A 56,239-nucleotide genomic window follows, 5' to 3' on the forward strand; every position below is an offset into this window, starting at 1 on the left:
TGCCGTGGACGTATCGCCGGTTGGCTCGGGTCAGCGGGTACGGGGCAGGGATCGACTCGCCCGGATGGTACGGGCATCTCTTCGGCGCGCCGGACCGGCCGGTCGAGCGGTGGATGACCAAGGTCGCCGGGCTGCTGCGGGACGAGGACCGGATCGTGTCGTCGGCGCATGTCATCGAGGCGGTGCGGCTGGCGGAGACGCTCGCGGTGATGCGGGGGCGGCCGTTGCCGGGGCTGAGTGAGACGACCGACGCGGTGCGGGCGGTGATGTGCGAGGGCTCGGACGTGCCGTTGGCGCTGGTGCAGGACCGGCTCGTGGTGGGGGACGTGCTGGGGGAGGTGCCGCGGTCGGCGCCGGCGGTGCCGTTGCAGCGGGACCTCGACCGGATGCAGCGTCGGCTGCGGCTCAAGCCGGAGGCGTTGGAACGGGAGTTGGAGCTCGACCTGCGCAGGGAGAACGACGCCGAGCGCAGCAGGCTGCTGCACCGACTGCGGCTGCTCGGCGTGGCGTGGGGGGAGCCGGCCGCGTCGCGGGGCAGTACGGGGACGTTCCGGGAGACGTGGCGGCTGCGGTGGGAGCCCGAGCTGTCCGTGCGGGTCGCGGAGGCGGGGGTGTGGGGGACCACCGTGTTCGCCGCGGCGACCGCCAAGGCGGAGGCGGACGCCGTCGCCGCGCAGGGCCTGGCGGACGTCACCGCCCTCGCCGAGCGCTGCCTGCTGGCCGAACTGCCGGACGCGCTGCCCGCGGTGATGCGGATCCTCGCGGACCGTGCCGCCCTCGACGCGGACGTCGGCCATCTCGCCCAGGCCCTGCCCGCGCTGGTTCGCTCCCTGCGGTACGGCGATGTGCGCGGCACGGACACCGGAGCGCTCACGGAGGTCGCCGCGGGGCTCGCCGAGCGCGTCTTCGTCGGCCTGCCCCCGGCCTGCGCCGCCCTGGACGCGGACGCGGCCGAGGAGATGCGGCGCCATGTGGACGCCGTGCACGGGGCGGTGGGGTTGCTGGGCGACGCGGTGGCGTCGGGGCCGGTCGCGGGAAGCGGGGCATCCGCGTCGGGTGGGGGCGCGCTGGGTGAGGTGTCCGCATCGGATCGGGGTGCCCAGGGAAAGGCCGCCGTTGCGGTCCACGGCGACCTGCGCGAGCGGTGGCACAGGGTGCTTCGGGTGCTGTCCGTGCGGGACACCGTGCCCGGTGTCGTCCGGGGGCGTGCCGTACGACTGCTGCTGGATGACGGGGAGTTGGCGCAGGACGAGGCGGCGCGGCTGATGGGGCTCGCGTTGTCGCGGGGGACGCCGCCGGGGGACGCGGCCGCGTGGATCGAGGGGTTCGTCGGGGGCGGTTCCGGTGGCGGGATGCTGCTCGTCCATGACGAACGGCTGCTCGGGTTGGTCGATGCGTGGCTGACGGGAGTGCCGGCGGAGGCGTTCACGGACGTGCTGCCGCTGCTGAGGCGCACCTTCTCGGCGTATGAGCCGGGAGTACGGCGGACCTTGGGCGAGCTGGTTCGGCGCGGGCCGGGGCAGCGGGGGAGTGCGGGGGCCCGTGGCTCCGGGATACCCGGCTTCGCCGCCGAGCTCGACCTGGAGCGGGCGGACGCCGTGGTGCCGGTGGTGCGGTTGCTGCTGGGGCTGGACCGCGTGGGGGAGAGCGTCGAGAACGAGCTCGGTGAGAGCGACACCGGGGAGAGCGATATTGAGGAGGGCGACGTCGGGGAGGGCGACGTCGGTGAGAACGACCGTGGTGAGAACGACCTGGGCGGGAACGATTCCGGCAAAGACGACCTTGTGGGGGCGACGGGATGACGACTGACTGTGTGACGGAGCCGAGGGAGCGGGGCGGAGTGGTGGGGGCCGGCAGGCAGGCGCATCCATCTCCGGTCCAAGGCGGGCCGTCGACGACGACTGCGCCGGTGATTCCGGTGATCCCGTTGTGGGAGCGGCCTCGCATCGGAGCGTGCCGATGACGAGCGAGGCGATGGATCCGGCCCGGGAGCGGCTGCGGCGGTGGCGGATGGTGCTGGGCGGGGACGACGCCGACGGCACCGGGTGTGCGCTCTCCGGGCGGGACGCCGCGATGGACGGGGCGCTGTCCGCCCTGTACGGCAAGGGGGACAAGGCGCAGTCGGGGAGAGACCGTTCGGCGGGGCTCGGGGCGTCGGCGCCGTCCGTGGCGCGATGGCTCGGGGACATCCGGACGTACTTCCCGTCGTCCGTAGTCCAGGTCATGCAGCGGGACGCCATCGACCGGCTGGGGCTGAACACCCTGCTGCTGGAGCCGGAGATGCTGGAGGCCGTGGAGGCGGACGTGCATCTCGTCGGCACGTTGCTGTCGCTCAACAAGGCGATGCCGGAGACCACGAAGGAGACGGCAAGGGCCGTCGTGCGCAAGGTGGTCCAGGACCTGGAGAAGCGGCTCGCCACCCGTACCCGGGCCACGCTCACCGGCGCGCTCGACCGCAGCGCCCGTATCAATCGGCCACGTCACCACGACATCGACTGGAACCGGACGATCGCGGCCAACCTCAAGCACTACCTGCCGGAGTACCGGACGGTCGTGCCGGAGCGGCTCATCGGGTACGGGCGGGCGTCGCAGTCCGTGAAGAAGGAGGTCGTCCTCTGCATCGACCAGTCGGGGTCGATGGCGGCGTCCGTCGTGTACGCCTCGGTCTTCGGGGCCGTGCTGGCCTCCATGCGGTCCATCAGCACGCGGCTCGTCGTCTTCGACACATCCGTCGTCGACCTCACCGATCAGCTCGACGATCCGGTCGACGTCCTGTTCGGCACCCAGCTCGGCGGCGGCACGGACATCAACCGGGCGCTCGCGTACTGCCAGTCGCAGATCACCCGGCCCGCGGAGACGGTGGTGGTGCTGATCAGCGACCTGTACGAGGGAGGGATACGGAACGAGATGCTCAAGCGGGTCGCCGCGATGAAGGCGTCGGGGGTGCAGTTCGTGGCGCTGTTGGCGCTGTCGGACGAGGGAGCGCCCGCCTACGACCGGGAGCACGCTGCCGCGCTCGCGGCGCTGGGCGCACCGGCTTTCGCCTGTACGCCCGACCTGTTCCCGGACGTGATGGCGGCGGCCATCGAGAAGCGGCCGATTCCAGTGCCGGACATGGTGTGAGGAGGCGGTGTGATGCGGGGGCGTGATGCGGCGGCGTGAGGGGGCGCAAGGGCGCGGAACGGCTGGTGATTTGTCGACCTGGTGACGTCCGACTTGGGCCAGCAAAAGGGACATGAGGCGCATCGGGCACGGGGGGCTTGCGCAACCGCGGGAGAGCCATGCGAGTATCGGACACCTGTTCAGCGGTGCGCCGCGCTCCGCTCGTCCGTACCGCGTCGCATCGACTCGCTGATCATCACGCGTACTTCGCTGCACCCCACGCGTACTTCGCTCCGTCGCACGGGAGGACCGTCGCCCCTTGACCTGGCCAGCCGCTCTGCCGGGTGCCGCTCTGCGCGTCGTGCGCATGGCGGCCGGGCGGCGTGCGCTGCAGGCGGTGCTGTTGGTGGGCGGTCTGTTCGTGCTTGGGTTCCTCTGCGGAGAGCGGGCGTATGCGGCTGACGGGGTGTCGGTGAGCACTGGGTCCGTCTCATCCGCGTCACCTGCGTCGTCCGGGTCGTCAACCTCGTCTGCGGCGTCAACCTCGTCGGCCTCGTCCGCCTCGTCAACCTTGTCCGCATCCTCCGCCGATCTCCGGTCGGCGACGGAGAGTGCCGTCGAGGGCCTGGTGGCCGTACCGGCCAAGTCCGGCGTTCGCGATGAGCCGACCGCTCCGGCCAAGCCGGCAGCTCCCCGGCATCCGGCGCCTCAGGACCAGGCACCCCTGGGCCGGCCGGCCGGCGACGTCGTGCGGACAGTGACCGAAGGCCTGACCGAGCGGCTGGCCGGCGTGCAGGCGAAGGTGCCGCCGCTGGGGTCGCTGCCCGACCTCCCCGACCTCCCCGACCTGCCCGCGCTGCCCGCCCTGCCGACCGCGCCCGAATCGCCCGCGTGGCCGAGCAGTCCGGGGCTGGAATTCCCCGGCCTGCCAGGGCTTCCCGGCACGGAACTTCCCGGCACCCACCTCCCCGGCACCAACCTTCCCGCTCTGCCCGCGGCGCCCGGACAGACGTTGCCCGCGCCCGTCACCGGGACGCCGCAGTCGGGGTCCCCGGCGCCCGGGTCGGGTGAAGGGCGCGACGGTGAGGGGCGGCGTACCGGCAAGGAAGCGGCGAGCGTCGTCTTCGGCCCCCGGTTCGTTGCTGAGGTCACCGCGTCCCATGCCCCGGTCGCCGACGGCGCGCACCGCGACGCGACCTCCGGCTACGCCCCCGCCCGACCGGCGCCGGTCGATCACCCGGGCGGTGTGCTGGGCAACCGTTCGGCGGGCGACAGCGGTACGTCGCGGCACGGTGACGCGCACGCCGTCTCGCTGAGCCAGCGGGCTCCGCTGCGGCTGGTGCCCGGCGCCGCCGCCCGCGTCGACGCGGACGAGATCCAGGACAGGCACCGGGACATTCCGGTTTCCCCCGCATAGGCCAGTAGGCCGGCCCTCCCCGCCGTAGACCTGCCGCGCGGGGGCGGAAACAGGTCTGCCCGCCCGTCCGGACACCCCCCAACTTCCGGATGTCCCCCCGACATCCCCCGGACGGAATCCGCTGGAGCCGTACCCGGTCCCGCTGGTCCTCAACTCCCCGGACCGCGACCGCAACCGGCACCGCAATGTCCCCAACCGTCCGAAGCCCCGGAGCGCTTCACCACTCCGTTCCTCCGGGACCTTCGGAGCCCCAAGATCTAGGGATCCGACGCACGCATGAACAAGAACATCCGCCGTTCGATCGTCATAGCCGCCGGTGTCACCGGCGCCTGGGCGCTCGGTTCGGCCGCCGCCAGCGCGGACGAACTGCCCGCCTCCACCCTCTCCGTACCGGACACCACCACCGACGCGACCGCCGCGGCCGACACCGCCGACGACCCCGGCCTGCTCGGCGCCGTCACCGGCACCGTCAACGGCGTCGTCTCCGACGTGACCGACACCGTCTCCGGCGTCACCGACGGCGCCACCCGCACGGTCACCGACACAGTCACCGACACGGTCGACGACACCGCCGGTACGGCCCGGACGGCGCCCGCGAGCGCCGCCGAGCAGGCCCGCCGTTACGTCGACGCCAAGGTCACCGTCCCGTCCGCAAGCCAGGCCACCAAGGCGAAGGGGGCCGCCCAGGTCATCCAGGGCGCCAAGGCCGCCCGCGCGGACAAGGCGGCCGCGCACGCCGAGGCCCACCTCTCCGCGGGCGCCGCCGATGCCGTCACCGACATCCGGAACGCCGCCCAGGACGCGCCGGGCGCCCCGGACGTCCCCAGCTCCATCGACTACCTCTTCGGCCCCCTCGCCGCCTTCGCCCCCGAACTGGAGAAGGCGCTCGCCGCAGCCCAGACGAAGCTGCAGGGCACGCAGGCGGCGGCCCGTTCGCAGGCGCAGGGCGTCGAGGGTGTCGTACGGACGAAGGCGGAGTACGCCGTCGCGGGCGCGGGCCGCACCGCAGCGGGTGCGCAGGGCGCCGGACAGGCCGCCGTCGCCTACGCCGACAGCAGGACCGCGGGCGCGGCAACGACCGCCAAGTCCACCGCCACCGGCACGGCCACCGCCGTCAGGACGGCCGCCGAGGCCTCCGTCTCCGCCGTCCCCAGCCACGTCACCGGCACGGTCGGCGGCGTCGAGCAGCGGGTCGTCGGCACGGTCAGCACCGTCCCCGGCACGGTCACCCCGGTCGTCGAGCAGACCGCCGACGCGGTCGTCCCGCCGCTCGCCACCGAGGCCGTCAACGGCGTGTTCCCGGTTGCCGGTCACGCCGCCGAGGGCGTCGCCCCGGCCGCCCAGCACGCCGTCGCCGGTGTCGCCCCCACCGCAACCCACGCCGTGGCCGGGGTGACCCCCGTCGCCGGGAACGCGGTGGCCGGCGTCCAGCCGGTGGCCGCCGGTGCGGTGGCCGGGGTCACCCCGGTCGTCGGCCAAGCGGTGGACGGCGTCGTGCCGGTTGCCCAGGGCGCAGTCGCCGGGGTCGCCCGGACCGCCGGGCACACGGTCGACGCCGCGACGGCGCTGGCGTACGGCGTCGTCGCCGACGTGCAGCCCGTGGCCGGCCAGGCCGTCGCCGGCGTCCAGCCGGTGGCCGCCGGTGCCGTTCAGGGGGTTCAGCCGGTCGCCGGCGGGGTCGTCCAGGGCGTGCAGCCGGTGGCCCACGGCGCGGTGGGCGACGTACAGCACTTCGCGTACGGCACCGTCGCCGACGTACAGCCCATCGCCTACGACGCCGTCTCCGACGTGCAGCCGGTCGTACGGGGCGTCACCGCGGACGTGCCCCCGTACGCCACCGGTCTGGCCGGCCAGGTCACCGCCGACGGCACCGGTGCCGTCCTGCCGCCGGTCGCCGGCACCGCCGTGCACGGTGTCGCGCCGGTCGCCGAGCAGGCCGTCCGGGACGCGGGCGCGCTGGCGTACGGCGTGGCCGGCGACGTCCGGCCGTTCGCGGGCGGTGTCGTCGGCGAGGTCGACCCCTTCGCGCACGGGGTGGCCGAGCAGGCCGGGCCCTTCGCCGAGGGCGTCACCGAGCACGTGCAGCCGTTCGCGTACGGCGTCACCGGCGCCGTCCAGCCCGTCGTCGACACGGTCATGGACACCGTCCAGCCGGTCGCGCAGGGCGTCGGTGGCAGCGCCACGACGTTCGCGTACGGCGTGGCGGGCGACGTGCAGCCGTTCGCGGGCGGTGTCGTCGGCGAGGCCGACCCCTTCGCCCACGGCGTCGCCGGCCAGTTCGGGCCCTTCGCCGGGGACCTGACCGGCACGGTCCAGGGCTCGGCCGGCCCGCTGGCGGGCAACGCCGTCGCCGGCGTGCAGGGCGTGGCCCACGCGGTCACCCCGGGCTACGCGCAGGACACCCGGGCCGCCCACGCGGCACAGGACCTGCACTACGGCAGCCCGTACGGCATCTGATCCCCGTGGCACCCGGGTCACCCAGGTGACCCGAGCCGACCGACTCCTCGGGGCGGACGGACCCGGACGGCCGAACACCGTCGGCCGATCCGACCGGAACCCCGTGGAAGGGCCGAGTGATCCTCATTGGGGTGGGGATCACTCGGCCCGGAGCCCACAGGGGCGGCCCATTCGTGCCCCTTCGGGCTGCTCAAGGGACCTCACCGGGTCAACCCCAGCCCGGTGGGGTCCTTTCTCTTTGCGCTTCTCTTTGCGCTGGCGTGCGCTACCGGTGTGCTACCGGAACCTCACACTCGGCACGCCGTGCCAGAGATCTTTGCTGATCGCGGCATCATGTGACAGGTATCACCGCTCAGGTGTGACCCGCGATTTAGAGGCCCCCCGCAACCAGCGATAACCTGCGAGACGGACATGCCGCGCGCTCGGACACCGTGTGCGCCTCCCTTGTGACACATGCGGACCGTCACGTTGCCCTTCGCGGCACGCCCACGCATCCAACGAACCGCGAGATCACTGATAGGGACGGAAGCGCGTGGACCTGTTCGAGTACCAGGCGAGGGACCTCTTCGCCAAGCACGATGTACCGGTGCTGGCCGGTGAAGTCATCGACACGCCTGAGGCGGCCCGCGCAGCCACTGAGCGCCTCGGTGGCAAGTCCGTCGTCAAGGCACAGGTGAAGGTCGGCGGCCGTGGCAAGGCCGGTGGCGTCAAGCTCGCCGCGAACGCGGACGAGGCCGTCGCCCGCGCGACGGACATCCTCGGCATGGACATCAAGGGCCACACGGTCCACAAGGTGATGATCGCCGAGACGGCCCCGGAGATCCTGGAGGAGTACTACGTCTCCTTCCTCCTCGACCGTGCCAACCGCACCTTCCTCTCCATCGCCTCCGTCGAGGGCGGCATGGAGATCGAGGAAGTGGCGGCCACCCGTCCGGAGGCCGTCGCCAAGATCGCGATCGACGCCATCGACGGCGTGGACGAGGCCAAGGCCCGCGAGATCGTCGAGGCCGCCAAGTTCCCGGCCGAGGTCGCGGACAAGGTCGCCAACGTCCTGATCAAGCTGTGGGACACCTTCATCAAGTCGGACGCCCTCCTCGTCGAGGTCAACCCGCTCGCGAAGGTCGCCTCCGGTGACGTCATCGCCCTCGACGGCAAGGTGTCGCTCGACGAGAACGCCGAGTTCCGCCACCCCGAGTACGAGGAGCTCCACGACAAGGACGCGGCCAACCCGCTCGAGGCCGCCGCCAAGGCGAAGGGCCTCAACTACGTCAAGCTCGAGGGCGAGGTCGGCATCATCGGCAACGGCGCGGGTCTCGTCATGAGCACCCTGGACGTCGTCGCGTACGCCGGTGAGAAGCACGGCAACGTCAAGCCGGCCAACTTCCTGGACATCGGCGGTGGCGCCTCCGCCCAGGTCATGGCCAACGGTCTGGAGATCATCCTCGGCGACCCGGACGTCAAGTCCGTCTTCGTCAACGTCTTCGGCGGCATCACCGCCTGTGACGAGGTCGCCAACGGCATCGTCCAGGCCCTGAAGCTCCTCGAGGACCGCGGCGAGAACGTCAGCAAGCCCCTCGTCGTCCGTCTCGACGGCAACAACGCCGAGCTCGGTCGGCAGATCCTCACCGACGCCAACCACCCGCTGGTCCAGCGCGTCGACACCATGGACGGCGCGGCCGACAAGGCCGCCGAGCTGGCCCACGCCGCCAAGTAAGCACTCAGGACGAGGACACAACACACCATGGCTATCTGGCTCAACAAGGACAGCAAGGTCATCGTCCAGGGCATGACCGGCTCCACCGGCATGAAGCACACCAAGCTCATGCTCGGTGACGGCACCGAGGTCGTGGGCGGCGTGAACCCGCGCAAGGCGGGCACCTCCGTGGACTTCGACGGCACCGAGGTACCGGTCTTCGGCACCGTCAAGGAGGCCATCGAGAAGACCGGCGCCAACGTCTCCGTCATCTTCGTGCCGGAGAAGTTCACCAAGGACGCGGTCGTCGAGGCCATCGACGCCGAGATCCCGCTGGCCGTCGTGATCACCGAGGGCATCGCCGTGCACGACACGGCCGCGTTCTGGGCGTACGCCGGCAAGAAGGGCAACAAGACCCGCATCATCGGCCCGAACTGCCCCGGCATCATCACGCCGGGTCAGTCGAACGTCGGCATCATCCCGGGCGACATCACCAAGCCGGGCCGCATCGGCCTGGTGTCGAAGTCCGGCACGCTGACGTACCAGATGATGTACGAGCTGCGTGACATCGGCTTCTCGACCGCCGTCGGTATCGGTGGTGACCCGATCATCGGCACCACGCACATCGACGCGCTCGCCGCGTTCCAGGCCGACCCCGAGACCGACCTGATCGTCATGATCGGTGAGATCGGCGGCGACGCCGAGGAGCGGGCCGCGGCCTTCATCAAGGACAACGTGACCAAGCCGGTCGTCGGCTACGTCGCGGGCTTCACCGCGCCCGAGGGCAAGACCATGGGCCACGCGGGTGCCATCGTCTCCGGTTCGTCCGGTACGGCGCAGGCGAAGAAGGAGGCCCTGGAGGCCGCGGGCGTCAAGGTCGGCAAGACGCCGACCGAGACGGCGAAGCTTGCTCGCGAGATCCTGGGCGGCTGACCCTTCAAGGGCGCTTAGCTGACGTTGGTGGGCCCGTTCCCTGCGTGGGGGCGGGCCCACCGGCGTTTCGCTCGCCCGCGCTGGAGGGGTGCCGCCTTCTTTTGAGGCTGTGCACGCCGTGACTGCAGCGCCCCAGGGGCGCGGGGAACTGCGCGACCAGCCACGATGGACCCGCAGGCGGGGGACGGCCGTAGCCCGCAACGGCAGGTTGCCGCAGCGCTCACCCCGTCTGCGGCGCCAACCGTTCCGGTCCGTTCTGCTCCTCCGACCTCAACTTGGCCCGCAGCTCGATCTCCCTCTCCGACAACGGCCCCGGCGCCACCTTCGGCGGCACACCCAGCACCGTCTGCCCCGGCGGCACCGGCGGCTCGTACTGTGTCGGAGCCGTCCGCAGTGTGAGCGCCGTCGTGCCGATGAGCGCCACGGTGAACGCGATCGCCGCCCGCGTCCAGAAGCGGGCCCGGCGTTCGCTGCCCTCGCGTACCGTCATCGGCTTGGCCGCGCGCAGGCGCTCCGCGGAGGCCAGTTCGGCCAGGCGCCGGTTGAGTTCGACGGGGTCGGACAGGCCCGGCAGACGGGCGGCGACCGCGGCGCGGGCGTGGAGGAGGCGGTTCGCGGTCGCCGGGGTGCTCGCCTCCGTCTCCGCCGCCGTTTCGGGCAGGTCGAGGCCCACGCCGTCGTAGAGGAGAAGCGTGCGGCGCTGGGGTGCCGGGAGTTCGAGGAGCACGTCCAGCAGGGCACGGTCGGACGCGTCCGGCGGCGGGGGTTCGGGGTGCCGGTATCGGGGGCGGAACCGGTGCCAGGGGGAGAGGGCGCAGTCGTACGCCGTCGCCCGCACCCAGCCCGCCGGGTCCGGGTCGCGGGCCACCTCCGGCCAGCGCTGCCAGGCCAGTTGGAAGGCCCATTCGACCGATTCGCGGGCGAGTTCGCGGCGCCCGGTGAGCAGGTATGTCTGCCGTACGAGGGCGGGGGCGCAGAAGGCGTAGAGCGCGTCGAAGGCCTGGGCGGGGGTCAGAGGACACTCCGTCACCTCGGCTGCCGCCGGGGGCTCCTGATCCCCCGTCTCCTGACCCTCCGTCTCCTCCGCCAGGGAGCTGAGCAGTTCCGCGTACGCCTCCCTCCTCCCGCCCCGCGGCGTCCGGCGGCCGATCTCCCACGCGCGTACCGTCTCGCAGCTGACGCCCACCCGTGCCGCGACCTGATCCTGCGTCAATGAACTGGCCTCGCGCAGGCGTCGGCGTTCCTCGGGCGGGGGGAGCCGGAATGCGGGGCTCTGCGTCACAGCACGCCCTTTCGTGGGAAAAGGTAGATAAACATATATTGAGCGACACATCGGAGCTTCGCCTGTTACGACGGAAAAGCGCGTGTCGTTGGGAGCATGGCGGGCGTGATCGACATGACCGCTCGCAGAACGCCCCCCTCGCCCCCGTCGTCCCTGCTCACGCGGCTGCGCGGCCGAACGCCCGGGCTGGGCGCCAGCCTTATGTCCGGCGCGGTGGCGGCGGGGCTGGGGCTGGGTGTGTTCGCCGTACTGGTGATGGTGCTCTGGGTCAGTTCGCCGTATCCGGACAGCGGGCCGGGGGGCGCGCTGCGGATCGCCGCCGTGCTGTGGTTGCTGGCGCACGGCGCCGAACTGGTCCGCACCGACACCCTCTCCGGCGTGCCCGCGCCCGTGGGGGTCACACCGTTGCTGTTGTTCGTCCTGCCGGTGCTGCTGGTGCACCGGGCGGCGCGGGACACGGCGGCGGACGGGGGCGAGGGGGTGCCGCTGGTGGCGGGGCGCACGGCGTGGGCGGGTGTCGTGCTCGGGTACCTCGGGATCGGGGCGGCGGCCGCGGTGTACGCGGCCGGGGGTGAGCTGCGGCCGGCGTGGTGGTGGACCGGGCTGTGGGTGCCGGCGGTCGTGATGGTGGCGGCGGGGGCGGGGGTGTGGACGGCGTGCGGGCGGCCTCCCGAGGTGGTGGAGCGGGTGCTGGCCGGGTTGCCGAGATGGGTACGGCGGCTGGTGCCCGGGGTGCGGGCCCGTGCCCGTTTCGGTGCCGCGGCGCGCGCGGCCACGGCCGGGGCGGCTGCCCTTGTCGGGGGCGGGGCCTTGCTGGTGGGCGGGTCGCTGGTGTGGCACGGCAGGGCGACGCAGGCGTCCTTTCTGCAGCTGACGGAGGGGTGGTCCGGGCGGTTCGCGGTGCTGCTGCTGTGCCTGGCGCTCGTGCCGAACGCGGCGGTGTGGGCGGCGGCGTACGCGCTGGGACCGGGTTTCGTGCTCGGGGCGGGGCATGTGGTGGCGCCGGCGTCCTCCGCTCCCGCGCCCTTGCTGCCACCGCTTCCGTTGCTGGAGGCGGTGCCGGATGGCGGGGGTGCGGGGCCGGTGCAGTGGGCGGTCGGGGCGTTGCCTGTGGTGGCGGGGGTGGTGGTCGGGTGGTTTGTGGCGGGGGCGGCGGTGCGAGGCGGGGGAGTTGGATCCGCGGGGGTGGGGACGCTGGGCGGTCGGGCCGCCGAGGGGGCCCGGACCCAGGGTGGGCGGGCATCCGCCACGGCCCCGTCTCCGGCCGGGCACGTGGCTGCCGAGGTTTGGTCGGGTGGTCGGACTGCCGCGGTCGCGGTGCTGGCTGCCGTGCTCTGCGCGGTGGTGGTCGCCGTGCTGGCCGGTCAGTCGGGCGGGCCGCTGGGGGTCGGGATGCTCGCGGACTTCGGGCCGGTGTGGTGGCAGGCGGGGGCGGCGACGCTGGCGTGGGTCGCGGTGGTGGCGGTTCCCGTGGCGGTGCTGGCGCGGGCGTGGCGGTGCCGGGCCGGGGCGATGCGCCGGGCGGAGCGGGTGAGCGAGACGCAGGGGGCGCGGATCGGCAAGCCGCGGGTGGAGGCGTCGGGGGAGCGTGGCTCGCAGGACAGCGGCTCGAAGGAGACCGGCTCGGATGCGGGCGGACGCCGGTTCCGGGAGCGGCTGCCGCTGGTCGGCGGGTGGTTGTCACGGGCGGCGGAGCCGGGGGAGCGCGAGGGGGCGCCGACGGACTCGAAGACGGGCGCGACGACTGGCTCGCACGCGGGCTCGAAGACGGGCTCGAAGGCAGATTCAAACGCGGACTCGAAGACGCGGCACAAGGCTTACGGCCAGGACGCCCCGCTCACGGCACCGGCACCGGGACCGGCGCCGGACCAGCCCCTCCCGCATCAGGGCAAGGACCACAACGCCCGGTCCGCGCAGTACGACGAGGACGCCCCGTACGAGGGCTCCGACCAGGAGATCCCGCACGTGGAGTACGACCACGACACGACTTTCGAGCCGTACGACTACCCGCCCGCCGAGCCGTCCCCGGAGCCGCCGGCGAAGCAGTCACCGGAACGGTCACCGGAGGCATCGGATCCACCGCAGCCCGCCTCCTGAGCGCACTCCTGAGCCCACTCCGGAGCGGGACCCGATCCCGAACCCGAGCCCGCTCCCGAACCCGCTCCCGAATCCCTCAGTCCGTCGTCCCCAGAACTCCCCGCAGCTCCTTCGGCAGAAGCTCATTGCACGCCTGCTTCGCCTCGTTCGTCAGCGCGTCATTGGTGCAGGTGTAGTAGTCGCTGTAGACCACCTGCGCCGTGAACCCGGCGGCGACCACCGCCATGGCGAGGGACGCTGTGACCAGGCCGCTCACCGCCGCCGTCGTCTGGGGGCGGCCGCCCGGCCGGGGGGCCGGGGTGTCCGGGTCGGGGGTGCGGGGCTTGGTGCGGAGGCTGGTGATGCCCCAGTAGAGGGCCAGCGCGCCGAGCATCAGGGCGACATACGGCCAGCTGAAGAGGGCGAAGAAGAAGGCCCACATACCGCTGAGCAGGGCGTAGCGAGCGCGGCGCTGGGCGGGGTCGGTGGGGTCCCAGCGCATGCCCGAGCCCGGGCCGCCGTTTCCGGGGCCCTCGGGGCCGCCGCGGGGACGCTCTCCGAAGCCGTCGGGGGAGCGGCCGGGCTGGCGGTCGCTCCACTGGCTGCCCCACGGCGAGTGCCCGCCGCCCTCGCCCGACCCCTGCGCGCCGTCCTCGCCCGAAGGGCGCCGCGGCTGCCACGGGCGGTCCGGCGTGCCCTCCGGCGGCGGGGCGAAGGGGTTGTCGGCCTGGGTGCCGCCGCTCTGTTCGTCGCCGGGCGTCTTGCCCGAGGGCGCGTCGGGAGGCGAGGCGGGCCGCTCTCGCAGCAGGACGGCGCCACGCTTCCCTCCCTGCGCGGACTGCGGAGGGAGGGTGAGGAGTCGCAGGCTGCGGTCCGACATCAAGTGAGCGTCTTCCCCTTGGTGAACGACTGATCTTGTGAACGACTGATCTTGGTGAACGACTGATCCGACATGAGCTGTCACTTCGTGAACGCACCGCACCACCACCGCGTTCCCGGGCCAGCTCCCCCAGACGCTACCTTCCGGCCACGCCCCCGTCCCGTGGGGGCTGCCCGTAGTGCCGGTATCGTTGCTGACGGTCGGCCGCTTCGTAGACTTCCCCGTATCCCGGGGCGTGATGCATTCGTACGAATATACAAATCACATATACAAAGCACCGGCCGCACGAAGAACGCACCCCCGAGAAAGGGCCCCCACTGTGGCCGCCAAGCCCGTGGCCGAGCGTGCCAAGCGCCTCGTCGTGCTGGTCTCCGGATCCGGCACCAATCTGCAGGCGCTCCTCGACGAGATCGCCGCCGTCGGTCCCGAGGCGTACGGCGCCGAGATCGTGGCCGTCGGTGCCGACCGCGAGAACATCGAGGGGCTCGCGCGGGCCGAGCGCGCCGGGCTGCCGACCTTCGTGTGCAAGGTCAAGGACCACGGCAGCCGGGAGGAGTGGGACGCGGCTCTCGCCGAGGCCGTCGCCGCCTACGAGCCCGACCTCGTCGTCTCCGCCGGGTTCATGAAGATCGTGGGCAAGGAGTTCCTCGCGCGCTTCGGCGGGCGGTTCGTGAACACCCACCCGGCCCTTCTCCCCAGTTTTCCCGGCGCCCACGGCGTCCGCGACGCCCTCGCGTACGGCGCCAGGGTCACCGGCTGCACCGTCCACTTCGTCGACGACGGCGTCGACACCGGGCCGATCATCGCGCAGGGCGTGGTGGAGGTCCGGGACGAGGACGACGAGAGCGCTCTGCACGAGCGCATCAAGGAAGTCGAGCGAAGGCTGCTCGTCGAGGTCGTGGGGCGGCTCGCCCGCAACGGCTATCGCATTGAGGGACGAAAGGTAGTTATCCAGTGACCGCCACCGCCGAGAGCAACAAGCGGCCCCTTCGCCGGGCGCTCGTCAGCGTCTATGACAAGACCGGGCTGGAAGACCTCGCGCGCGGGCTGCACGAGGCCGGTGTCGAGCTCGTCTCCACCGGTTCCACGGCCGCGAAGATCGCCGCGGCGGGCGTCCCCGTCACCAAGGTCGAGGAGCTCACCGGCTTCCCCGAGTGCCTGGACGGCCGCGTCAAGACGCTGCACCCGCGCGTGCACGCGGGCATCCTCGCCGACCTGCGCCTGGAGGACCACCGGCGGCAGCTGGCCGAGCTGGGTGTCGAGCCGTTCGACCTCGTCGTCGTCAACCTCTACCCGTTCCGCGAGACCGTCGCGTCCGGGGCCTCTCCCGACGAGTGCGTGGAGCAGATCGACATCGGCGGTCCGTCGATGGTGCGCGCCGCCGCCAAGAACCACCCGTCCGTGGCGGTCGTCACCAGCCCGGCGCGCTACGCCGACGTCCTGGCGGCGGTCCACGACGGCGGCTTCGACCTCGCCACCCGCAAGCGGCTCGCCGCGGAGGCCTTCCGGCACACGGCCGAGTACGACATCGCGGTCTCCTCCTGGTTCGCCTCCGCCTACGCCCCGGCCGACGACTCCCAGTTCCCGAGCTTCCTCGCCACCAGCCTGGAGCGCGCCCACACCCTGCGCTACGGCGAGAACCCGCACCAGCCCGCCGCCCTCTACACCGCGGGCACCGGCGGCCTCGCGCAGGCCGAGCAGCTGCACGGCAAGGAGATGTCCTTCAACAACTACACGGACACGGACGCCGCCCGCCGTGCCGCGTACGACCACGACGAGCCGGCCGTCGCGATCATCAAGCACGCCAACCCGTGCGGCATCGCGATCGGCGCCGATGTCGCCGAGGCCCACCGCAAGGCGCACGCCTGCGACCCGCTGTCGGCGTTCGGCGGCGTGATCGCGGTCAACCGTCCGGTGTCCAAGGAGATGGCCGAGCAGGTCGCCGAGATCTTCACCGAGGTCATCGTCGCGCCGGACTACGAGGAGGGGGCCGTGGAGGCCCTCGCCAAGAAGAAGAACATCCGCGTGCTGCGCGCCCCCGGTCGCCCCGAGTACCCCGTCGAGGTCAAGCCCATCGACGGCGGCGCCCTCCTCCAGGTCACCGACCGCCTCCAGGCCGACGGCGACGACCCCGCCAACTGGACCCTCGCGACGGGCGAGGCGCTCAGCGCCGAGGAGCTCTCGCAGCTCGCCTTCGCCTGGAAGGCCTGCCGGGCCGTCAAGTCCAACGCCATCCTGCTCGCCAAGGACGGCGCGTCGGTCGGCGTCGGCATGGGTCAGGTCAACCGCGTCGACTCCGCGAAGCTGGCCGTCGAGCGGGCCGGCGCCGAGCGCGCGCAGGGTTCGTACGCCGCCTCCGACGCCTTCTTCCCCTTCCCCGACGGCCTGGAGATCCTGACCGAGGCCGGGGTCAAGGCCGTTGTCCAGCCCGGCGGTTCGGTCCGTGACGAGCTGGTGGTCGAGGCCGCGAAGAAGGCGGGCGTGACGATGTACTTCACGGGGACGCGGCACTTCTTCCACTGACGGAACATCGACCTGGGCGGCGCTACGTCGAACTGCGCAGCGCTGCCCAGGTGTTGGGCCCCACCTGGCCGTCCACCTCAAGTCCCTTGGCGCTCTGGAACTGCTTGACCGCGGACTCGGTGTCCCTGCCGAACTCGCCGTCCACGCCCGCGCTGCCGACGTTGTAGCCGCGCTTGCTGAGCATGCACTGCACCTGGACGACGCGTTGGCCCTTGTCGCCGTAGTCGGTGAGCTCGGTGCCGGAGTAGTACGTGCACTGGGAGTTCCAGGGCGGAGTGGCGGGTGTGGTGGCGGTCTTGGTGGGGGCGGCGGTCGGGGCGGTGCCGCCACCGCTGCCGCCGCTGTCGTCGCCGTCCGATGTGGGGGAGGCTTCGGCGGCGGGAATGGACTGCGTCGCGCCTGCGCCGCCTTCGGGTGCGTTCGGGCTCTGTGACGTCCCGGCCTGCGCCTGGCTGGTCTGCTTCCCCTTTCCCTTCCCGTTCTCTTTCCCCTCCTCCTTCTCTTTGTCGCCGGAGGGAGAGGCGGAGGAGCTGGGGAGGCGGGAGGTCCGCGTGCCGTCGGGGGCGGTGCTGCCGGCTGCCGCCGGTGCGGCGGAGGCCGTTTCGTCGAGGGACGGGCGGGTGAGGAAGAAGGCGCCCGCGGCGACGGCGCACACGGCGAGGCCCGCGGCGACGGCGAGGTACGCCTTCCGCTTCCTCCGGCCGCCGCCGTCCTCGGGGTGCGGGACCGGCGTGGTGGTGGCGTACGGCTCGGGCGGTGTGGGCGGCCCGAAGGTGGGGTCGGGGGCCGGGAACGCCGCGTGGTCCGGCGCGCGCAAGTGGACGGTCTCCTGGACGGCGACGCTTTCCAGCGCGTCGCAGGCCTGCCCTCGGGCGATCAGCCGGGCGTTCAGCGGCTCGTGCCAGACGGCTGCGCGGCCGTGACCGGAAGCTGTGGCGGCCTCGGTGAGTTGCCGTGGGGTGGGGCGTCCGGCCGGGTCCTTGGCGAGGCAGGAGGACAGCAGGCCGGCCAACGCGGCGTCCACGGCGGCGAGTTCCGCCATGATCTCCTGCTTGGGCTCCTCGAAGGCCACCCGGTGCATCACGTCGACGCCGGTGCCGTCCCCGAACGGGGCGTGCCCGGTGGCGGCGTAGATCAGGCTGCCCGCGAGCGAGAAGACGTCGGAGGCGGTGTCGCACCGCCCCTCGCGCAGGTATTCGGGTGCCATGAAGGCGGGAGTGCCGACCCTGCTCCCGGTCGAGGTGATCGCGCTGCTGTCGGCGGCCTGCGCGATGCCGAAGTCGATGACGTGCGCGCCCTGCGGGGACAGGATCACGTTGGACGGCTTGAGATCCCGGTGTACGACATCGGCGGCGGCCATCGCCGACAGGGCCTGCCCGAGGTCCGCCACCAGCCGCCACACGCCGGCCGGCGTCAGCGTGCCGCAGTCGCGCACGGCGTCGGCGAGGTTGAGGCCGGGTACGTACTGCGTGGCCATCCACAGCAGCGTGTCGTCGAACCCGGTGCCGAGCAACTGCGGCGCACGCGGGGTGTGCACGCGGGCGTGCAGGGAGGCCTCCCGCTCGAAGCGCCGCCGGAACCTCGGGTCCTCGGCGTACTCCGGGCGGATCACCTTTACGGCGGCCAGGCCGGGGGAGTTGTCGGCGGGGCGGGCGAGGTAGACGCGGCCCATGCCGCCGCTGCCGAGGAGGCCGAGGGGGGCGTAGGGGCCGATGCGGCCGGGGTCGGTGGGGCGCAACGGGGTCGCGCCTGCTTGCGATAGTGGCTGGTCTGTCATGAGTCCCCCGACGGTCCTGCCTTGCTCAACGTGCCTTTGCGTCACGTCTGTTGACCGTCGAGAGACTACCGTTTGACATGTGGGCGTCGTGCGCGTCGGCAGGTGTCAGCAGCTGGCGGACGTGTAGGACGCGGGCTTGCCCGCGTAGCGCAGCTTCGTTCGGTAGGTGGAGCTGTCGTAGTCGGTGGATACGTACTCGATGTTTCCGTCGACCGCGCCGAAGGTCTCGTTGCCGACGATGCCGTCGATGTCGGCGTAGCGGAAGGCGTCGCCGTTGCTCTTCTCGACGCCCTCCGCCCACGGAATCCACTGCCACAGGGCGGTGGCGTTCGAGTGCGCGTGGGAGCTGGTGGACAGGGTTCCCTCGTCGCCGAAGTCGTCCTGGAACTGGTATGCGCCCGAGACTTATCCGTCGGACACGTTGGCGGAGGTCGGCGTGGCGCTGATGGCGAGAGCGCCGGTTACGGCCGTGGCCAGGAGGCCTGCGCGGACGCGGGACGTGCGGGTGGACTTCATTACGGGAGGGTGGCGCAGTGGCCATTGCTGCTGCGCCACTTCAGCTTGTCGCGGGTATTCGGGCCGTACACGCCGTCGTCTTTCAGGCGCAGATCGGTCTGAACCTTCATCAGCTCCGCCTCGGTGATCGGCCCGAAGTGGCCGTCGACCTCCACTTTGGTCCGCTTGTGGCAGTGCCGCAGTGCGTTCTGGATCGCCGTCACGTGGGAGCCGGAAGCCCCCTCGCCGGTGATGCAGTCGAAGGTGGTGTTGTAGGCGGGGATCTGGGCCAGCTCGTGGCCGTTTCCGCCGCCGATGAAATTGCCCATCGTCTTGTTGCACCAGTAGGTGGCGGCGTTGGCCGGAGCGGCGGTGACACCGGCCAGTCCGAGTCCGGCCAGCAGTGTCGCGCCGGCTGCGAGGGCGGCCTTTGTGCGCAGCATGAGGAGCTCCTTCATGGTTGGATCCGGGCGCAGCGAGTCGTGGTGTTGTGGGTGAACTCCCACTTCAGGTGGGTGCGGCTGTCCTTGCCGTAGATGCCGTCGCCCGTGATGTGCTCATCGCGCTGAGCGGCTGCGAGGGCGTTCTTGGTGTTGGTACCGAAGACACCGTCGACCTTCAGGCTGAAGTCCAGGTCGTCGCCGTAACACACGTTCAGAGAGCGCTGGAGCATGGCGACGGATTTGCTCTGCGCTCCGCTGTCCATCGTGCAGTTCATGTCGGCCTTGTAGCCGGGCAGGTACGCCGTGTAGGTGTTGTCGCCGACGAGCTTCCTGTACACCGACGCGTAGCCGTCGTTGCAGTAGCCCGCGTACGCGGCGGCCGGCGCCGCCGTGGCTACGCCGAGGCCGAGACCGGACAGCAGCGTGAGACCGGCGACGGCAGCCGCCGTCGTGCGGGATCCGCGGAAGAGCTTCATGTCTTCCCCCGTTTCCTTTCCTTGCCGTGGTGGCGTGGCCATGGTGAGCGGGGCCGGCGGCCGGGGGGAACCTGGAAAGTTGTAGGTACGGCAGGAGACGGGCGTCCTCCAGACTGCGGCTGGGGCTTGCAGTTGCCAATGCCCCGCTCGTTCACAGAAAACGGGGAGGACCCATGAGACTGACCAATGTCAAGTACGGGGCGGCCACGGCTGTCGCGGCGATGAGCATGGCGATGTTCGCGGCCGCACCGGCAACGGCTGATGACAGCGAGGTTTGGGTGAGGGACTGCGCCCGCGACACCACGTACACCGCCAAGGTCAGCGATCACGAGGCCAGCACCAAGAAGTCCGGCGGGAACTGTGCGGGCCACGCCTGGGTGCGGATCAAGGTGGAGGGGGGAAGCTGGGGCCCCTGGGGCAGCAGCAGCTCGACGGCGACGAAGCGCAGCCCGGTCTACAAGATCGTGGCCTCGCAGCACAAGGACTGCAACTGCGCCACCGCCAACGTCTACACCCTCTATCCGTAAGGTCATTCGGTCCGGTGCTGAACGGGCGCCTCCCTGGCGGGGAGCGCCCGTTCGTCATGGGCTGCTTGCGGAGTCCGCGTGCAGTTCACACCACACGGTCTTGCCGGCGGGTGTCAGCCATACCCCCCAGCGCCGTGCGATCGCGTCGAGCAGCAGGAGGCCGCGGCCGGTCTCGTCGTCCGCGTCCGGGTCGCGTGCGATGAGCCAGGCGTGCGGGTCGGGGTCGGTGACCTCTACCCGGGTACGGCCGTCCTGGCCGTGGACCAGACGCACGGTCACCGGGGTGCCCTCACCGACGTGGACGATCACGTTCGTCAGTAACTCGCTCACACAGAGCTGGAGTTCGGGCCAAGGGCGGTCCAGGTGTTCGCGTACGGCACGGCGAGCCTCGGGGACGGCCTTGGGGAGCGCGAGCAGTTCGAGCGTGAGGGGCTTCACCGCTCGGTCGCCTTGCGCAGGGCGGAGATCAGGGCGCGGGCGGTGGCCTGGTTGCAGTTGCCGAGCGCGATGAGCGGGCGTGTGGGGAGGGTGCTCGCGAAGGTCGGCAGGTCGACACCGAGGGAGGGGAGGGTGATGCCGTTCGCCTCCAGGGCGGTGCGGAGGTCTTCGACGCAGGCGTCGGTTTCGTGGTGGGGGTTCATGGGGGTACGCCTCCGTGTGCGTTCTGTGCTGGATCGCTCACAGAGTGGCGTCAAGGTGCGTACCGTAAAAGGGGTTTCGGCTGTGCACGAGCAAGTGAGAAACGGCGGTGGTGGGTTGTGCCCGCGAAGAAGGACCCTGACGCGTCGACGAGCGTTCCCTGCTTCTACGGCGCCGAGTTGCGCTTCAAGAGGGAGCAAGCGGGGCTGACCCTGGAGCAGTTGGTGGAGGGGAGTTTCCGGGGGATCTCGTTCCTCAGCCAGATCGAGCGGGGCGAGCGAGGGATGCCGATGGACTTCGCCCGGCATGCGGATCTGCGGCTGGGCACGGACGGGTTCTTCGAGCGGCGGTGTGAAGACGCGGCCAAGGCGCGGCGGGTGGGACACGCGTGGTACTACGCGGACGTCCCCGACATGGAGAAGCAGGCACAGACGCTGGAGGAGTGGGCGCCCAATGTCGTTCCGGGGCTTCTGCAGACTGGAGCGTACATGCGGGGTCTCATTCGGTACGAGGCGCCGGAGATGCCACCGGAGGTGGTCGAGGAGCGTGTCCGTGCACGGATGGCGCGGGCGGAGTTGTGGAAACGCGGGGAACGGCCCACCTACTGGGGGATCCTGCGCGAGTCGGTCATCCGCGAAACGCCGCTTCCCCCGGCGGCGATGGCCGAGCAGGTGGAGCACATCCTCGACGTGATCCGGTCCACGCAGGGCATTCTTCAGATCGTTCCGGAAACGACTCCCTGGCACCCGCTCAGGAACGGCATGGCCAAGATCATGACCTTCGTCGACGCCCCGCCGCTGGTGTACACCGAGGGCGACTTCACCGGACAGATCGTTGACTATCCGGCCCATGTGAAGGAGTACCGTCGTAAGTACGATCTGCTGAGGGCCGTCGCGCTGTCACCCGAGGCGTCCCTGGCCTTGATGGAAGACGCAGTGAGGACCTACAGAGATGAAGCGCAGCAAGGGGATTGACCCGGACTCTGTCGCTTGGCGCAAGAGCAGTTACAGCAACACCGATGGCGGCGACTGCGTTGAAGTAGCCGACAACCTCCCCGGCATCACCCCCGTCCGCGACTCCAAGAACCCCCAGGGCCCGGCCCTGGTGTTCCCCACCCGAGCCTGGGCCCTCTTCATCGAATCCCTCTGAGCGGGCGGGTCAGCCGGAGGCCGCCGCCATGCAACCTCCGTAGAGGAGGAAGAACGCGGCCCAGATGGGCAGCCAGACGATGTCGCTGTGGCCCCACATGCGGGACTCGCGGATCACGTCCAGACTCTCCGCGTGGACGGGATCCGCGGGGTCGTAGACGATGGTGAACTCGTCGCCGACCTGGGGGATGCGGTCATGCGTCCGGACGACGACCCAGATCTCGCCCTTCTGCTCCGGGTGCGTCCGGATGCCACAGCGGACCCGCATCGGCCCGCCTTCCTCCTTGGGGTTGAGGTGTCCCCGGCAGATCCCCCTCGCGGTGCGGCCGTGCCTGCTCAGCCGGCGCTCGCGCTGTGCCCGGGGGAACGCCACCAGCATCGAGACGGCAGCGGCGATCGCGCAGAACAGCGCCCAGTAGCGCATGGCATCCCCCCGTATCCCCCCGTTCGGCACGCGCTCTCTCATCCACCCTTAGCAGGCACCCGGCGGCTTCGGAAGCCCGTCACCGCCGTTGCCGCCCGGCCGCCTAACAGTTCTTGCTGACGACGTCCTTCCACGTCTGGCCCGTGCCCGTGTACTCCGTGCCGTTGAAGTGCACGGGCTCGCGGTCGGCCTCCGTGGGGATGCCGGTGAGCTTGTAGCGCTGCTCGTAGTGCAGGTGCGCCCAGTTGCCGCTGTTGCTGCCGGTCGCGCCGATGCTGCCGATCCTGGTCTTCGCGGTGACCACGTCGCCCACCTGGACGTACGTGTCGTGCTTCTCCTTGAGGTGGTAGTACGCCGTGTACCAGCCGGCGCCGTGGTTGATGACGATGACGTTGCCGGCGCCCCGGTCCCAGAAGGTGCGTGCCACCGTGCCCAGGTAGCCGGGGTACACCGCCTTGCCCGACGAGCCCGTGTTGTCCTTCACCACGATGTCCACCGCCGGGCTGTGGCCGCTGTCGTAGGTGTCGATCCGCCAGTGCGTGTCGCAGGCGAACGGCATCTGGAACCTGGGCTTGGTCACGTCCGCGATCGCGTCGGTCACCTGGTCCGTGACCGGAGCCGCCGTGGCCGTGGCCGTGGCGGTGAGCTGGAAGCCGAGTGCGAGCGCGAGGGCGCCGGCCGCGAGGGCCACGGGCCTCTGGCGGCGTCGGGTCAGGGCGGTTGTCTTCATGTGTGTCTCCCCGTTCTTCTTCTTGGTTGTCGTTCTTCGTGGTTGTAGGGCGGACCGGCACGACGACCGTCGGTTCAGCAGGAGCGAACCCATTCATGAGAGCGGATCACCAGGCCGCCGGGGTCTGGGAAGTTGACCTTCTGGAGCTCCTGGATGCAGCCGAACGGCTCTTTCCACTTGGCCTCGCGGAAGAGCTTGACGTCGTGGTGCGGATCCCCGACGTAGCCGTTGTTGAAGGCCGACCTCGGCCGGGTGGTCTTCGCCCAGTCACAGATCACGACACCGCCGATCCAGTCGTGGTCGCGCTCGTACCAGGCGCACATCTCGCCCTGTCCGTCCGGCTTCGTGAAGAAGCAGACGTCTCCCTGGTCGCAGCGTGCGTACCCCTGCGGCGCCGGTTCGCGCAGGGCGAGGAGGCCGGCGGTGGCCAGCGACACCACCGCGATCGCCGCGAGCGAGATGAGGATGGCCGGATGCGGGCCGCGCCTCGGCTTCAGCCGGGGCAGCCGCGGGGAGCGTGCCGCCCCGGCCGCGGACTCGACCCGGCGCAGCAGGGCCTGCGCGGTGTGCGGGGCCCGGTCGGCGTGGGTGGGGGCGAGGCAGTCGGTGACGATCTGTCGCCACACGTCCGGGAGTTCGGGCGAGAGGCGGAGCTCGTCGCGGCCCTTGGCATAGCGCTGGACCGCTTCCCGGCGGGCCGTCGGATTCGTCCCGGGGAACGGCAGGCTTCCGGTCAGCACCAGGTGGGCGATGATGCCGAAGGCCCAGATGTCGGCGGTGGGGCGGGTCTGGTGGCCGCGTTCGCCGACCTCGGCCCACAGCAGTTCGGGCGGGGTGTAGTCGGAGGTCGTGAACGCGGGGGAGTAGGCGTGGGTGCCGTCCAGTTCGGCGGCCATGTTGAAGTCGGCGAGGCGTGCCGAACCGTCCGCCATCAGCAGCACGTTGGCGGGCTTGAGGTCGCCGTGCACCCAGCCCGCGTGGTGGAGGTGGGCCACTCCCTCGCAGATCTGGGCGACCAGGGAGGGTCCGCCCGGGACGGCGACGGCATGGCCGGCGGACGCGCCCCGGCGGCCCCGCAGCCGCGCCGACAACTGGTCGAGCAGCTGGTCGAGGGAGCCCTCGGCGCGTTCCAGTACGAGGACCGTGGCGCCGTCGAGGCCGGGGCGGGCGGGGTCGTCCACGGTCAGGGCCTCGTACATCCGGATCAGGCGCGGACGCTGCAATCGGCGCAGCAACTCGGTCTCCCGCTCGGCGAGTTCCCGCAAGTGGTGCAGTTGGCGTGGCGTTTGGGTGCCTGTGGGCAGGAACTTCAGTGCGACCTCGGTCGGCAGGCCCTCGGCGGGCTCGGCGCGCTGGGCGGCATACACACTGCCGAAGCCCCCGGACGCGATGGGCTCGCGCACCTCCCAGGCGCCGATGCGGTAGCCGCGCGGGACGTCCACGGCGTGTGCTGACGACTCGCCGCTCATCGGACGAGGCTCCGGTCCCCGTTCAGCAGGGCCAGGTCGTCCTCGCGTACGAGGTCGAAGCGCAGGGCCAGGGAGACCAGGCGCTCCTTCTTGCCGTTGAGGCGGGGGCCGCCGCCCGGCGTCGAGTCGGGAGCGGGTTTGAGGCGTAGCTTGACCGCCAGGTAGTCGATGTTCCACGCCACCGACGCGCGGGAGACCGACGGCCAGAGCGGACGCAGCCGCTCGACCAGTTCCTCGGCGGTGGGCAGCGGGGCGTGCGGTTCGCCGCGCAGACGACCGGCGCACAGGGCGACCAGGACGTGGAAGTACCGTTTGCCGCGGTCGAGCGGGAAGGCGCATGTGGTGGGCACCCCGTCCCTCGGGCCGGCGCGGTCCAGGAAGTCGTGGCGCGGTGCCCAGACGTCGAAGCTCAGCAGCTCGCTTCCGGCGGGCAGGACGACACGGGCGAACTCGAAGGGCACCGGGGCGTCGAGCCGGCCCGGCGGGACCTTGATGTGCTCGCCGGCGCCTTCCGGGTTCTCCACCACGTAGGTCTGCGCGCCGCTCAGATTGCTGAGCCTCCAGTAGGCGCCCGCCGCCGTGATCTGCCCGGCCTCGCGGGAGACGCCCTCGTGCGCGATGGTCAGGTGCGGGCCGTACGGTCGTGCCGTACGGCCGAAGGTCAGCGATTCGCCGGGATCCAGGTGGATGTGCTGGTCCGGGCACGTGCTGTGCATGGGTACGACGATGATGCTGTGCACGCTGTCTCCTCCCCCGAGTGGAACTCGGGCCAGAGTAGGAGGAGAAGGCGTACATCTCTCAAGAGCTCGCAAAATCGGCGTGTCGTGCGCGAAAGGTAAAGGATTCCAGGGGTATTGGGCTGTCGAAGTCGTCGATGGCTCAGTGCGCCCGCTGCCCCGACGAGGCAGCCAGACTGTCGAACTGGAACTTGAACTTGGTGCCGTCGATGACGTCGGTGGCGATGACCTTCCACTCCCCCGCGGTAGTGGTCTTGTAGCTGCTCTGGCAGTAGTCGAGCCCGCCACCGCTGGCGTAGAAGCAGACCTTCACCTTGCGGCTCGTGCCGGTCTTGATGTTGATGTCGGCGCAGTTCTCGGTCGCGAAGTAGGTCGTGCTCTGCGGCTGGAAGTACGTCCCCGACGGCTTGCTGTAGCTCCACGCGTTGCCGTAGCAGGACCGGGCCGACGCCGCGCCCGCCGTGGTGCCCGTGCTGCCGACGAGACCGACGGCGGCGAGCGTACTGGTCAGGGCGAGCGTGATGAGTCGGTTGCGCGTGTTCATGGACCCCCCCGTTGTCTGTCATGCCTGGGCCCTCAGGATCGCGGGGCCGACGAGTCCGGGGAACCTGAAACATTGCAGGATGCCTCGCCATGGATGCCGTGGTTGCGTTAGGCGTTCACTGCCGCAACACTCTTGGAGGGGCCACTCATGAACATCGGCAAGCAGTTGGCAGCCGCCGTGGTCGGTGTCGTCGCCGCCGGAAGCCTCGTCGCCGGCACAGCAGGTCCGGCCGGTGCGGCGGAGCGAGGTGCTCGGAGCTGCTACGGAAACGCCAATGACTACAACAAGGCATCAGGCACGCACTGGTACCCGAACTACCCCACGTTCAACTACCTGAGGGCAACCTCGAACTGTGCGGACATCAACATCAAGACCAACACGAACCGCTACGTGAAGGTCTGTTTCCATCTCTCCGGCGGCAGCCGGGACTGCCAGGCCGACTACAAACTCGCCGAGGCCGGCACCTGGACGGTGATCGCCACCGACGTGAAGGACAACACCCACTACCAGTTCTACTTCCGCAGCGACGCCAAGTCGACCGGGCAGTACGCGTCCTGACACCTGGCCGCCTCGGACGATGATGAGCCCGAACCCTTCCCGAAGGCGACGGCCGCCCGTTACCGGGGCGGGCGGCCGTCGGCGGTGCGGTCAGTGCGTCAGCAGGACGGCAGGGGGTTGGTCTCGGAGGAGATGTCGTTGTCGCTCATCCAGCCCCACTGGCCGTTGTCCGCCTGGGTGCGCACCCAGCGCGTGGGGTGCGGGCCGCCGTGGTTCTGCCCGCCGTCGAACTTGCAGGTGAACCAGGAGGGGTTGGAGTACATGCGGCCGACGACGGTGCCGGTGTTGGTGCTCTTGTAGACGTTCGCGCCGGTGGCGTTGTTGCAGTACCAGATGGAGCCGTCCTTCCAGCACGGCGCCGCCGCCTGCGCGCTGCCCGCGGTGCTGAGGGTGAGGGCGGCGCCGGCCATGACGGTCGCGGCACCGACGGCGAGAGCCTTGCGGATGGTCCTCATGAGTGGGTTCCCCCTGCCGTTGGTCGGGTGGTGCGTGGGGGATGTGGCCGGCGGCGGGCGGCGGGCTCTCCGGCTCTCCCCCGAGTGAGCCGGAGGCCCTTGTCGTGCCGTCCCCCGCGGATGACTCCACCGTGCCGTCCGCGCGACGGCGGGGGTACCTCAGACTTCTCAGGGTCACCTCTCGCCGGGCGGCGTGTACTCCTTGAGGTAGTGGGCGACGCGGGTGGCGTAGTCGCGGTACTGCGGGGGAACACCGCCCGCGTTGTTCACGACCTTGGTGGAGGTCCGGTACGCGGCGGCCAGCAGCACCTGGCGGTCGCCGGACAAGCCGCTCTGGTTCAGGCGCGGTTCCATGAAGCAGAGGTAGCGGCCGACGGCCGGGATCGACTCGGCGGGGGAGAGGGGAGGCTTGGGGGTCTCCTTCGCGGGGACGCCGTCGGCGCGGATGTACCAGCGCAGGATGCTCGGCGTCCAGCGCGCGATGCCGTACTCGCCCTCCTCGCCCACGGACGGGTCGGAGAGGTTCGGGTCGAAGTCGCTCTCCGCCTTCAGCAGGGCGGCGATCAGCGCGGGCGTGACCTCCGGCTGGACGCAGTCGTGGGCGGCGTCGACGATGAGGCGGCGGTAGGCCACCGGGACGCCTTTGTCCGTACGGAGTTCGGAGGCGCCGTAGGTGGCGGCCGTGACCTTCGTGGTCTCGCCGCCCGACGCGCCGGCCCCCTCGGTCCCGGCGCCGGCCCAGGTGCTGATGCCGTAGCCGAGGGCGGACACCGCCACCACGGCGGTCACGGCGGCCGGCATCGTCGTACGGCGGGAGCGGCGACGGGGGAGGAGGGAGCGCGGCAGGCGCGGTGAGCGGCCGGTGCCTGCCGCGGCCTCCACCCGCCGCAGCAGGTCCTGGGTGCCGACGCGGTCGGCGTGCGTACGGGTCAGGCAGTCCCGGACGATCTCCCGCCAGGTGTCCGGGAGTTCGGGCGACAGGCGCAGCTCGTCGGTGCCGCGGGCGTAGGCGGCGGCCGCGTCACGGCGGGTCGTAGGGGTGGCGCCGGGGAGCGGGAAGGAGCCGGTGAGGACCAGATGGGTCAGGACACCGAACGCCCAGACGTCGGCCGACGGACGGATACGGCGGCCGCGCTCGCCGATCTCCGACCAGAGGAGTTCCGGCGGGGTGTAGTCGGGGGTCGAGAACGCGGGCGTATACGCGTGCGTGCCCTCCAGCTCCGCCGCCATGTTGAAGTCGGCGAGCCGGGCCGAACCGCCCTTCATCAGCAGCACATTGGCCGGTTTGAGGTCCCCGTGCACCCAGCCGGCGTGGTGCAGTTGCGACAGTCCCTCGCAGATCTGCGCGAGCAGCGCCGGTCCGCCCTGCGGCCTCGGCGTGTGCGCCAGCAACGCGGCCAGCGACCCTTCCGCCTTCTCCAGTACGAGGACCGTGGCGCCGTCGAGGGCCGGGTGGTCCGCGTCGTCGACGACGAGGGTCTCGTACATCCGGATCAGCCGCGGCTGCTTCAGCCGGCGGTGCAACTCGACCTCGCGGTCGATGAGTTCGCGCAGGTGGGTGAGTTGGCGCGGGGTTCCGGTGCCGGTGGGCAGGAACTTCAGGGCCACCTCGGCCGGCAGGCCCGGGCCGGCTCCGACGCGCCTGCCCGCGTACACGCTCCCGAACGCCCCCGTGGCGATCGGCTCCCGCACCTCCCACCCGCCCACCCGGTACCCCTTCGGCACCGGCACGGCGTACGGCTCGGTCACCGGCCCGTCCGGCCGGGCGCCGGGGCGGTCGAGGACGCGGGCTCTCGCAGCACGATCAGGTCGTCCTCCCGGACGAGATCGAAGCGCAGCGCCAGCGATACCAGGGACTCCTTCTTGCCGTTGAGGCGCGGGCCGGTGTCCGCCGTCTCCGGGCCGGGCTTGAGCCGCAGCTTCACGGCGAGGTAGTCGATGTTCCATTGAACCGACGTACGGGACGCCGCCGGCCAGTGGGGGCGCAGCCGGTCCACGACCTGGTCGACCGTGGGCGGCGGGGCGTGCGGTTCGCCGCGCAGCCGGGGTTCGCACAGGGCGGCCAGGACCGCGAAGTACCGCTTGGTGCGGTCGACCGAGAAGGCCGGGGCGGTCGTCGCGCCGTCCAGGCCGCCGTCGGAGCTGAGGTAGTCGTGGCGCGGCGCCCACACCTCGACCGCCAGCAGATCGCCGGCCGCCGGCAGCACGATCCGCGAGAACTCGAAGGGGACCGGCGCGTCAAGGCGCCCCGGCCCGACCTTGATGTGCTCGCCCGCGCCCTCCGGGTTCTCCACGACGTACGTCTGTTCCCTGCTGAGGTTGCTCAGTATCCAGAAGGCGCCCTGCGCGCGGATCTCACCGGCTCTGCGGGACACCCCGTCGTGCGCGATGGTGAGGTCGTTGTCGGAGGCGGAACGCCCGAAGCTGAGCCGCTCGCCGGGAGCCAGCCGGAGCTGGGCGGCCCGGGTGCGGTCGGTCTCGTCCTCCGTGGTCGGCGGAGGTACCACGATGATGCTGTACAAGGTGCGTCTCCCGTGCCTGACGGCTACCCACGTCAGAGTAGGGCGACGCAGCGGGGCCGTGTCCCCCTCATACGGGTGAGACACGGCCCTCGGCTGTTATTGGCGAGAAGACATCGCTCGCCGTCTCGTGCTCAGACGCTCAGGCGTCCACCGCTCACTGGTTGCGGATCACGATGGACCCGCACACCTTGTCGGCGAACGTCTGCCGCTTGGCGTCCCACGCCGGCCACAGCCAGCCGAGGTAGCACGCGATGCTGTCCAGGAAGTGGGCGAGCCGGCGCACGAACGCCATGCCGACGCCCAGGGGCTGGCCGGTCTCCTCCTTCACCAGGCGGATGCCGAGCGCCTTCTTGCCGAGGGTCTGGCCGGTGCGGCCCTCCATGATCAGCTGCCAGATCGCGAGGCCGAAGATGATGACGTAGCCGATGCCCACCACGGCGATGATGTCGTTGGCCGCACCGACGCCGATGAGGATGTAGGGCACCACGAACACGAGCATGTCGACCAGGGTGCCGAGGAAGCGCTGGCCCCAGTTCGCGTACGACGGCGGCATGCCGTAGCCCGGCTGCTGCGGGTAGCCGTAGCCCGGCGCCTGCGGGTAACCCGGCGCCTGCGGGTAGCCGGGCTGCTGCTGCGGGTAGCCGTAAGCCTGCTGCTGCGGCGGGACTCCCTGCGGGGCCTGCGGGTAGCCGTAGCCGGGCTGGGCCGGGGGCTGCTGGGGCGGGTAGCCCGGCTGCTGACCCTGCGGGGCCCCGTACGGGTTGTTCGGGTCGCCGAAGCTCATGGCGGTGTTTCCTCCGTTGTCGCGTTAGTGCGGGGACGACGCGGTGTGGTTCGGAGGAATGTTCAACGTGGATGCGGTCCGTCCCCCCGGCACTGCCCGCGGCACTGCGCCGTTCATCGTTCTTTAGGGCTGGCTTATTTGTCCAGCGGCATTCGCTATGTGTTGTGCAAGTGCAACATCACCGATCATGAGCGGATACGCGGCGGCTGGTGCTCCGGGGGCCCAGTGGCACCCGGATTGGAACCCCGAGGGCGTCATCCGCGAGGATGGGACCCATGACCGCCCAGATTCTCGATGGCAAGGCCACCGCAGCCGCGATCAAGTCCGATCTGACCGCCCGCGTGGCGGCGCTGAAGGAGAAGGGCATCACGCCCGGCCTCGGCACGATCCTGGTCGGGGACGACCCCGGCAGCCAGAAGTACGTCGCCGGCAAGCACCGCGACTGCGCCCAGGTGGGCATCGCCTCCATCCAGCGCGAGTTGCCGGCCACCGCGACGCAGGAGGAGATCGAGGCGGCCGTCCGCGAGCTGAACGAGGACCCGGCCTGCACCGGCTACATCGTCCAGCTGCCGCTGCCCAAGGGCATCGACGAGAACCGCATCCTGGAGCTGATGGACCCGGCCAAGGACGCCGACGGACTGCACCCGATGAACCTCGGCCGTCTGGTGCTCAACGAGCCCGCCCCGCTGCCCTGCACCCCGAACGGCGTCCTCACCCTCCTCCGCCAGTACGGCGTCGAGATCAAGGGCGCCGAAGTCGTGGTCGTCGGCCGCGGTGTGACCATCGGCCGGCCGATGCCGCTGCTGCTGACCCGGCGCAGCGAGAACGCGACCGTGACCCAGTGCCACACCGGCACACGGGACCTGGCCGCGCACCTGCGCCGCGCGGACATCATCGTCGCGGCCGCGGGCTCCGCCCACCTGGTCCGCCCCGAGGACGTGAAGCCGGGCGCCGCCGTCCTCGACGTCGGTGTCTCCCGCAACGCCGAGGGCAAGATCGTGGGCGACGTCCACCCCGGTGTCGCCGAGGTGGCCGGCTGGATCTCCCCGAACCCCGGTGGCGTGGGCCCGATGACCCGGGCACAGCTGCTGGTCAACGTGGTCGAGGCGGCGGAGCGCAGTGTCGTCGGCTGAGGGCGGCGCCGACAAGGCGGAGGAGATCGAGGTCCGGGACCCGGTGAGCGCGCCGGACGCCGACGGTGTGCCCCGGCGGACCACCCGACGCTTCCCGCTGTTCACCAGGGACACGGCACGCCCCGAGGGCGGCGGCCGCGCCGCGGCCGGTGACGCCCCGGCGCCCGCCCGGCAGTGGCCGGTCCTCCTGGTCATCGGCCTGGTCGGGGTGGGCCTGCTGATCACCGCGCTGGATGTGTTCCGGGCCGGCACGCTGGTGATCGGCGGTGCGCTGCTGACCGGCGCTGTGCTGCGCTGGCTCCTGCCGAGCGTCGGCATGCTCGCCGTGCGCTCGCGCTTCACGGACATAGTGACGTACGGCGTGCTGGGCCTCGTGATCGTGCTGCTGGCGTTGATGGCGCAGCCGGATCCGCTGCTGCAGGTCCCGTTCCTGAAGGACGCGCTGCACTTCACGGTGGAGAACTGAAGCGCGTGGAGAACTGAAGCACTTCGTACGACGGCGGCCCGTCCTCTCCCCCGGGGAAGGAGGGGCCGCCGTCGCTGTTCCGGGTCCGTCGGGAACCATGACGCCCCTCCGTGTCGTCACCCGATCGGATCTGGTTCGGAGGTGAGCGATGGGTGCCTGGCAGCCGCTGCCCGACGATCTGCCGCCGGAGGTGCGGCACTTCGTGGAGCAGTTGCGGCAGCTCAAGGACCGTACGGGCCTGAGCCTGGTCGCGCTGGGTGCGCGCACGGCGTACAGCAAGTCCTCCTGGCAGCGTTACCTCAACGCCACCCAGCCCCCGCCCCGGCAGGCGGTCGTCGCCCTGTGCCGGGTGGCAGGGGTCGGCAAGGAGGAGGCGGAGCGCTTCGGGGTGCGGTGGGAGCTGGCGGTGCAGGTGTGGCCGCGGGCTGTGGCGGTGCCGGTGAAGCCGGGGCAGCGGGAGCGCGGAGAGCAGGGAGAGCAGCGGGAGCAGGGGGAGCAGGGGGAGCAGCGGGAGCAGGGGGAGCGCGGGGAGTACGAGGAGTGCGAGGCGTACGAGGACGATCCCACCCTTCCGTGGTGGGACGCGCCGCCGAAGGAGCCGGAGGGCCCGTCCCGTCGGTTGCTGGTTGTGGCCGTCGTACTCGTCGTGGTGCTGGTGCTGACGGCGGTGATCGGGGCGCTTGCGCTGGGTTGAGTTCGATGGGGCTGCGGGTGCCGGACTTGTCTGAATGCTTCGTATGTTTCGCAGGTGGTCATTTATGTGCGTTCCATGTGGCGATGTGTTGACAAGTTCGCGCATTTGCAACGAAGCCGTTCAACTACCGGGCTAGCGTGGTCGATTGGGACGGCCCGGGGCGTCCTGAGTCATCTGCAAGGGCTTACTGCCAGGGTTGTGTCCGCTGGAGTCGTGATCCGGTGGAACACTGGGCGCGGTCCCAATGCTCCCGTGCGCCCCCATCCCGGGAACTGAGATCCTTGTCCGGCGCATCCCTGTGGGTAGCCAGAACGGGGACTCGGCAGAGGGCACCACGCGCGGGGGAAACGCGAGAAACACCAGCACCAACCGGGGGGAAGAGGGGGGAAGCAATGCCTCGTTGGAGGGCCTTGCCGGATGAACTCGATCCGCAGGTCAGGGAGTTCGCGAGCCAGCTGCGCAGGCTCGTGGACCGCAGTGGTCTGAGCATCGCGGCGCTGGCCGACCGCACGGGATACAGCAAGACGTCCTGGGAGCGGTATCTGAACGGGCGGCTGCTCGCGCCGAAGGGCGCGATCGTGGCGCTCGCCGAGGTCACGGGTACCAATCCCGTTCACCTGACGACGATGTGGGAGCTCGCCGAACGGGCGTGGAGCCGTTCGGAGATGCGCCACGACATGACCATGGAGGCGATCCGGATCTCCCAGGCGCGCGCCGCGCTGAGCGAGTTCGGGGCGCCGCCGGCGAACGCCAAGGGGAGTGCGAAGGCGGCCAAGACCGCCCGCAAGAGCGGGAGCGCGACGGCGACGCCCGGGGTGGCGGGACCGGCGGGCGTGGCACCGACCGTGCCGCCCACGGTGCCGGCCCAGCCCACGGCGCCGGAGGTACGGGACTCGGCGGTGCGCGACGGCGCCTCCTCCGGGGGCAACTCCTGGGGTGTGGCGGGGTATCGGGGTCCGTCGCCGACGGGTGGCCGTACGGCGGGGGAGGCGCCGTCGGAAACGGCGGGTGCGTCCGGGGCGGTGCCGGGTCCGGCGGGTGCGCCGAGTCCGTACGGCGAGCCTCCGCAGAGACCTCGGCCGGCGGGTGGATCCGCCGGCGGCGGTGGCGGCAAGCGGCGGCTGACGATGTTCCTCGCGGGCGTCGTCGGTGTGCTGGTCGTGATCGCGGCGGTGTTCTACCTCACCGACCCCGGCAGCGGGGACAAGAACGAGGGCGCGGCCAAGTCGCCCTCGCCGACCGCGACGACCGATCCCGATCTGCCGGCCGGGGTGAAGTGCAGCGGTGACTCCTGCACCGGCAAGGACGCGGAGAGCATGGGCTGCAGCGGCGACCTGGTGACGACCGCCAAGACGGCGACCGTCGGCACGGCCGTGGTCGAGGTGCGCTACAGCGAGACCTGCGGTGCGGCATGGGGGCGTATCACGCAGGCCGCGCAGGGGGACGAGGTGGCGGTGACGGTCGGCAAGACGAAGCAGACCGGATCGATCACCCTCGCCGGGGACACGATCGCGTACACGCCGATGGTGGCCGTGAAGGACGCGGGCGAGGCAACGGCCTGCGTGACGCTGGCCGCTGGGCAGGAGGGGTGCACGCAGTAGCGGGCGCCGGGCTGAGGTCCGGGTTCTTCGCCCCCGCCGCCCCTACCCGTCCCGTCCTTGGGGGCTGCCGCCCCCAGACCCCCGCTTCGGCCCTGAACGGGCCTCGTCCTCAAGCGCCGGACGGGCTGAAACAGCCCCTCCGGCGTTTGAGGAGCGGGGTCGAAGGGGCGGAGCCCCTTCAGGATGGGACGGGTAGGGGCGGCGGGGGCGAGAAAAAGAATTCGGTGGGGCAGGAATGGCCGTCGGCAAAGTGGGAACGCGCACCGTACCCCCACGGGAGTCCGGCAACCGGTACCCCCACCAGGCGGCCGCCCAGGTTCCACCTCTCCCGGACCGGGCGGCCGCCCCCTTTTGCCGTAAGGGACCGTCCCTTTGCCCCAGTCATGGTCATTCTGTGGGGCGGGCCACACGGACCCGGCCGTGCGAGATCCCGGATGCGCGATAGCCTGACGGGTGGATCTCTTGACGCCAAGAGATCGATCATCTCTACGTCCCGCACCCCGGGGCAGGGATGCCCTCACCGCCAGCTGTCATACGGAGAACGCCATGACCCGCACTCCCGTGAACGTCACCGTGACCGGCGCGGCCGGCCAGATCGGTTACGCCCTGCTCTTCCGCATCGCCTCCGGCCAGCTGCTCGGCGCGGACGTGCCGGTCAAGCTGCGCCTCCTGGAGATCACGCCCGCGCTCAAGGCCGCCGAGGGCACCGCCATGGAGCTCGACGACTGCGCGTTCCCGCTCCTGCAGGGCATCGACATCTCGGACGACCCGAACGTTGCCTTCGACGGCGCCAACGTCGCGCTGCTCGTCGGCGCCCGCCCCCGCACCAAGGGCATGGAGCGCGGTGACCTCCTGGAGGCCAACGGCGGCATCTTCAAGCCGCAGGGCCAGGCCATCAACGCCCACGCCGCGGACGACATCAAGGTCCTGGTCGTCGGCAACCCGGCCAACACCAACGCGCTCATCGCGCAGGCCGCCGCGCCCGACGTACCGGCCGAGCGGTTCACCGCGATGACCCGCCTCGACCACAACCGCGCGCTGACCCAGCTCGCGAAGAAGACGGGCTCGACGGTCGCCGACATCAAGCGGCTCACCATCTGGGGCAACCACTCGGCCACCCAGTACCCGGACATCTTCCACGCCACCATCGCTGGCAAGAACGCCGCCGAGGTCGTGAGCGACGAGAAGTGGCTCGCCGAGGACTTCATCCCGACCGTCGCCAAGCGCGGCGCGGCGATCATCGAGGCCCGTGGCGCCTCCTCGGCCGCCTCCGCCGCCAACGCCGCCATCGACCACGTCCACACCTGGGTCAACGGCACGGCCGACGGCGACTGGGTCTCCATGGGTATTCCGTCCGACGGTTCCTACGGCGTTCCCGAGGGGCTCATCTCCTCCTTCCCCGTCACCACCAAGGACGGCAAGTACGAGATCGTCCAGGGCCTGGAGATCAACGAGTTCTCCCGCACCCGTATCGACGCCTCCGTCAAGGAGCTCGAGGAGGAGCGCGACGCGGTCCGCTCCCTCGGCCTGATCTGAGCCGACCCGCACCTGTGATCCCCGGGCCGCGCGGCAGCGGCCCGGGGATCAGTGCGTTCACCCGCACCCGCACCCGCAGCCACCCGCCCAGCCGCTCTGCTCAGCCCGCCACGACCAGTGCCGCCAGGTCCAGAAACGCGTTCAGCGCCGGTGCCCGCAACTGGTCCAACTGCCGGAAGCCCGGCGACCACAGCGACCGGTCGTAAGGCACGGCGACCACCTGGTCGGCACCGATGTCGAAACGGGCGGGAAGGTCGTCCGGCACGGCACGCCCCGTACGTTGCTCGGCCTCGGTCACCACGACGATCGCCCGGTCCGCCAACTGCCGGTGCCCGTCGACGCGCAGCCGGTCCAGCACCCGCCACGCGGCGTCGAGATACCAGCCCGAGTTGCCGCAGCACAGGATCAGCCGGTCGGTCAGATCGAGGACGGCGTCGGCCGACCGGTCCAGGCGCTGCGGGGCCCAGTCGGTGAGGACGAACGAGTAGTAGGGCGCGGTCCTCGCCAGTACGTGCGGATAGGCCTGGGCGTGTATGAGGTTCGGGGGGACATGGCCCCCGGGGTGCGCGGCGACTTCCAGCCCCGACGGCAGCCGGGTGGTGCGGGCGCGGACCTCCTGGTACGTCGGATCGGCCGGCAGGTCGGCCAGGTCGCGCACGGTGGCCGGGTTCCGGTCGGTGAGGAAGGCGTCGAGTGCCCCCTCGTCGTCCGCTCCGTCGAGGGCCAGGACGGGCTCGCTCCGGACGGCGGCGAGCAGCGAGCCCAGCACCATCGTCGTGGTGGCCCGCCCGCTGTAGACCCGGCCGCCGTGGTGGTAGGCGCCGATCAGGGTGATGCGCCGGGCGTGGCGCAGTGGTGTCCGCAGCCGTTCCAGCCGGACCTGCCGTTCGCGGCGGGCGACGCCGAAGCGGGGCGGGCGCAGGGGCAGGGAGCGGGGGTCCGAGGGCACGGCGGCGGCCGGTGGCAGGTCGAGCGGCACGCGCGACGACGGCCGGGTGCGGGCCTGGGGCTGGGCCGGGGACGTCGGAGTGCCGGTGCGTTCGGCGCGGGACTGGGCGATGTACTTCGCCAGGACGTCCGCGACCTCGCCCGCCGTGGGGCGCTCGGCCGGATCGGGGCCCAGGCAGCGCAGCACGATCTGCCGCAGCCGCGCCCAGGTGTCCCCCTGCCACAGGTGCATGCCCTCGGGATGGCCGGGGACCCGCCAGTGCAGTTCCCGGCCCGCCTTGCTGCTGACCAGCTGGAGCAGGTCGCCCAGCGCGCGCACATTGTCCTCGGGGGTCGGCGCCGGGCCCATACCGGCGTACTGGCCGTCCAGGGCGCAGTCGGACAGGTCGGCGAGGACCACCGAGCGCCGCAGCACGAAGATGTTCTCGGCACTGAGGTCCGAGGGCACGATCCCGTGGAGATGGCACAGGGCCAGGGCGCTCGCCAGATGCCAGCCGACGAGCAGCCCGGTGAGCTTGTCGAAGGGGGCGCCACCCGTCGCGTGGGCCTGGTTGAAGAGCTCCGCCAGACGGGGCGGGGCGGGTGCCGGGCCGTCCTCGATCGGCGCCGATGCCACCCAGACCGGCGTACGCCCGAGTCCGCTGCCGAGCAGGGCGGGCGCGTACTGTCCGCCCAGCCGACGCAACGCCTCCACCTCCACCGCGATCAACTCGGCACGGTCGGCGGAGACATCGGGGCGCGGAGTCCGCACCATGGCTCTGGTGCGGTTGACCTCGTCGACGCCGTCGTACTCCACCACCCACCGCAGGCGCCGTCGGCCGCGCAGCCAGTAGGGGCCCAGCTGCCGCGGGTCGTCGTCCGTCAGACGCCCCCAGCCGTCGCCCGACGTGGCGCTCTGCTCGCGCAGGCCCCGCTCCAGCCCGTGCACCCCGGAGTCGAACGACACCCCGAACCGTGCCAGCAGCTTGCGCTCCACGCTCGTGAACGGCCGGTGCGAGCCGGGGAGCCGGGCGGAGCCGTCCGGGTGGGCGAGCCAGGCCGGGAAGTCGGGGGAGTTGCCCGCGAGTTGTTCGAGACGCAGTCCGATCGTGCGGCTGGTCCTGAGGAGTTCGGCCTGCGGTACGGCGTCGAGGAGCACCGACCTCGACGTGTCGGAGAAGTCGAACACCTGGTGCTTGGCGGGCAGCGGCCCCGGCACGGGCGCGGGGTGCGGCCGCATGAGCCCACCGAGGAAGACCTCCGCGAGATGGGAGGTCCGCGCCTGCCACGGAACCGCCGTCTGGACGAGCCGCATCACCGGCACCGTGAGCGGTGACACGGCCGCCAGGTGGGCGGCGAGCCGGTATGCCTCCGGGGTGGCCGCGTCCCGGAAGTGCTGGGCGCCGCTCGGGCCCCGGGGCGTGGGGGCCGGGCCGGACGGGCGCGGCCGGGTCAGCAGCGGCAGCCGTACCGTGGCGCCCGGCGAAGCGAGCAGGTGGGCCCAGTTCCGCAGGGCGGCGGCCGTCGGCTCCAGGACCGGCACCGGCACACCGTCGAAGGTGGCCAGGCCGGGCGGCAGTACCGGGTCGGCGATCTCCCAGGACGTGTTGGCGCCGCCGATCCGCCGGGTGGTGGCCTGCCAGCGTTCCGCGTGGATGCCGGAGCCTTCCCACAGGTCGGGCGGCAGGGTGTGCAGCAGGGCGGTGGGGCCGCGGGAGGCCCAGGTGGACAGCAGGCCGTGCAGGACGCCACTGCGCCAGGCGGCGCCCATGCCGTCACTGATGACGAGGACCAGGGTGCGGCCCGACGGGTCGCCCACCGTGCTCAGCGGTACGGGGGCGCTGTCGGGCCGGAACGGGCGGGTGCGCAGCCGGGGTTCGTCGGCGCCGCGGGTGTCGAGGCCGAGGACGCGGGTGGTGGCGAAGGCGCCCAGGCGTTCGAGCAGGGTGCGCAGTTCGGCGGCGAGGCGGTGCCACAGCAGCATTGACAGGCCGTCGTCGACGAGCAGGACCAGATGGAGCCAGCGCTCCTGCACGGGCCGCTGCACCACGTCGGGCAGCCGGGTCTCGGCGAGTTCGGCGGCGGTGCGCTCCTCGTCGATCTCCAAACGGTGCGGGCTGGCCAGGCGGCGCCGCAACGGCCGTAGCGCGCGCCCCAGTTCGAGCTCGCCCGCGAGGGCCTTGTCCTCGGGGATCCGGACGGGCAGCGCCTTGTCCGGCTCGGGGCCCTGGCGCAGCCGTATCTCGGGAACCGGCGCGGATTCGGGCTCCTGACGGGCGTCCGAGTACAGCGGGTGCGAGGTCAGGTCGGGCAGGTCCGGGTCGTCGGGCCGGGGCGCTTTCGCGGGGTGCTCCGGGCCGGGCTCCTCCGGCTCGGTAGCGGCCGGCTCCGCGGGCGGCGCCGGGGCCGTGCGCGCGAGGCGGGCGAGGGGCGCCTCCGGTCCGCCGGGCACCCGCCGGGCCAGCCACAGCACGTCGAGCACCTGATCGGCGTCCAGCTCGTGTCCGGAAGCCGTCAGCACCCGCAATAGCTCGCCGAGCCGCCCCCCTGCGCCGGCCTCGGTCACAGCGCCCCGGTGAGCTGGTGCAGTACGGCGTCCAGCAGCTCTTCCGCGTTGAGGTTCACCCCGCCGTTGCGCAGGAACACGGCGTTGAGCAGCTGGTCCGTGGCGAGTTCGCCGGGGGCGCGGCGACGCAGGAACGTCTCGATCAGGTCGTCCGCGTCGCGCAGGGCCTCCTCGCCCAGGTGGGCGGTGACGATGGCGCGCAGCCGGGCCTCGTCCGGTATGGGCAGGGCGAGGCGGACGCAGCGGCGCAGGAAGGCGGGCGGGAACTCGCGTTCGCCGTTGCTGGTGATGACGACGACCGGGAACTCGGCGCACTGGACCCGTCCTTGATGAACCGTCACCGTGCCGCGATGGTCGGCGGTCTGCACCTCCACGTCCGCCATGTCCTCGGGGAGCCGGGTCAGTTCCGGGATGTCGAAGTAGCCCTCCTCGAAGACGGTGAGCAGGTCGTTGGGCAGGTCGACGTCGCCCTTGTCCATCTCGTCGATGAGCAGCGCACGCGGTGTCGGCGACGGCACCAGGGCCGTGCCCAGCGGGCCGAGCCGGATGAACGTCCCGATCGACGGCTCGCGTTCGCCCCGGTCGCGGCTCAGCGTCGTCTCGCGCAGCCGGCCGATCGCGTCGTACTGGTACAGCGCCTCCCGCACGGTCGACCGGCTGTTGATGGACCAGCGCAGCAGCTCGCCCAGCCGCAGCTCGTGCGCGACGGCCCGGGCGAGCGACGACTTGCCGGTGCCGGCCGGACCGGTGACCAGCAGCGGGCGGCGCAGATGCAGGGCGGCGTTGACGACGTCGGCATGCTCCGGCTGGATCAGATAGGGCAGTTCGGGGCGGACGGCCGGCGTCGGACTGAAACGGCGCCACGGCGGGGCCGGGGGCAGCGTCACATGGCGCGGGAGTCCGTCGCCGCGGAAGAGGCGCCAGTCGGCCTCGGAAGGGGACGTCATGCGCTCTCCTGTGGGTCGGTCAGTTGCAGTCGGGGCACCGTGCGGTCGGCGTCCGCCCAGGCGAGGACCGGGCGGCCGGGGAACTCGGGGGCGCGGGTCCCGCGGGCGTTGGCCCGGTAGACCCGCACCCCGTCGGGCAGTTCACGGGTGGCGAGTTCCGCCATGTGCTTGGCGGCGTGCGAGGGCGTGTCCTGGCCGCGGTCCCACACCACCACCGGTATGCCCACGGCGAGGCAGATCTGAACGATCCGGTCGCGCGGGCCCGGCGGCACGTCGACGGAGACCCGGACCGTGTCGAGCCGGCCCATCAGTTCGTAGTACACCTGGTGCGGGTCCTGGCCCGGGTCCGACACGACCAGCGTCTGACCGGAGTCGAGCTGTCTCCACCGCTCCCGCCAGTCGGGAAGGAAACGCTCGTGCCGGCGCAGGAGTTCCGGACAGTGCACGACCAGCGGGAACTCCGCGCCCAGCATGCCCGGGATGATCTCGCCGGGCGCCTGGGCCGCCCATTCGTCGACCGGCAGGTTCAGGTTGTCGCTGTCCACGAGCACCTCCACCAGGGGCCGCCCGCCGTCCGCGGCCGAAGGCGTGAGGGACTCCAGGACGCGCAGCAGTTCGCGCGCCGCTTCGGACGCCGAGTACGCGGCGGAGCTGTCGGCCGACACCTGCCGGGGCCCGGAGCCCTCGTCGCACCAGATGCGCAGCCGGTGCCGGCCCCGGGCGGCCTGGGTCACCTGGACCAGGACCCGCACCCGTCCGGTCCTCGCGCGCACCATGCGGGCCCAGTCCTCGGCGTCCGAGCGCCGCTCCCGCAGTGCCGCGGCGGGGATGCCGAGCCGCACCGCCACGCTGTCCGACCACAGCCGCAGCACCCCCTTCTGAGGCGCCGGGCACAGCACGGCGACGTACTCGACGACCCGCAGCAGCGCCGGCACCCGGGGCCCGCCGCCGTCGGAGTGGCCGTCGCCCGCCAGCCTCTCCAGGCTGAGCAGCTGGGCGTCCGGCGTGTCCCCGTCGGACCGGACGTCGACCCGCTTCGCGGCCTCGCGCACCACCTCGGGGAGCCGCCCGAGCACCGGCCGGTCCACCTTGCGCAGCAGCTGGTGCAGTTGCTGGTGTTCGCGCGGCGAGAGCAGCAGCGCGGACTCGAAGAACTGTCCCGCGGCCAGTACGCGGTCGGCCGCCGCGGGATTCGTGGGCCGCAGGATCTGGGTGAGCGCCGCCACCGCCTGCGGATGGCTGACCAGGAAGGCCGCGAACTCCTCCACCGACGGCGGGGCCACGGCGCTGCCCGGCTCGCGGCCGCACTCGACCGCCAGCTTGCGGGCGGTGTCGCCGAAGGAGTACGACGACGTCGGCAGGGCGTACCTGATCGTCTCCACGAGTTTGACGAAGGGAGGATCGCCGGGGTCGTAGGACTGCCCGGCCTCGGTGTCCTCGTCGGCCGGCGCCACCCCCAGATTCCGCAGCTCGGTCTCGACCCGCTGCCAGGGGATGCCCCAGCTGCGCCGGATCATGTGCTGCGGGCCGGGCGGTGCGTCGCACGACGGCATGAAGTGCGCGGCGACGAGTCCTACGACGGCCCCGTCCTCCTCGGACCACAGCGGGCCGCCGCTGTAGCCGTGGTCGACCGCCATGCCCGTGCTCTTGCCGTCGAGATAGCCGATTCCGTCGTCGAGGGCGGCGACCTCCAGATCGGCGAAGGTCGCGCTGTACCCGCTGCCGTGCCAGGCGCGCACCCGCCGGCCGGGCACCATGCCCATGCAACGGTCGGGCGCGGGCACGCCGCGTGGCGGAGCGTCGATCCGCAGGACCGCGAGATCGCCGAGCCACTCCAGGTCGCCGTCCCGCACGGCCTGCCCGTCGCGGGTGCGCGGGGGGATCCAGTGCGCCACCCTCGCTGGATACCGCTCGGTCTTCCGCGCCCCCTTGACTTCGACGTTCACTTCGACGAACAGCTCGTCAAGGCCGGGCGGCCGGGGGTCGAACTGCGCCCGGCCCAGGGCGTCGTTGACGACATGCGCACAGGTCAGCACCGTGTCGGTGCCGAGCACGACCGCCGCGCCCGCCGTCTTGCCGTCGGCCGTCCGGCGCACGGACACGGCACTCGGCCGCCACTTCTCGCCGGGTGCCGCGCTGATCTCCTTGAACCAGCCCACGGCTACTCCGGACCGGCCGCCGGCTTCCAACTGGCGGTGACGGTGAGGTGCGCCTGCCCGTTGCCGCCGACGATTCCGAGCTTGAGGTCCTGCCCGACCTGCACACCGAAGGTCACACTGAGCTCGCTGGGCGGCTCCGGTACGTCCTTCACGGCGGCGTGCACCTCTTGCAGGAGGGGCCCGAGCGGCTTCAGAGCGCCGCGCAGGGCACCGGTCGCGAAGTTGGCGACGGCCCGGCCGCCGGTGGCGACGGGGACGGCTCTGCCCATGCCTTCGGGGAGGTCGTCGCCGCGCGCGGGTGCGGGTGCGGGGGCGAGCAGGAACCTTACGGGCGTACCGTCGTCGAACTCTGATTCCAGAATGGTGGACACGACAATAGTGTGGCTCAAGTCGCCTGATCGGACAGTGAGTTCACCACTCCCGATCGCCTCGCAGCGGGGGCGGACCGGCAAAGTGCGGTCAGGCGCTCGGCGACAGCCGCTTCTCGAACCAGTGGCTCGCGTAGACGTTGTCGCCGTAGGCCGGGATGTCCGTGTATCCGCACGCCCGGTACATCGCCCGCGCCTCGGTGAGCGCGGCATGCGTGTCGAGGCGTACGACGGTCAAGTGCCGGGCGCCGGCCTCCTGTTCGAGGGCGTCGAGGAGCCGGCGGGCGAGGCCGAGGCGGCGGGCGTCGGGGTGCACCCAGAGGTGGCGGATCTCGCCGACGCCGGGCTCCAGTCGGCGTAGCGCCCCGCAGCCCACGGGGCGGCCCTCCTCGTAGGCCACGAAGAACGCGCCGGCGTCGCCGGACACCTCCTGCGGCCGGACGAGGGAGTCCTTGTCGAACCCTTCGGGGAACCGCTCGTCGATGTCGTCGGCGTAGGCGTCCAGACAGGCCCGGGCGTCCGGTGCGGCGCCGTCGACGAGGTCGACCGTGATGGCCGCGAGGCGCAGCAGGCGCTGTGCGGTGGCCATCGCCTCGGTCAGTTCGGCGCGCTGCGGTGCGCTGAGGCCTTCGAGGAGCCCGGCGGCGGCCGCGTACGCGCGCCGGTTCTGCTCCTTCACCTCCACCCGCCCGGCCGGGGTCAGCTCGATCATCCGCAGCCGGTTGTCCTGCGGGTGCGCACTCAGCCGGACCATGCCCTGCGACTCCAGCGCCTTGGCCATCCGGCTCAGATACCCGGCGTCCAGGCCGAGCCGGCTCCTGAGCTCACGCAGGGACGCGCCGTCCGGGGACTCGGAGATCTCGAACAGCAGCCGGGCCTCGCCGAGCGGGCGGTCCTGGCCGAGGTAGTGGTCGTCCAGGACGCCGATACGGCGCGTGAAATAGCGGTTGAAGCGGCGGAGGGCGGTCACATCCCGCGCCGGGACCGGCTCCGTGTCGCTCACTGGATTCCTCCCTGGCTCCATGCTTCCTGGCTCCACACTTCTTTGACTTTAGTCAAAGGTTGCGTCGGGGGCCATGCCTTCGGCTGCCTCCATGAGGCGTCGGCCGAGCGCGCGGGCCGCCTCCCGCAGCTCCGGTGACCCGACGATGCGGAACGGGGCCCGGATCGCCGTGAGCTGCTCGGCGTACCATTCCGGTTCGTCGGTGGTGGCGAGCAGGCGTGTGGTGCCGTCGTCGATCGGCTCGGGGTGGCCGAGGCTGCGGGGGAGCCAGGCGGCCACGAGCGAGGCGGGCGCCTCGATCACGATCTCCACCTCATGGGTCCAGCCCTGGGAGAGGTGCTCCTCAAGGGTCTCGACGGGGCGAGGATTCGTCGGCGGCTCGAAGGTGTCGGGGAGTGCCGTCACGGTGGTGACCCGGTCCACGCGCAGGGCGCGGCGGGCGTCGCGCGTGTGTGACCAGCAGAGCAGATACCAGCGGCCGTGGTGGACGACGACCGCCCATGGATCGACCTCCATGGTGCGCTCGCCGCGCGAGCCCAGCCGGTAGCCGAGGCGCAGACGGTGGTGTGCGGCCGCGGCCTGGACGAGAGCGGCGGTGATGTCGGGGTCGGGGCGCGAGGCGGCGCCGGGGCCGCCCCGGGCGCTGACCCTGCGGACCGCCTCGGCCGGGTGTGCCACCGGTTCGGGCAGGGCGCGCAGGAGCTTGCCGAGCGCGCTGCCCACCGGTCCGGCCGGGTCGGCCGCGTCGTGGTGGCCGTCCAGTGCGGCCATGACCAGGCCGAGCGCCTCGGTCGGCGTGAACATCAGCGGCGGCAGGCGCAGACCCCGGCCGAGGCGGTAGCCGCCGTACGGGCCCCGGGTGGACTCGACCGGGATGCCGGCCTCGCGCAGGATGCCGATGTAGCGCCGGGCGGCGCGTTCGGAGACGCCGAGGCGGGCGGCCATGCGGTCGGCGGTGATGCCGGGGTTGTTCTGGAGGACTTCGAGGAGCAGGAGGGCGCGGGCGGTGGGGCTTGCGTCGTGCCGGGTCATGGGCGCTCCCTGCGACTGCCTGACATTCCGAAAGCATTCCGGAAGTGAATCGACCGGAATGGACCGTAGCGTGCCCGTCATGACGTACGACACCGAACGGCCGGTCCTCATCGAGCCGCCCGTCGCCGGCTCCGAGGTCGACACCCTGATCGGCTCCCTGGAGCGGCAGCGCCGGACCTTCGCCTGGAAGTGCGAGGGGCTGGACGCGGCCGGCCTGGGTGCCCGGCTCGCGCCCTCCGCCCTCACCCTGGGCGGGCTGCTCAAGCATCTGGCCCTCGTCGAGGACGAGTACCTCACCCGGCGCCTGCTCGGAGTGGAGCTGCCCGCGCCGTGGGACGCGGTGGACTGGGACGCCGACCCCGACTGGGAGTGGCGGTCGGCGGGGCGGGACAAGCCCGAGCAGCTGTACGCGCTGTGGGAGAAGGTGGTGGCCCGTTCCCGGGCGAACCTGCGGCGGGTGCTGTCCGAGGGCGGCGTGGACCAGCCGGTCCGCCACACCTGGCCCGACGGCCGGACGCCCAGCGTGCGGCGCGTCCTGATCGACCTCGTCGAGGAGTACGCCCGCCATGTCGGGCAGGCCGACATGATCCGCGAGTCGATCGACGGCCGGGTGGGGGAGGACCCGCCGGCCGACTTCTGAACCGCCTTGCGCACCCCCTCCGGCACCCCCTTCGGCGTCCTTTTTGTTCCTGTTTGCCCGCATGTTCAGTGACACAGCACACTTTCGGCCATCGATCGCGCATGCAATGCGAACGCCAGGGCAGGTGCTGACGGTCCTCGTGAGTGACACCTGTGTGACTCAGGGCACCGAACAGGAACGGAAGGCAACCCCGATCATGACCGGACAGCAGGCGCGACAGGCGCGACAGACGATTCACGCGGGCGGCGAGTGGCGCGAAGCCGTCACCGGCGCGACGCGCGAGATCCTCGACCCCGCGGACGCCCTGCCCTTCGCCGTGGTCGCGGAGGGTGACGAGAAGGACACCGACCTGGCCGTGGCGGCCGCCCACCGTGCCTTCGACGGCGGCCAGGGGGAGTGGCCCCGCACCTCCGTCGCCGAGCGTGCCGCCCTGCTGCGCCGCGTCGCCGACCTGCTGGTGCGCGACCGTGAGGGGCTCGGCCTGCTGGAGAGCCGCGACGCCGGGAAGACCCTCGAAGAGGGCCGGGTCGACATCGACTGCGTCGCCGACGCCTTCCGCTACTTCGCCGACCTCGTCGCCGCCGAGGCGCCGGGCCGGGTCGTCGACGCGGGTTCGCCCGACATCCACAGCGTCGTCGTCCATGAGCCGGTCGGCGTGTGCGCGCTGATCACGCCCTGGAACTACCCCCTACTCCAGGCCAGTTGGAAGATCGCGCCCGCACTCGCGGCCGGCAACACCTTCGTCGTCAAGCCGAGCGAGATCACGCCGCTGACGACGATCGCCCTGATCGAGCTGCTGATCGAGGCAGGCCTGCCGGCCGGCGTCGCCAACATCGTCACCGGGCCCGGCCACACCGTCGGCGCCCGGCTCGCCGAGCACCCCGACGTCGACCTCGTCTCCTTCACCGGCGGCCTGGTCAGCGGCACCAAGGTCGCCCAGGCCGCCGCGCCCAGCGTCAAGAAGGTCGCCCTCGAACTCGGCGGCAAGAACCCCAACGTCGTCTTCGCCGACGCCTGCGCCACCGACGAGGCCTTCGACACCGCCGTCGACCAGGCCCTCAACGCCGCGTTCATCCACAGCGGCCAGGTCTGCTCGGCGGGCGGCCGCCTCATCGTCGAGGAGTCGGTCCGGGACCGTTTCGTGGCCGAACTCGCCCGCAGGGCAGACAAGATCCGGCTCGGCCGCGGCACCGCCGACGGCGTCGAGTGCGGACCGCTCGTCTCCGAGCAGCAGCGCGCGAAGGTCGAGGCGTACGTCGACTCCGCGCTCAAGGAGGGCGCGGTGCTGCGCTCCGGCGGCAAGCGCCCCGAGCCGTCGCCCGAGCGACCGGAGAACGGCTACTTCTACGAGCCGACCGTCCTCGACCACTGCCACCGCGAGATGCGCGTCGTACGCGAGGAGGTCTTCGGCCCGGTCCTCACCGTGGAGACCTTCCGCACCGAGGACGAGGCGATCGCCCTCGCCAACGACACCGAGTACGGCCTCGCGGGCGCCGTGTGGACCGCCGACGCGGGGCGGGCGCGCCGGGTCGCGGGCCGGCTACGGCACGGCACCGTCTGGATCAACGACTTCCACCCCTACCTCCCGCAGGCGGAGTGGGGCGGCTTCGGCAAGAGCGGAGTGGGCCGTGAGCTCGGCCCCGCCGGACTCGCCGAGTACCGCGAGAGCAAGCACGTGTACCAGAACCTGGCGCCGAAGCCGGTTCGCTGGTTCTCAGGCTGACCTTCCGGCCCTCTGCCGTAAGACCCGGTCCCCCTGACCCCGTAAGACTGCGCAAGTCCCCTGGAGCTACCCCCACATGTCCCAGAACACCCCCGTCTACGACTACGTCGTGATCGGCGGCGGCACGGCCGGATCGGTCATCGCCTCCCGCCTCACCGAGAACCCCGATGTCACCGTCGCCGTCATCGAGGGCGGCCCCAGTGACGTCGGTCGCGACGACGTGCTGACCCTGCGCCGCTGGATGGGCCTGCTCGGCGGCGAGCTGGACTACGACTACCCGACCACCGAGCAGCCCCGCGGCAACTCGCACATCCGGCACAGCCGCGCCCGCGTGCTCGGCGGCTGCTCCTCGCACAACACCCTCATCGCCTTCAAGCCGCTGCCGTCCGACTGGGACGAGTGGGAGGCGGCCGGTGCCAAGGGCTGGGGCGCGGTGCCGATGGAGGCGTACTTCGCCCGGCTGAAGAACAACATCGTCCCGGTCGACGAGCGGGACCGGAACGCCATCGCCCGGGACTTCGTCGACGCGGCGCAGGGCGCGCTCGACGTCCCGCGCGTCGAGGGCTTCAACAAGCAGCCCTTCACCGAGGGCGTCGGCTTCTTCGACCTCGCCTACCACCCCGAGAACAACAAGCGTTCCTCGGCGTCGGTGGCGTATCTGCACCCGGTGATGGACGAGCGCGAGAACCTCACCATCCTGCTGGAGACCTGGGCGTACAAGCTGGAGCTGAACGGCACCCGCGCCGAAGGCGTGCACGTGCGCACCAAGGACGGCGAGGAACTGCTCATACGGGCCCGCAACGAGGTCGTCCTCTGCGCCGGCGCCGTCGACACGCCCCGCCTGCTGCTGCACTCCGGCATCGGTCCCAAGGAGGACCTCACCGAGCTGGGCATACCCGTGGTCCACGACCTGCCGGGCGTCGGCGAGAACCTGCTCGACCACCCCGAGTCGGTGATCGTCTGGGAGACCCACGGACCGATCCCCGAGAACTCCGCGATGGACTCGGATGCCGGGCTGTTCGTGCGGCGCGACCCCGAACACCAGGGCCCCGACCTGATGTTCCACTTCTACCAGATCCCGTTCACGGACAACCCGGAGCGACTGGGCTACGAGCGGCCGGAGTTCGGGGTGTCCATGACCCCGAACATCCCCAAGCCGAAGAGCCGCGGCCGGCTGTACCTGACCAGCGCCGACCCGTCCGTGAAGCCCGCGCTCGACTTCCGCTACTTCACCGACGAGGACGACTACGACGGCCGCACCCTCGTCGACGGCATCCGCATCGCCCGCGAGATCGCCGCGACCGAACCGCTGGCGAGCTGGCTCAAGCGCGAGGTGTGCCCCGGCCCGGACGTCACGGGCGACGAGGCGCTGAGCGAGTACGCCCGCAAGGTCGCGCACACCGTGTACCACCCGGCGGGCACCTGCCGTATGGGCGCCGCCGACGACGAACTGGCCGTAGTTGACCCGCAGTTGAGGATCCGGGGCCTGGACGGCATCCGGATCGCCGACGCCTCCGTCTTCCCGACGATGACCGCCGTGAACCCGATGATCGGGGTGCTCATGGTCGGGGAGAAGGCCGTCGACCTGCTTGGAGGTGAGGCGTGATGAGTACTGCCCCTGCTACCCCTGCCACCCCTGGTACCCCTGTCTTCTCTGTCGAAGGTCTCTGGAAGGTCTTCGGCCCAAAGGCGCACCGAGTCCCCGCCGACCCGGAGCTGACCGCGCTCGCGCCCGCCGAACTGCGCGCACGCACCGGCTGCACGGCGGCGGTCCGGGACGTCTCCTTCGACGTCCGCAAGGGCGAGGTCTTCGTCGTCATGGGCCTGTCCGGCTCCGGCAAGTCCACCCTGGTGCGCTGTCTGACCCGGCTGATCGAGCCGACGGCGGGCACCATCGCCATCGACGGCGAGGACGTCCGCGCCATGGACAAGACCCGCCTGCGCGAACTGCGCCGGCACCGCGCCGCGATGGTCTTCCAGCACTTCGGCCTGCTGCCGCACCGCACGGTCCTGGACAACGTGGCCTACGGCCTGGAGATCCAGGGCGTCGGCAAGGCGGAGCGCCGCGAGCGGGCCGCCGAGGTGGTGGCCAAGGTCGGCCTGGAGGGCATGGAGCACCGCAGGCCGGGCCAGCTGTCCGGCGGCCAGCGCCAGCGCGTCGGCCTCGCCCGGGCGCTGGCGGTGGACCCGGAGGTGCTGCTCTTCGACGAGCCGTTCAGCGCACTCGACCCGCTGATCCGGCGGGACATGCAGGAGGAGGTCGTCCGCCTGCACCGCGAGGAGGGCCGCACGATGGTCTTCATCACCCATGACCTGAGTGAGGCGCTCAAGCTGGGCGACCGCATCGCCCTGATGCGCGACGGCGCCGTGGTCCAGCTGGGCACTCCGGAGGAGATCGTGGGCTCGCCGGCCGACGACTACGTCCGTGAGTTCGTCCGGGACGTCCCGCGCGAGCAGGTCATGACCGTGCGTACGGCCATGCGGACCGCGTCGGCGGACGAGGCGGGCACCGGCCCGGCTCTGGCGCCGGACGCGACGGTGTCGGAGGCGATCGAGGCCGTGGCGCGTACCGGGGCCCCGGCCCGGGTCATGGACGGGGCACGGTGTCTGGGAGTGGTCGACCACGAACGGCTTCTCGGCGTTGTGGCGGGGACGGAGCCGAGTTCCCCAGCGGGGGCGCGGCAGGGTGCCGTAGCGGGGGCAGAGATGAGCAAGGAGGTGGCGTGATGGCCACCGTCACCGCCGCCGCCCCCCGCGTCGCCGTTCCCGGCATCCTCAAACACCCTGTCCTGCGCAAGCTCCTGCTGCTCGCCGTCGCCGCCGCGATCCTCGTGCCGTTGGCCAACGCCCGCTGGGCGAGCGGCAGCTGGCCCGTCGCGCTGACCGTCGACTTCGCCGAGCCGCTCACCAAGGCCAGCGTCTGGATCATCGACAACCGGGACAGCCACCCGCTGTTCCTCTACTTCTTCGGGCACATCAGCAACGCGGTCGTGATCTCCGTACGCGCCGTGTACCTGGTGCTGCTCGCGGCCGGCTGGGCCGGCGTCACCGCCGCCGCGTCCCTCATCGCCTGGCGGGTCGCGGGCTGGAGGCTGGCCGCCGGCACCGGGGTCGCGTTCCTGGCCTGCGGGTTCCTCGGCATGTGGATCCCGACCATGCAGACCCTCGCGCTCATGGTCGTGGCGGTCCTCGCGTCGGTCGTCGTGGGCGCGCTGCTCGGACTCGCCGCCGGTCTCTCCGACCGTATGGACCGGATCCTGCGCCCCGTCCTGGACACCATGCAGGTGCTCCCGGCGTACGCCTACCTGCTCCCCGTCGTCCTGGTCTTCGGCATGGGCGTCCCCGCGGCCGTCCTGGCCACCGTCGTCTACGCCGCGCCGCCGATGGCCCGCCTCACCGCCCTCGGCCTGCGCGGCGCCGACAAGGAGGTGCTGGAGGCGGTCGAGTCGCTCGGCACCACCGCGCGGCAGCGCCTGCTGACCGCCCGCATCCCGCTGGCCCGCAAGGAGCTCCTCCTGGGCCTCAACCAGACGATCATGATGGCCCTGTCCATGGCGGTCATCGCGTCGGTCATCGGCGCGGGCGGCCTCGGTGACCGCGTCTACCAGGCGCTGGGGTCCGTGGACGTGGGCGCGGCACTCGCGGCCGGCATCCCGATCGTGCTGCTCGCCGTCGTACTGGACCGGGTGACCGGCGCGGCGGGGGCGGCGCTCGGTGACGAGCCGCAGCCGAACGGCCGGGCGCGCTGGGTGTACGCCCTCGTCGCCGCCGTGGCCGTAGCCGTCGCCGGGCGTCTCGCGGGACGCCTCGACTGGCCCGACGCCTGGGCCGTGAACATCGCCGAGCCGGTCAACCGCGCCGTCGACTGGATGACCGACCACCTCTACTCCGGCGTCCCCGTCATCGGCGGTACCGCCGACTGGGCGGCCCACTTCACCACGTGGGTCCTCGACCCCGTACGCGACACCCTGCAGTGGCTGCCCTGGTGGTCGGTGCTGCTGATCGTCGCCGCCCTCGCCTGGCTGATCGGCACCTGGCGCACCGCGCTGACCGCCGTGCTCGCCATGGCCGCGATCGGCGTCCTGGGCGTGTGGACGCCGTCGCTCGACACCCTCTCCCAGGTGCTGGCGGCCGTCGCCGTCACCCTGGTCCTGGGCTTCGCGACCGGCATCGCGGCGGCGCGCAGCGACCGAGTCGAGCGGATGCTCCGGCCCGTCCTGGACGTCTTCCAGACGATGCCGCAGTTCGTGTACCTGATCCCGGTGGTGGCCCTGTTCGGTGTGGGCCGTGCCCCGGCCGTCGCGGCAGCGGTCGTCTACGCCCTGCCCGCCGTCGTCCGCATCACCACCCAGGGTCTGCGCCAGGTCGACCCGGCCGCCCTGGAGTCGGCCCGCTCGCTCGGCGCGACCCCCGCCCAGCAGCTGCGGCAGGTCCAACTCCCACTCGCGCGCCCGGCGTTGCTGCTCGCCGTCAACCAGGGCGTGGTCCTGGTCCTCGCCGTCGTCATCATCGGCGGCCTGGTCGGCGGTGGCGCGCTCGGCTACGAGGTCGTCGCCGGTCTCGCGCAGGGCGACCTCGCCACCGGTCTGGTGGCCGGCGCGGCGATCGTCTGCCTGGGCCTGATGCTGGACCGGGTGACCCAGCCGACCGAGCGCCGCGCGAAGAAGGGAGCGTGACATGCGATTTCGTACCCGACGTACGAGTGCGACCGCCCGTACGACCGTCCGTACGGCTTCCCGTACGACTGCCGTAGTGGCCGGCGTGTCCTCGCTGGCCCTGCTGACCGGCTGCGGCGCCGCCGACATGACCAAGCAGGCCTCGCCCTTCGCCAACGCGCAGGGCACCAAGACCGTGACCCTCTCCGTCCAGTCCTGGGTCGGCGCCCAGGCCAACGTGGCCGTCGCCCAGTACCTGCTGGAGCACGAGCTCGGCTACCGCGTCGACACCGTCCAGATCGACGAGGTCCCCGCCTGGGACGCCCTCAGCCAGGGCCGCGTCGACGCGCTCCTGGAGGACTGGGGCCACCCCGAGGAGGAGCAGCGCTACGTCAAGGACAAGAAGACGATCGTGCCCGGCGGCGACCTCGGGGTCACCGGGCACATCGGCTGGTACGTCCCGACGTACTTCGCCAAGCAGCACCCGGACGTCACCGACTGGAAGAACCTCAACAAGTACGCCGACCGGATGCGCACCGCGGAGAGCGGCGGCAAGGGCCAGCTGATGGACGGCTCGCCGTCCTACGTCACCAACGACAAGGCGCTGGTGGACAACCTGGACCTGAACTACCAGGTGGTGTTCGCCGGTTCCGAAGCCGCGCAGATCACGCAGATCAAACAGTTCGCCAAGGAGAAGAAGCCCTTCCTGACGTACTGGTACTCCCCGCAGTGGCTGTTCAAGAAGGTCCCGATGACCGAGGTGAAGCTGCCGGCGTACAAGGAGGGCTGCGACGCGGACCCGAAGAAGGTCGCCTGCGCCTATCCGCACACCCCGCTGCAGAAGTACCTCAACACGGACTTCGCCAAGACCGGCGGCGAGGCGGCGGCCCTGCTGAAGAAGTTCAAGTGGACGACCGAGGACCAGAACGAGGTCTCCCTGATGATCGCCGACGAGAAGCTGTCGCCTGAGGAGGCGGCGAAGAAGTGGGTGGACAGCCACGAGTCCACGTGGAAGGCGTGGCTGTCCTGACGCTCACTTCGTGAGACCGGCCGCGATCTCGCGCAGCGCCTCGGCGGTCCTGCGCTGGAGCCCCGGCCCGAACGTGATCCGGGTGGCCCCGAGTTCACCGAGTTCGGTGGGCGAGGGGCCGTCCCCGGTCACGGTGCCGTGCACATTGATCGGCCCCTGGATCCCGGACCGCAGCAGCGGCAGTACGTCGACGGGGGCGCCGATCGGATACACGCAGTCGGCGCCCGCGGCGACGTACAACGCGGCCCGCTCGATGGCCTGTTCCGCGGCCTGTTTGGGGTCGGCGGCACCGGGTGGGCGGCTGAAGGTGTCGATCCGGGCGTTGACGAAGAGCCGGTCGGCGGCGGCGTGCCGTACCTCGGCGAGCCAGTCGGCGTGCGCCCGCGGGTCCTTGAGCGCCCCGTCCTCCGAGTCCTCCAGGTTGCACCCCACGGCGCCCGTCTCCAGCAGCCGCTCCACCAGCTCCTTCGGCGCGATCCCGTACCCGCCCTCGATGTCCGCCGACACCGGCACGTCGACGGCCCGGACGATCCGCGCGACCGCCGCGAACATCTCGTCGGCCGGGGTCCGCCCGTCCTCGTACCCGAGCGAGGCGGCGACGCCCGCACTCGGGGTGGCGAGCGCCGGGAACCCGGCCTCGACGAAGACGCGGGCGCTCGCGGCGTCCCACGGGCCGGGCAGGACCAGCGGGTCGCCCGGGGAGCGGCGGCGGTGCAGTGCGCGGAAGGCGTCGACCTTGGACACGGTCTTGGTCATGGTGTGTATCCCCCTGGTGGAATCCGGCGGCTGACCATCACACGGTTCCAGTTGTTGATGGCGACGATCAGCCCGAGGAGATGGGCCAGTTCGGCGTCGTCGAAGTGCTTGGCGGCCCTGTCGTACACCTCGTCGGGCACAAAGCCGTCGGTCAGGACGGTCACCGCCTCCGTCAGCGCGAGCGCGGCCCGCTCCCGCTCGTCGAAGACGTCCTCGGCCTCCTCCCAGGCGGCCAGCAGATCGAGCTGTTGCTCGCTCACCCCGTGCTTGCGTGCGATGCCGAGGTGCATGTCCAGGCAGAAGGCGCAGTGGTTGAGCTGAGAGGCCCGGATCATGATGAGTTCCGCGAGCGCGGGGTCGCCGAGGCCCTTCTTCGCGGCGGCGCTGAGGGCGGACATGGCCTGGCCCACCTCACGGTCCAGGAGTTGCGTACGAGCCGTCACTCGAAGTCGCCCGGCTTGTAGTGCCCCGGCACCGCACGGGTGGTCACGCCGAACCGGTTCCACGCGTTGATCACCGCGATCGTGGCGATGAGCTGGGCCAGCTCGGCCTCGTCGAAGTGCCCCGCGGCCTTCTCGTACACCTCGTCGGGTACAAAGCCGTCGGTCAGGACGGTCACGGCCTCCGTGAGCTCGATCGCCGCGAGCTCCCTCTCCGTGTAGAAGTGCTTCGACTCCTCCCACGCGTTCAGCTGCACGATGCGCTGGACGCTCTCGCCGGCCGCGAGCGCGTCCTTGGTGTGCATGTCGAGACAGAACGCGCAGTGATTGATCGCGGACGCGCGCAGCCGCACGAGCTCGACCAACCTGGGGTCGAGACCCTTCTTGGCGGCCGCGTCCAGGCGGACCATCGCCTTGTAGACCTCGGGGGCGTGCTTGGCCCAGCGCATCCGGGCCGGTTGTTCGGTGGCGTACTCCGTACTCGTCGTCGCGTCGTTCGTCGTGGTCATGCCCTCGACCCTAGGAGGGAGGCAGCCCAGGGGTATGGTCCATTTCCATGGCGAAACCATGGGCCACTTTGGGCGTCGACCTGCATCTGGAGCCGAGCGGTCCGGGTCTGCGACGCGGTCTGACCGACGCGCTGCGCGACGCGGTCCGCTCCGGCCGACTGGCCGCCGGTACCCGCCTGCCGTCCTCCCGTGTGCTCGCCGCCGACCTGGGCATCGCCCGCAACACGGTCGCGGACGCCTACGCGGACCTGGTCGCCGAGGGCTGGCTCACGGCCCGCCAGGGTTCGGGAACCCGGGTCGCCGAGAGGACAGTCATCCCGCCGACCGGTACGGCACCCCGGCGCCGCGAGGCCGGCCGCCCCGAGTACGACCTGCGCCCCGGCTTCCCCGACCTCGCGTCCTTCCCCCGCACGGAGTGGCTCCGGGCAGCCCGCCGCGCCGTGGCCTCCGCCCCCTACGACGCCCTCGGCTACGGCGACCCGCGAGGCCGCCCGGAACTGCGCAGCGCCCTCGCCGGCTACCTCTCCCGGGTACGGGGCGTACGCGCCGACCCGGAACGGATCGTGGTGTGCGGCGGGATCTCGCACGGCCTGAGGATCCTCGGCGCGGTGCTGCGGGCGCGGGGCGTAGAGGCGGTGGCGGTCGAGTCGTACGGCCTGAAGGCGCACTGGAAGATCCTGCACGGGACGGGCCTGCACACGACCGCACTGCCCTTCGACGAACTCGGCACGGATCCGGGGGCGTTGGGCGATGGGCGGGGTGAAGCGCCCCGAAGGGGCGCGGGGCCGAATCCATCAGCGGCTCTCCCCGCGGAGCGCGCCGTGCTGCTCACCCCCGCCCACCAGTTCCCCATGGGCGTCCCCCTGCACCGCGACCGCCGGGCGGCCGTCGTGGACTGGGCACGCCGCACCGGCGGCCTGGTCCTGGAGGACGACTACGACGGCGAGTTCCGCTACGACCGCCAGCCCGTCGGCGCGCTCCAGGGACTGGACCCCGACCGGGTCGTCTACCTCGGCACCGCCAGCAAGTCCCTCGCCCCCGGCCTGCGCCTGGCCTGGATGGTGCTGCCGCCCCCGCTGGTGGAGGAGACCGCGGCGGCGAAGGGCGGCATCGACACCTGTGGGGCGCTGGACCAGCTGATCCTGGCGGAGTTCCTCGCCTCCGGCGCCTACGACCGCCATGTACGCGCCGCCCGGCTGCGCTACCGGCGCCGTCGCGACGCCCTGGTCGCGGCCCTCGCCGAGCGCGCTCCGGAGGTCCGTGCCACCGGTATCGCGGCCGGACTGCACGCCGTGCTCCAACTCCCGCCCGGCAGCGAGCAGTCGGTGGTCCAGGCGGCCCACTGGCAGGGCCTGGCACTGGACGGCCTCACCCGCTACCGCCGCCCCGACGCCGTCGCCGAGCCGATGGACGCCCTGGTGGTCGGCTACGGGACACCGCCGGACCACGCGTGGTCGGGAGCACTGGACGCGCTGTGCGCGGCACTTCCCTGAATGCCGGACCGAATGCAGTGAATTCGGCACGGGAATCCAGTTCCATGGATAGAGTCGGCCCATGAGTGAAAGCGACTCCATATCCCGCGTGGCCCTCAAGAAAAACACCCCGGACGTGTCCGCGGCAATGGGCTCCCTGCATGCCGCCGCCGTTTCCGCGGCACAGGACGCAAAGGTCGAGCCCCAGATTCTGGAACTGATCCGGATCCGCGCCTCCCAGATCAACGGCTGCGCGTTCTGTCTCGACATGCACACCAAGGACGCACGCGCGGCGGGCGAGACCGAACAGCGTGTCTACGCCCTGAACGCCTGGCGGGAGTCCCCCTTCTACACCGAACGCGAGCGTGCCGCACTGGCGTTGACCGAGGCGGTGACGCTGGTGATCGACGGCCACGTCCCGGACGAGGTCTACGCCGAGGCCGCCGCGGTCTTCGACGAGGCTCAGATCGCGGCGCTGATCTGGGCGGCCA

51 protein-coding genes (2 of these 51 only partly in view) are annotated in these 56,239 nt (G+C 71.7%); 26 read left to right on the forward strand and 25 right to left on the reverse strand.

Annotation, left to right across the window (positions count from 1 at the left end):
- The 6 genes from ACTMVF_RS20605 to sucD form a co-directional block, all read left to right on the forward strand.
- A protein-coding gene (locus ACTMVF_RS20605; RefSeq protein ID WP_441272803.1) for a DUF5682 family protein crosses the window boundary here: on the forward strand, window positions 1–1,802 show its 3' portion. It extends 814 nt beyond the left edge of the window; 1,802 of the gene's 2,616 nt are visible here — the last part of the coding sequence; its start codon lies beyond the left edge, outside the window; its stop codon occupies window positions 1,800–1,802.
- 157 nt (window positions 1,803–1,959) lie between these two features.
- The gene (locus tag ACTMVF_RS20610) at window positions 1,960–3,123 is read left to right on the forward strand and encodes a VWA domain-containing protein (RefSeq protein ID WP_441272804.1); all 1,164 of its coding nucleotides are present in this window, start codon (window positions 1,960–1,962) and stop codon (window positions 3,121–3,123) included.
- 550 nt (window positions 3,124–3,673) lie between these two features.
- Window positions 3,674–4,519 (forward strand): hypothetical protein, encoded by an 846-nt coding sequence (locus ACTMVF_RS20615; protein WP_441272538.1) that lies wholly within the window; start codon window positions 3,674–3,676, stop codon window positions 4,517–4,519.
- A gap of 276 nt (window positions 4,520–4,795) precedes the next feature.
- On the forward strand, window positions 4,796–6,976 hold the full coding sequence (locus tag ACTMVF_RS20620; RefSeq protein ID WP_441272539.1) for a hypothetical protein: 2,181 nt from the start codon (window positions 4,796–4,798) through the stop codon (window positions 6,974–6,976).
- Between the two features lie 532 nt (window positions 6,977–7,508).
- Window positions 7,509–8,690 (forward strand): ADP-forming succinate--CoA ligase subunit beta, encoded by a 1,182-nt coding sequence (gene sucC / locus ACTMVF_RS20625; protein WP_301997531.1) that lies wholly within the window; start codon window positions 7,509–7,511, stop codon window positions 8,688–8,690.
- A 27-nt stretch (window positions 8,691–8,717) separates the two neighbouring features.
- Window positions 8,718–9,602 (forward strand): succinate--CoA ligase subunit alpha, encoded by an 885-nt coding sequence (sucD, locus tag ACTMVF_RS20630; protein ID WP_441272540.1) that lies wholly within the window; start codon window positions 8,718–8,720, stop codon window positions 9,600–9,602.
- Window positions 9,603–9,822: 220 nt separating this feature from the next.
- On the opposite strand, the gene ACTMVF_RS20635 is transcribed toward sucD, so the two are convergent.
- On the reverse strand, window positions 9,823–10,884 hold the full coding sequence (locus ACTMVF_RS20635) for a helix-turn-helix domain-containing protein (RefSeq protein WP_441272541.1): 1,062 nt from the start codon (window positions 10,882–10,884) through the stop codon (window positions 9,823–9,825).
- Between the two features lie 96 nt (window positions 10,885–10,980).
- Between ACTMVF_RS20635 and ACTMVF_RS20640 the strand changes: the two genes are divergently transcribed.
- Window positions 10,981–12,981 carry a cell division protein PerM gene (locus ACTMVF_RS20640; RefSeq protein ID WP_441272542.1) on the forward strand — a complete coding sequence of 667 codons (2,001 nt, stop codon included), beginning with the start codon at window positions 10,981–10,983 and terminating at the stop codon, window positions 12,979–12,981.
- Between the two features lie 76 nt (window positions 12,982–13,057).
- Here ACTMVF_RS20640 and ACTMVF_RS20645 read toward each other — a convergent pair whose 3' ends face one another.
- Complete coding sequence (locus tag ACTMVF_RS20645; RefSeq protein ID WP_441272543.1) at window positions 13,058–13,840, reverse strand: hypothetical protein; 783 nt, start codon at window positions 13,838–13,840, stop codon at window positions 13,058–13,060.
- A gap of 319 nt (window positions 13,841–14,159) precedes the next feature.
- Between ACTMVF_RS20645 and purN the strand changes: the two genes are divergently transcribed.
- Window positions 14,160–14,798: a phosphoribosylglycinamide formyltransferase gene (gene purN / locus ACTMVF_RS20650; RefSeq protein WP_441272544.1), complete on the forward strand. Its 639-nt coding sequence runs from the start codon at window positions 14,160–14,162 to the stop codon at window positions 14,796–14,798.
- A complete protein-coding gene (purH, locus tag ACTMVF_RS20655; protein WP_441272545.1) occupies window positions 14,795–16,363 on the forward strand; it encodes a bifunctional phosphoribosylaminoimidazolecarboxamide formyltransferase/IMP cyclohydrolase in 1,569 nt (522 codons plus the stop codon). The genes purN and purH overlap by 4 nt, the downstream gene beginning before the upstream one ends.
- A 22-nt stretch (window positions 16,364–16,385) precedes the next feature.
- Here purH and ACTMVF_RS20660 read toward each other — a convergent pair whose 3' ends face one another.
- The 3 genes from ACTMVF_RS20660 to ACTMVF_RS20670 form a co-directional block, all read right to left on the reverse strand.
- The gene (locus ACTMVF_RS20660) at window positions 16,386–18,140 is read right to left on the reverse strand and encodes a protein kinase domain-containing protein (protein ID WP_441272546.1); all 1,755 of its coding nucleotides are present in this window, start codon (window positions 18,138–18,140) and stop codon (window positions 16,386–16,388) included.
- Window positions 18,141–18,655: 515 nt separating this feature from the next.
- Window positions 18,656–19,078 (reverse strand): peptidoglycan-binding domain-containing protein, encoded by a 423-nt coding sequence (locus tag ACTMVF_RS20665; protein WP_441272547.1) that lies wholly within the window; start codon window positions 19,076–19,078, stop codon window positions 18,656–18,658.
- Between the two features lie 11 nt (window positions 19,079–19,089).
- Window positions 19,090–19,554, reverse strand: coding sequence for a peptidoglycan-binding domain-containing protein (locus tag ACTMVF_RS20670; protein WP_441272548.1), 465 nt, complete (start codon window positions 19,552–19,554; stop codon window positions 19,090–19,092).
- Window positions 19,555–19,727: 173 nt separating this feature from the next.
- Here ACTMVF_RS20670 and ACTMVF_RS20675 point away from each other — a divergent pair, with 173 nt between their 5' ends.
- The gene (locus ACTMVF_RS20675) at window positions 19,728–20,081 is read left to right on the forward strand and encodes a hypothetical protein (RefSeq protein WP_441272549.1); all 354 of its coding nucleotides are present in this window, start codon (window positions 19,728–19,730) and stop codon (window positions 20,079–20,081) included.
- A 54-nt stretch (window positions 20,082–20,135) separates the two neighbouring features.
- Here ACTMVF_RS20675 and ACTMVF_RS20680 read toward each other — a convergent pair whose 3' ends face one another.
- Window positions 20,136–20,519, reverse strand: a complete 384-nt coding sequence (locus tag ACTMVF_RS20680) for an ATP-binding protein (RefSeq protein WP_441272550.1) — start codon at window positions 20,517–20,519, stop codon at window positions 20,136–20,138.
- Window positions 20,516–20,722 carry a hypothetical protein gene (locus tag ACTMVF_RS20685; RefSeq protein ID WP_441272551.1) on the reverse strand — a complete coding sequence of 69 codons (207 nt, stop codon included), beginning with the start codon at window positions 20,720–20,722 and terminating at the stop codon, window positions 20,516–20,518. Before ACTMVF_RS20685 ends, ACTMVF_RS20680 begins: the two co-directional genes overlap by 4 nt.
- Window positions 20,723–20,839: 117 nt before the next feature.
- Between ACTMVF_RS20685 and ACTMVF_RS20690 the strand changes: the two genes are divergently transcribed.
- Window positions 20,840–21,694, forward strand: coding sequence for a helix-turn-helix domain-containing protein (locus ACTMVF_RS20690; RefSeq protein ID WP_441272552.1), 855 nt, complete (start codon window positions 20,840–20,842; stop codon window positions 21,692–21,694).
- Window positions 21,672–21,869, forward strand: a complete 198-nt coding sequence (locus ACTMVF_RS20695; RefSeq protein ID WP_441272553.1) for a DUF397 domain-containing protein — start codon at window positions 21,672–21,674, stop codon at window positions 21,867–21,869. The genes ACTMVF_RS20690 and ACTMVF_RS20695 overlap by 23 nt, the downstream gene beginning before the upstream one ends.
- Before the next feature lie 9 nt (window positions 21,870–21,878).
- On the opposite strand, the gene ACTMVF_RS20700 is transcribed toward ACTMVF_RS20695, so the two are convergent.
- The 5 genes from ACTMVF_RS20700 to ACTMVF_RS20720 form a co-directional block, all read right to left on the reverse strand.
- Window positions 21,879–22,292: a hypothetical protein gene (locus ACTMVF_RS20700; RefSeq protein WP_441272554.1), complete on the reverse strand. Its 414-nt coding sequence runs from the start codon at window positions 22,290–22,292 to the stop codon at window positions 21,879–21,881.
- Between the two features lie 103 nt (window positions 22,293–22,395).
- Entirely contained in the window at window positions 22,396–23,022 is a 627-nt protein-coding gene (locus ACTMVF_RS20705) for a M23 family metallopeptidase (RefSeq protein ID WP_441272555.1), read from the reverse strand.
- A 74-nt stretch (window positions 23,023–23,096) separates the two neighbouring features.
- The gene (locus ACTMVF_RS20710) at window positions 23,097–24,491 is read right to left on the reverse strand and encodes a protein kinase domain-containing protein (RefSeq protein ID WP_441272556.1); all 1,395 of its coding nucleotides are present in this window, start codon (window positions 24,489–24,491) and stop codon (window positions 23,097–23,099) included.
- Window positions 24,488–25,231: an FHA domain-containing protein gene (locus ACTMVF_RS20715; protein WP_441272557.1), complete on the reverse strand. Its 744-nt coding sequence runs from the start codon at window positions 25,229–25,231 to the stop codon at window positions 24,488–24,490. Before ACTMVF_RS20715 ends, ACTMVF_RS20710 begins: the two co-directional genes overlap by 4 nt.
- Window positions 25,232–25,370: 139 nt before the next feature.
- Window positions 25,371–25,772 carry a hypothetical protein gene (locus ACTMVF_RS20720; RefSeq protein ID WP_441272558.1) on the reverse strand — a complete coding sequence of 134 codons (402 nt, stop codon included), beginning with the start codon at window positions 25,770–25,772 and terminating at the stop codon, window positions 25,371–25,373.
- A 147-nt stretch (window positions 25,773–25,919) separates the two neighbouring features.
- Between ACTMVF_RS20720 and ACTMVF_RS20725 the strand changes: the two genes are divergently transcribed.
- Window positions 25,920–26,330, forward strand: coding sequence for a hypothetical protein (locus tag ACTMVF_RS20725; protein ID WP_441272559.1), 411 nt, complete (start codon window positions 25,920–25,922; stop codon window positions 26,328–26,330).
- Window positions 26,331–26,428: 98 nt separating this feature from the next.
- Here the strand turns inward: ACTMVF_RS20725 and ACTMVF_RS20730 are convergent, their stop codons facing one another.
- From ACTMVF_RS20730 to ACTMVF_RS20745, 4 genes are all read right to left on the reverse strand, one after another.
- A complete protein-coding gene (locus ACTMVF_RS20730) occupies window positions 26,429–26,785 on the reverse strand; it encodes a hypothetical protein (protein WP_441272560.1) in 357 nt (118 codons plus the stop codon).
- A 174-nt stretch (window positions 26,786–26,959) separates the two neighbouring features.
- A complete protein-coding gene (locus ACTMVF_RS20735; protein WP_441272561.1) occupies window positions 26,960–28,534 on the reverse strand; it encodes a protein kinase domain-containing protein in 1,575 nt (524 codons plus the stop codon).
- Window positions 28,531–29,307, reverse strand: a complete 777-nt coding sequence (locus ACTMVF_RS20740; RefSeq protein WP_441272562.1) for an FHA domain-containing protein — start codon at window positions 29,305–29,307, stop codon at window positions 28,531–28,533. Before ACTMVF_RS20740 ends, ACTMVF_RS20735 begins: the two co-directional genes overlap by 4 nt.
- Window positions 29,308–29,461: 154 nt before the next feature.
- Window positions 29,462–30,091, reverse strand: coding sequence for an RDD family protein (locus tag ACTMVF_RS20745; protein ID WP_441272563.1), 630 nt, complete (start codon window positions 30,089–30,091; stop codon window positions 29,462–29,464).
- Between the two features lie 275 nt (window positions 30,092–30,366).
- Between ACTMVF_RS20745 and ACTMVF_RS20750 the strand changes: the two genes are divergently transcribed.
- The 5 genes from ACTMVF_RS20750 (at window position 30,367) to ACTMVF_RS20770 (ending at window position 35,521) form a co-directional block, all read left to right on the forward strand.
- Window positions 30,367–31,224, forward strand: a complete 858-nt coding sequence (locus ACTMVF_RS20750) for a bifunctional methylenetetrahydrofolate dehydrogenase/methenyltetrahydrofolate cyclohydrolase (protein ID WP_441272564.1) — start codon at window positions 30,367–30,369, stop codon at window positions 31,222–31,224.
- Window positions 31,211–31,690 carry a DUF3017 domain-containing protein gene (locus ACTMVF_RS20755; protein ID WP_441272565.1) on the forward strand — a complete coding sequence of 160 codons (480 nt, stop codon included), beginning with the start codon at window positions 31,211–31,213 and terminating at the stop codon, window positions 31,688–31,690. Before ACTMVF_RS20750 ends, ACTMVF_RS20755 begins: the two co-directional genes overlap by 14 nt.
- Window positions 31,691–31,838: 148 nt before the next feature.
- Window positions 31,839–32,384 carry a helix-turn-helix domain-containing protein gene (locus ACTMVF_RS20760; protein WP_441272566.1) on the forward strand — a complete coding sequence of 182 codons (546 nt, stop codon included), beginning with the start codon at window positions 31,839–31,841 and terminating at the stop codon, window positions 32,382–32,384.
- 392 nt (window positions 32,385–32,776) lie between these two features.
- Window positions 32,777–33,985 (forward strand): DUF2690 domain-containing protein, encoded by a 1,209-nt coding sequence (locus ACTMVF_RS20765; protein WP_441272567.1) that lies wholly within the window; start codon window positions 32,777–32,779, stop codon window positions 33,983–33,985.
- 546 nt (window positions 33,986–34,531) lie between these two features.
- Window positions 34,532–35,521 carry a malate dehydrogenase gene (locus ACTMVF_RS20770; protein ID WP_441272568.1) on the forward strand — a complete coding sequence of 330 codons (990 nt, stop codon included), beginning with the start codon at window positions 34,532–34,534 and terminating at the stop codon, window positions 35,519–35,521.
- A gap of 100 nt (window positions 35,522–35,621) precedes the next feature.
- Here ACTMVF_RS20770 and ACTMVF_RS20775 read toward each other — a convergent pair whose 3' ends face one another.
- The 6 genes from ACTMVF_RS20775 to ACTMVF_RS20800 form a co-directional block, all read right to left on the reverse strand.
- Window positions 35,622–39,014 carry an SAV_2336 N-terminal domain-related protein gene (locus tag ACTMVF_RS20775; protein ID WP_441272569.1) on the reverse strand — a complete coding sequence of 1,131 codons (3,393 nt, stop codon included), beginning with the start codon at window positions 39,012–39,014 and terminating at the stop codon, window positions 35,622–35,624.
- Window positions 39,011–39,961, reverse strand: a complete 951-nt coding sequence (locus ACTMVF_RS20780; protein WP_441272570.1) for an AAA family ATPase — start codon at window positions 39,959–39,961, stop codon at window positions 39,011–39,013. The genes ACTMVF_RS20775 and ACTMVF_RS20780 overlap by 4 nt, the downstream gene beginning before the upstream one ends.
- Window positions 39,958–42,120 carry a VMAP-C domain-containing protein gene (locus ACTMVF_RS20785; protein WP_441272571.1) on the reverse strand — a complete coding sequence of 721 codons (2,163 nt, stop codon included), beginning with the start codon at window positions 42,118–42,120 and terminating at the stop codon, window positions 39,958–39,960. Before ACTMVF_RS20785 ends, ACTMVF_RS20780 begins: the two co-directional genes overlap by 4 nt.
- Before the next feature lie 2 nt (window positions 42,121–42,122).
- Window positions 42,123–42,491, reverse strand: coding sequence for a CU044_2847 family protein (locus tag ACTMVF_RS20790; RefSeq protein ID WP_441272572.1), 369 nt, complete (start codon window positions 42,489–42,491; stop codon window positions 42,123–42,125).
- Window positions 42,492–42,579: 88 nt separating this feature from the next.
- The gene (locus ACTMVF_RS20795) at window positions 42,580–43,512 is read right to left on the reverse strand and encodes a GNAT family N-acetyltransferase (protein ID WP_441272573.1); all 933 of its coding nucleotides are present in this window, start codon (window positions 43,510–43,512) and stop codon (window positions 42,580–42,582) included.
- A gap of 27 nt (window positions 43,513–43,539) precedes the next feature.
- Entirely contained in the window at window positions 43,540–44,523 is a 984-nt protein-coding gene (locus tag ACTMVF_RS20800; protein ID WP_441272574.1) for a helix-turn-helix transcriptional regulator, read from the reverse strand.
- 79 nt (window positions 44,524–44,602) lie between these two features.
- On the opposite strand from ACTMVF_RS20800, the gene ACTMVF_RS20805 reads away from it, so the two are divergent.
- The 6 genes from ACTMVF_RS20805 (at window position 44,603) to ACTMVF_RS20830 (ending at window position 52,571) form a co-directional block, all read left to right on the forward strand.
- Entirely contained in the window at window positions 44,603–45,163 is a 561-nt protein-coding gene (locus tag ACTMVF_RS20805) for a DinB family protein (protein WP_441272575.1), read from the forward strand.
- A 196-nt stretch (window positions 45,164–45,359) separates the two neighbouring features.
- Window positions 45,360–46,886: an aldehyde dehydrogenase family protein gene (locus ACTMVF_RS20810; RefSeq protein ID WP_441272576.1), complete on the forward strand. Its 1,527-nt coding sequence runs from the start codon at window positions 45,360–45,362 to the stop codon at window positions 46,884–46,886.
- A 76-nt stretch (window positions 46,887–46,962) separates the two neighbouring features.
- Window positions 46,963–48,492 carry a GMC family oxidoreductase gene (locus ACTMVF_RS20815; RefSeq protein WP_441272577.1) on the forward strand — a complete coding sequence of 510 codons (1,530 nt, stop codon included), beginning with the start codon at window positions 46,963–46,965 and terminating at the stop codon, window positions 48,490–48,492.
- The gene (locus ACTMVF_RS20820) at window positions 48,492–49,613 is read left to right on the forward strand and encodes a quaternary amine ABC transporter ATP-binding protein (protein ID WP_441272578.1); all 1,122 of its coding nucleotides are present in this window, start codon (window positions 48,492–48,494) and stop codon (window positions 49,611–49,613) included. Before ACTMVF_RS20815 ends, ACTMVF_RS20820 begins: the two co-directional genes overlap by 1 nt.
- On the forward strand, window positions 49,613–51,562 hold the full coding sequence (locus ACTMVF_RS20825) for an ABC transporter permease (RefSeq protein WP_441272579.1): 1,950 nt from the start codon (window positions 49,613–49,615) through the stop codon (window positions 51,560–51,562). The genes ACTMVF_RS20820 and ACTMVF_RS20825 overlap by 1 nt, the downstream gene beginning before the upstream one ends.
- Before the next feature lies 1 nt (window position 51,563).
- Window positions 51,564–52,571: an ABC transporter substrate-binding protein gene (locus ACTMVF_RS20830; RefSeq protein ID WP_441272580.1), complete on the forward strand. Its 1,008-nt coding sequence runs from the start codon at window positions 51,564–51,566 to the stop codon at window positions 52,569–52,571.
- Window positions 52,572–52,574: 3 nt separating this feature from the next.
- Here the strand turns inward: ACTMVF_RS20830 and ACTMVF_RS20835 are convergent, their stop codons facing one another.
- The 3 genes from ACTMVF_RS20835 to ACTMVF_RS20845 are packed head-to-tail and all read right to left on the reverse strand — an operon-like array spanning window position 52,575 to window position 54,276.
- Window positions 52,575–53,327, reverse strand: coding sequence for an isocitrate lyase/PEP mutase family protein (locus ACTMVF_RS20835; RefSeq protein WP_441272581.1), 753 nt, complete (start codon window positions 53,325–53,327; stop codon window positions 52,575–52,577).
- Window positions 53,324–53,770 carry a carboxymuconolactone decarboxylase family protein gene (locus ACTMVF_RS20840; protein ID WP_441272582.1) on the reverse strand — a complete coding sequence of 149 codons (447 nt, stop codon included), beginning with the start codon at window positions 53,768–53,770 and terminating at the stop codon, window positions 53,324–53,326. Before ACTMVF_RS20840 ends, ACTMVF_RS20835 begins: the two co-directional genes overlap by 4 nt.
- Complete coding sequence (locus ACTMVF_RS20845; protein ID WP_441272583.1) at window positions 53,767–54,276, reverse strand: carboxymuconolactone decarboxylase family protein; 510 nt, start codon at window positions 54,274–54,276, stop codon at window positions 53,767–53,769. The genes ACTMVF_RS20840 and ACTMVF_RS20845 overlap by 4 nt, the downstream gene beginning before the upstream one ends.
- Before the next feature lie 47 nt (window positions 54,277–54,323).
- On the opposite strand from ACTMVF_RS20845, the gene pdxR reads away from it, so the two are divergent.
- Window positions 54,324–55,769 carry a MocR-like pyridoxine biosynthesis transcription factor PdxR gene (pdxR, locus tag ACTMVF_RS20850; RefSeq protein ID WP_441272584.1) on the forward strand — a complete coding sequence of 482 codons (1,446 nt, stop codon included), beginning with the start codon at window positions 54,324–54,326 and terminating at the stop codon, window positions 55,767–55,769.
- Between the two features lie 61 nt (window positions 55,770–55,830).
- On the forward strand, window positions 55,831–56,239 hold the 5' portion of the coding sequence (locus tag ACTMVF_RS20855; RefSeq protein ID WP_441272585.1) for a carboxymuconolactone decarboxylase family protein. 80 nt of this gene lie beyond the right edge of the window; 409 of the gene's 489 nt are visible here — the first part of the coding sequence; it begins with the start codon at window positions 55,831–55,833; its stop codon lies beyond the right edge, outside the window.

This window comes from Streptomyces sp. SD31 (assembly GCF_052068475.1).
Classification (GTDB): domain Bacteria; phylum Actinomycetota; class Actinomycetes; order Streptomycetales; family Streptomycetaceae; genus Streptomyces.

Coding starts and splice junctions, on each gene's coding strand:
- ACTMVF_RS20730 (WP_441272560.1), bottom strand. CDS start 26,785: ATGAGGACCATCCGCAAGGCTCTCGCCGTCGGTGCCGCGACCGTCATG.
- ACTMVF_RS20725 (WP_441272559.1), top strand. CDS start 25,920: ATGAACATCGGCAAGCAGTTGGCAGCCGCCGTGGTCGGTGTCGTCGCC.
- ACTMVF_RS20620 (WP_441272539.1), top strand. CDS start 4,796: ATGAACAAGAACATCCGCCGTTCGATCGTCATAGCCGCCGGTGTCACC.
- ACTMVF_RS20760 (WP_441272566.1), top strand. CDS start 31,839: ATGGGTGCCTGGCAGCCGCTGCCCGACGATCTGCCGCCGGAGGTGCGG.
- ACTMVF_RS20750 (WP_441272564.1), top strand. CDS start 30,367: ATGACCGCCCAGATTCTCGATGGCAAGGCCACCGCAGCCGCGATCAAG.
- ACTMVF_RS20820 (WP_441272578.1), top strand. CDS start 48,492: ATGAGTACTGCCCCTGCTACCCCTGCCACCCCTGGTACCCCTGTCTTC.
- ACTMVF_RS20645 (WP_441272543.1), bottom strand. CDS start 13,840: ATGTCGGACCGCAGCCTGCGACTCCTCACCCTCCCTCCGCAGTCCGCG.
- ACTMVF_RS20695 (WP_441272553.1), top strand. CDS start 21,672: ATGAAGCGCAGCAAGGGGATTGACCCGGACTCTGTCGCTTGGCGCAAG.
- ACTMVF_RS20800 (WP_441272574.1), bottom strand. CDS start 44,523: ATGACCCGGCACGACGCAAGCCCCACCGCCCGCGCCCTCCTGCTCCTC.
- ACTMVF_RS20805 (WP_441272575.1), top strand. CDS start 44,603: ATGACGTACGACACCGAACGGCCGGTCCTCATCGAGCCGCCCGTCGCC.
- ACTMVF_RS20670 (WP_441272548.1), bottom strand. CDS start 19,554: ATGAAGCTCTTCCGCGGATCCCGCACGACGGCGGCTGCCGTCGCCGGT.
- ACTMVF_RS20685 (WP_441272551.1), bottom strand. CDS start 20,722: ATGAACCCCCACCACGAAACCGACGCCTGCGTCGAAGACCTCCGCACC.
- ACTMVF_RS20700 (WP_441272554.1), bottom strand. CDS start 22,292: ATGCGCTACTGGGCGCTGTTCTGCGCGATCGCCGCTGCCGTCTCGATG.
- ACTMVF_RS20660 (WP_441272546.1), bottom strand. CDS start 18,140: ATGACAGACCAGCCACTATCGCAAGCAGGCGCGACCCCGTTGCGCCCC.
- ACTMVF_RS20770 (WP_441272568.1), top strand. CDS start 34,532: ATGACCCGCACTCCCGTGAACGTCACCGTGACCGGCGCGGCCGGCCAG.
- ACTMVF_RS20610 (WP_441272804.1), top strand. CDS start 1,960: ATGACGAGCGAGGCGATGGATCCGGCCCGGGAGCGGCTGCGGCGGTGG.
- ACTMVF_RS20815 (WP_441272577.1), top strand. CDS start 46,963: ATGTCCCAGAACACCCCCGTCTACGACTACGTCGTGATCGGCGGCGGC.
- ACTMVF_RS20780 (WP_441272570.1), bottom strand. CDS start 39,961: ATGACGTCCCCTTCCGAGGCCGACTGGCGCCTCTTCCGCGGCGACGGA.
- sucD (WP_441272540.1), top strand. CDS start 8,718: ATGGCTATCTGGCTCAACAAGGACAGCAAGGTCATCGTCCAGGGCATG.
- ACTMVF_RS20665 (WP_441272547.1), bottom strand. CDS start 19,078: ATGCTGCGCACAAAGGCCGCCCTCGCAGCCGGCGCGACACTGCTGGCC.
- ACTMVF_RS20640 (WP_441272542.1), top strand. CDS start 10,981: ATGGCGGGCGTGATCGACATGACCGCTCGCAGAACGCCCCCCTCGCCC.
- ACTMVF_RS20745 (WP_441272563.1), bottom strand. CDS start 30,091: ATGAGCTTCGGCGACCCGAACAACCCGTACGGGGCCCCGCAGGGTCAG.
- ACTMVF_RS20765 (WP_441272567.1), top strand. CDS start 32,777: ATGCCTCGTTGGAGGGCCTTGCCGGATGAACTCGATCCGCAGGTCAGG.
- ACTMVF_RS20825 (WP_441272579.1), top strand. CDS start 49,613: ATGGCCACCGTCACCGCCGCCGCCCCCCGCGTCGCCGTTCCCGGCATC.
- ACTMVF_RS20835 (WP_441272581.1), bottom strand. CDS start 53,327: ATGACCAAGACCGTGTCCAAGGTCGACGCCTTCCGCGCACTGCACCGC.
- ACTMVF_RS20830 (WP_441272580.1), top strand. CDS start 51,564: ATGCGATTTCGTACCCGACGTACGAGTGCGACCGCCCGTACGACCGTC.
- ACTMVF_RS20810 (WP_441272576.1), top strand. CDS start 45,360: ATGACCGGACAGCAGGCGCGACAGGCGCGACAGACGATTCACGCGGGC.
- pdxR (WP_441272584.1), top strand. CDS start 54,324: ATGGCGAAACCATGGGCCACTTTGGGCGTCGACCTGCATCTGGAGCCG.
- ACTMVF_RS20705 (WP_441272555.1), bottom strand. CDS start 23,022: ATGAAGACAACCGCCCTGACCCGACGCCGCCAGAGGCCCGTGGCCCTC.
- ACTMVF_RS20845 (WP_441272583.1), bottom strand. CDS start 54,276: ATGACCACGACGAACGACGCGACGACGAGTACGGAGTACGCCACCGAA.
- ACTMVF_RS20675 (WP_441272549.1), top strand. CDS start 19,728: ATGAGACTGACCAATGTCAAGTACGGGGCGGCCACGGCTGTCGCGGCG.
- ACTMVF_RS20720 (WP_441272558.1), bottom strand. CDS start 25,772: ATGAACACGCGCAACCGACTCATCACGCTCGCCCTGACCAGTACGCTC.
- ACTMVF_RS20795 (WP_441272573.1), bottom strand. CDS start 43,512: ATGGAGCCAGGGAGGAATCCAGTGAGCGACACGGAGCCGGTCCCGGCG.
- ACTMVF_RS20710 (WP_441272556.1), bottom strand. CDS start 24,491: ATGAGCGGCGAGTCGTCAGCACACGCCGTGGACGTCCCGCGCGGCTAC.